The organism is Lysinibacillus sp. NPDC093190 (assembly GCF_050280425.1).
Classification (GTDB): domain Bacteria; phylum Bacillota; class Bacilli; order Bacillales_A; family Planococcaceae; genus Lysinibacillus.
Window position 1 is genome coordinate 1 of the sequence record NZ_JBNNVG010000008.1, and the last position, 57,671, is coordinate 57,671.

General features: G+C 35.7%; 52 protein-coding genes and 1 pseudogene (1 of these 53 running past the window's edge). 22 read left to right on the top strand and 31 right to left on the bottom strand.

Annotated features, from left to right (window positions below; genetic code table 11):
• Positions 1–230 precede the first annotated feature (230 nt).
• The 8 genes from ACQKOF_RS08420 to ACQKOF_RS08455 all read right to left on the bottom strand — a co-directional run bounded on the left by ACQKOF_RS08420 (position 231) and on the right by ACQKOF_RS08455 (position 8,408).
• The gene (locus ACQKOF_RS08420; protein ID WP_427555413.1) at positions 231–902 is read right to left on the bottom strand and encodes an ABC transporter ATP-binding protein; all 672 of its coding nucleotides are present in this window, start codon (positions 900–902) and stop codon (positions 231–233) included.
• A gap of 4 nt (positions 903–906) precedes the next feature.
• On the bottom strand, positions 907–2,187 hold the full coding sequence (locus tag ACQKOF_RS08425; protein WP_427555415.1) for an ABC transporter permease: 1,281 nt from the start codon (positions 2,185–2,187) through the stop codon (positions 907–909).
• On the bottom strand, positions 2,184–3,221 hold the full coding sequence (locus tag ACQKOF_RS08430) for a hypothetical protein (RefSeq protein ID WP_427555417.1): 1,038 nt from the start codon (positions 3,219–3,221) through the stop codon (positions 2,184–2,186). Before ACQKOF_RS08430 ends, ACQKOF_RS08425 begins: the two co-directional genes overlap by 4 nt.
• A gap of 140 nt (positions 3,222–3,361) precedes the next feature.
• A complete protein-coding gene (locus ACQKOF_RS08435; protein WP_427555420.1) occupies positions 3,362–3,790 on the bottom strand; it encodes a hypothetical protein in 429 nt (142 codons plus the stop codon).
• 1,335 nt (positions 3,791–5,125) lie between these two features.
• Positions 5,126–5,428, bottom strand: a complete 303-nt coding sequence (locus ACQKOF_RS08440; RefSeq protein WP_427555422.1) for a hypothetical protein — start codon at positions 5,426–5,428, stop codon at positions 5,126–5,128.
• 156 nt (positions 5,429–5,584) lie between these two features.
• The gene (locus ACQKOF_RS08445) at positions 5,585–5,965 is read right to left on the bottom strand and encodes an Imm8 family immunity protein (protein ID WP_427555425.1); all 381 of its coding nucleotides are present in this window, start codon (positions 5,963–5,965) and stop codon (positions 5,585–5,587) included.
• A 22-nt stretch (positions 5,966–5,987) separates the two neighbouring features.
• A complete protein-coding gene (locus ACQKOF_RS08450; RefSeq protein WP_427555762.1) occupies positions 5,988–7,280 on the bottom strand; it encodes a polymorphic toxin-type HINT domain-containing protein in 1,293 nt (430 codons plus the stop codon).
• A gap of 474 nt (positions 7,281–7,754) precedes the next feature.
• On the bottom strand, positions 7,755–8,408 hold the full coding sequence (locus tag ACQKOF_RS08455; RefSeq protein WP_427555428.1) for a YdcF family protein: 654 nt from the start codon (positions 8,406–8,408) through the stop codon (positions 7,755–7,757).
• A gap of 700 nt (positions 8,409–9,108) precedes the next feature.
• Between ACQKOF_RS08455 and ACQKOF_RS08460 the strand changes: the two genes are divergently transcribed.
• The 5 genes from ACQKOF_RS08460 (at position 9,109) to ACQKOF_RS08480 (ending at position 13,636) form a co-directional block, all read left to right on the top strand.
• Positions 9,109–9,477: a MerR family transcriptional regulator gene (locus tag ACQKOF_RS08460; RefSeq protein WP_427555764.1), complete on the top strand. Its 369-nt coding sequence runs from the start codon at positions 9,109–9,111 to the stop codon at positions 9,475–9,477.
• Between the two features lie 32 nt (positions 9,478–9,509).
• Complete coding sequence (locus ACQKOF_RS08465) at positions 9,510–10,826, top strand: hemolysin family protein (protein WP_427555431.1); 1,317 nt, start codon at positions 9,510–9,512, stop codon at positions 10,824–10,826.
• A 180-nt stretch (positions 10,827–11,006) separates the two neighbouring features.
• Positions 11,007–11,411: a hypothetical protein gene (locus ACQKOF_RS08470; RefSeq protein WP_427555434.1), complete on the top strand. Its 405-nt coding sequence runs from the start codon at positions 11,007–11,009 to the stop codon at positions 11,409–11,411.
• A gap of 170 nt (positions 11,412–11,581) precedes the next feature.
• Positions 11,582–12,031: a helix-turn-helix domain-containing protein gene (locus ACQKOF_RS08475; protein WP_427555437.1), complete on the top strand. Its 450-nt coding sequence runs from the start codon at positions 11,582–11,584 to the stop codon at positions 12,029–12,031.
• An 870-nt stretch (positions 12,032–12,901) separates the two neighbouring features.
• Positions 12,902–13,636, top strand: a complete 735-nt coding sequence (locus ACQKOF_RS08480; protein WP_427555440.1) for a metallophosphoesterase — start codon at positions 12,902–12,904, stop codon at positions 13,634–13,636.
• 34 nt (positions 13,637–13,670) lie between these two features.
• Here ACQKOF_RS08480 and cyoE read toward each other — a convergent pair whose 3' ends face one another.
• Entirely contained in the window at positions 13,671–14,621 is a 951-nt protein-coding gene (gene cyoE / locus ACQKOF_RS08485) for a heme o synthase (RefSeq protein ID WP_427555443.1), read from the bottom strand.
• A gap of 328 nt (positions 14,622–14,949) precedes the next feature.
• Here cyoE and proC point away from each other — a divergent pair, with 328 nt between their 5' ends.
• On the top strand, positions 14,950–15,750 hold the full coding sequence (proC, locus tag ACQKOF_RS08490) for a pyrroline-5-carboxylate reductase (protein ID WP_427555460.1): 801 nt from the start codon (positions 14,950–14,952) through the stop codon (positions 15,748–15,750).
• Between the two features lie 491 nt (positions 15,751–16,241).
• Here proC and ACQKOF_RS08495 read toward each other — a convergent pair whose 3' ends face one another.
• The 5 genes from ACQKOF_RS08495 to ACQKOF_RS08515 form a co-directional block, all read right to left on the bottom strand.
• Positions 16,242–16,895: an alpha/beta hydrolase gene (locus tag ACQKOF_RS08495; RefSeq protein ID WP_427555463.1), complete on the bottom strand. Its 654-nt coding sequence runs from the start codon at positions 16,893–16,895 to the stop codon at positions 16,242–16,244.
• 388 nt (positions 16,896–17,283) lie between these two features.
• On the bottom strand, positions 17,284–17,841 hold the full coding sequence (locus ACQKOF_RS08500; protein WP_427555767.1) for a hypothetical protein: 558 nt from the start codon (positions 17,839–17,841) through the stop codon (positions 17,284–17,286).
• A 177-nt stretch (positions 17,842–18,018) separates the two neighbouring features.
• A complete protein-coding gene (locus ACQKOF_RS08505; protein ID WP_427555466.1) occupies positions 18,019–20,196 on the bottom strand; it encodes a bifunctional diguanylate cyclase/phosphodiesterase in 2,178 nt (725 codons plus the stop codon).
• Between the two features lie 301 nt (positions 20,197–20,497).
• Positions 20,498–21,199, bottom strand: a complete 702-nt coding sequence (locus ACQKOF_RS08510; protein WP_427555468.1) for an O-linked GlcNAc transferase — start codon at positions 21,197–21,199, stop codon at positions 20,498–20,500.
• 101 nt (positions 21,200–21,300) lie between these two features.
• Positions 21,301–21,780, bottom strand: a complete 480-nt coding sequence (locus ACQKOF_RS08515; RefSeq protein WP_427555470.1) for a thioredoxin family protein — start codon at positions 21,778–21,780, stop codon at positions 21,301–21,303.
• A gap of 191 nt (positions 21,781–21,971) precedes the next feature.
• On the opposite strand from ACQKOF_RS08515, the gene ACQKOF_RS08520 reads away from it, so the two are divergent.
• Both ACQKOF_RS08520 and ACQKOF_RS08525 read left to right on the top strand, forming a co-directional pair.
• Positions 21,972–24,284: a YhgE/Pip family protein gene (locus ACQKOF_RS08520; protein WP_427555473.1), complete on the top strand. Its 2,313-nt coding sequence runs from the start codon at positions 21,972–21,974 to the stop codon at positions 24,282–24,284.
• An 80-nt stretch (positions 24,285–24,364) separates the two neighbouring features.
• Positions 24,365–24,874 carry a PCYCGC motif-containing (lipo)protein gene (locus ACQKOF_RS08525; protein WP_427555476.1) on the top strand — a complete coding sequence of 170 codons (510 nt, stop codon included), beginning with the start codon at positions 24,365–24,367 and terminating at the stop codon, positions 24,872–24,874.
• A 33-nt stretch (positions 24,875–24,907) separates the two neighbouring features.
• On the opposite strand, the gene ACQKOF_RS08530 is transcribed toward ACQKOF_RS08525, so the two are convergent.
• Positions 24,908–25,447 carry a hydrolase gene (locus tag ACQKOF_RS08530; RefSeq protein ID WP_427555478.1) on the bottom strand — a complete coding sequence of 180 codons (540 nt, stop codon included), beginning with the start codon at positions 25,445–25,447 and terminating at the stop codon, positions 24,908–24,910.
• A gap of 672 nt (positions 25,448–26,119) precedes the next feature.
• Here ACQKOF_RS08530 and serC point away from each other — a divergent pair.
• Positions 26,120–27,208, top strand: a complete 1,089-nt coding sequence (gene serC, locus ACQKOF_RS08535) for a 3-phosphoserine/phosphohydroxythreonine transaminase (protein ID WP_427555480.1) — start codon at positions 26,120–26,122, stop codon at positions 27,206–27,208.
• A 343-nt stretch (positions 27,209–27,551) separates the two neighbouring features.
• Here serC and ACQKOF_RS08540 read toward each other — a convergent pair whose 3' ends face one another.
• Genes ACQKOF_RS08540 through ACQKOF_RS08550 form a run of 3 tightly spaced genes read right to left on the bottom strand, consistent with a single transcriptional unit; the run spans position 27,552 to position 29,595 of the window.
• The gene (locus tag ACQKOF_RS08540) at positions 27,552–27,974 is read right to left on the bottom strand and encodes a Fur family transcriptional regulator (protein ID WP_427555482.1); all 423 of its coding nucleotides are present in this window, start codon (positions 27,972–27,974) and stop codon (positions 27,552–27,554) included.
• Complete coding sequence (locus tag ACQKOF_RS08545) at positions 27,971–28,834, bottom strand: metal ABC transporter permease (protein ID WP_370042946.1); 864 nt, start codon at positions 28,832–28,834, stop codon at positions 27,971–27,973. Before ACQKOF_RS08545 ends, ACQKOF_RS08540 begins: the two co-directional genes overlap by 4 nt.
• A gap of 14 nt (positions 28,835–28,848) precedes the next feature.
• Positions 28,849–29,595 carry a metal ABC transporter ATP-binding protein gene (locus ACQKOF_RS08550; RefSeq protein WP_053484616.1) on the bottom strand — a complete coding sequence of 249 codons (747 nt, stop codon included), beginning with the start codon at positions 29,593–29,595 and terminating at the stop codon, positions 28,849–28,851.
• Positions 29,596–29,824: 229 nt separating this feature from the next.
• Between ACQKOF_RS08550 and ACQKOF_RS08555 the strand changes: the two genes are divergently transcribed.
• Positions 29,825–30,061 (top strand): Nif11 family protein, encoded by a 237-nt coding sequence (locus ACQKOF_RS08555; RefSeq protein WP_053484617.1) that lies wholly within the window; start codon positions 29,825–29,827, stop codon positions 30,059–30,061.
• A gap of 51 nt (positions 30,062–30,112) precedes the next feature.
• Here ACQKOF_RS08555 and ACQKOF_RS08560 read toward each other — a convergent pair whose 3' ends face one another.
• Positions 30,113–31,006, bottom strand: coding sequence for a deoxyribonuclease IV (locus ACQKOF_RS08560; protein ID WP_427555486.1), 894 nt, complete (start codon positions 31,004–31,006; stop codon positions 30,113–30,115).
• Positions 31,007–31,018: 12 nt separating this feature from the next.
• Positions 31,019–32,320, bottom strand: a complete 1,302-nt coding sequence (locus tag ACQKOF_RS08565; RefSeq protein WP_427555488.1) for a DEAD/DEAH box helicase — start codon at positions 32,318–32,320, stop codon at positions 31,019–31,021.
• A 396-nt stretch (positions 32,321–32,716) separates the two neighbouring features.
• Between ACQKOF_RS08565 and ACQKOF_RS08570 the strand changes: the two genes are divergently transcribed.
• Positions 32,717–33,772, top strand: a complete 1,056-nt coding sequence (locus ACQKOF_RS08570) for a 2,3-butanediol dehydrogenase (protein ID WP_427555490.1) — start codon at positions 32,717–32,719, stop codon at positions 33,770–33,772.
• A 61-nt stretch (positions 33,773–33,833) separates the two neighbouring features.
• Here the strand turns inward: ACQKOF_RS08570 and kdpC are convergent, their stop codons facing one another.
• From kdpC to kdpA, 3 genes are all read right to left on the bottom strand, one after another.
• A complete protein-coding gene (gene kdpC, locus ACQKOF_RS08575) occupies positions 33,834–34,478 on the bottom strand; it encodes a potassium-transporting ATPase subunit KdpC (RefSeq protein WP_427555492.1) in 645 nt (214 codons plus the stop codon).
• A gap of 11 nt (positions 34,479–34,489) precedes the next feature.
• Positions 34,490–36,553 carry a potassium-transporting ATPase subunit KdpB gene (gene kdpB / locus ACQKOF_RS08580; protein ID WP_427555494.1) on the bottom strand — a complete coding sequence of 688 codons (2,064 nt, stop codon included), beginning with the start codon at positions 36,551–36,553 and terminating at the stop codon, positions 34,490–34,492.
• Positions 36,554–36,969: 416 nt separating this feature from the next.
• Positions 36,970–38,703 (bottom strand): potassium-transporting ATPase subunit KdpA, encoded by a 1,734-nt coding sequence (kdpA, locus tag ACQKOF_RS08585; protein WP_427555496.1) that lies wholly within the window; start codon positions 38,701–38,703, stop codon positions 36,970–36,972.
• A gap of 375 nt (positions 38,704–39,078) precedes the next feature.
• On the opposite strand from kdpA, the gene ACQKOF_RS08590 reads away from it, so the two are divergent.
• From ACQKOF_RS08590 to ACQKOF_RS08610, 5 genes are all read left to right on the top strand, one after another.
• Complete coding sequence (locus ACQKOF_RS08590) at positions 39,079–41,799, top strand: DUF4118 domain-containing protein (protein WP_427555499.1); 2,721 nt, start codon at positions 39,079–39,081, stop codon at positions 41,797–41,799.
• Positions 41,800–41,942: 143 nt separating this feature from the next.
• A complete protein-coding gene (locus tag ACQKOF_RS08595) occupies positions 41,943–42,647 on the top strand; it encodes a response regulator transcription factor (protein ID WP_427555502.1) in 705 nt (234 codons plus the stop codon).
• Between the two features lie 131 nt (positions 42,648–42,778).
• Positions 42,779–43,006 carry a FeoA family protein gene (locus ACQKOF_RS08600; protein ID WP_427555505.1) on the top strand — a complete coding sequence of 76 codons (228 nt, stop codon included), beginning with the start codon at positions 42,779–42,781 and terminating at the stop codon, positions 43,004–43,006.
• Positions 43,003–44,982 carry a ferrous iron transport protein B gene (feoB, locus tag ACQKOF_RS08605; protein ID WP_427555508.1) on the top strand — a complete coding sequence of 660 codons (1,980 nt, stop codon included), beginning with the start codon at positions 43,003–43,005 and terminating at the stop codon, positions 44,980–44,982. The genes ACQKOF_RS08600 and feoB overlap by 4 nt, the downstream gene beginning before the upstream one ends.
• Positions 44,983–44,992: 10 nt before the next feature.
• On the top strand, positions 44,993–45,172 hold the full coding sequence (locus tag ACQKOF_RS08610) for a FeoB-associated Cys-rich membrane protein (RefSeq protein WP_427555510.1): 180 nt from the start codon (positions 44,993–44,995) through the stop codon (positions 45,170–45,172).
• A gap of 129 nt (positions 45,173–45,301) precedes the next feature.
• Here ACQKOF_RS08610 and ACQKOF_RS08615 read toward each other — a convergent pair whose 3' ends face one another.
• Positions 45,302–46,990 carry a methyl-accepting chemotaxis protein gene (locus tag ACQKOF_RS08615; RefSeq protein WP_427555513.1) on the bottom strand — a complete coding sequence of 563 codons (1,689 nt, stop codon included), beginning with the start codon at positions 46,988–46,990 and terminating at the stop codon, positions 45,302–45,304.
• A 352-nt stretch (positions 46,991–47,342) separates the two neighbouring features.
• On the opposite strand from ACQKOF_RS08615, the gene vrrA reads away from it, so the two are divergent.
• A complete protein-coding gene (gene vrrA, locus ACQKOF_RS08620; protein ID WP_427555516.1) occupies positions 47,343–47,888 on the top strand; it encodes a VrrA/YqfQ family protein in 546 nt (181 codons plus the stop codon).
• Between the two features lie 73 nt (positions 47,889–47,961).
• The gene (locus tag ACQKOF_RS08625; protein WP_427555519.1) at positions 47,962–48,930 is read left to right on the top strand and encodes a 4-hydroxy-3-methylbut-2-enyl diphosphate reductase; all 969 of its coding nucleotides are present in this window, start codon (positions 47,962–47,964) and stop codon (positions 48,928–48,930) included.
• 45 nt (positions 48,931–48,975) lie between these two features.
• Here ACQKOF_RS08625 and ACQKOF_RS08630 read toward each other — a convergent pair whose 3' ends face one another.
• Entirely contained in the window at positions 48,976–49,677 is a 702-nt protein-coding gene (locus ACQKOF_RS08630; protein ID WP_427555521.1) for a response regulator, read from the bottom strand.
• Between the two features lie 212 nt (positions 49,678–49,889).
• Complete coding sequence (locus tag ACQKOF_RS08635) at positions 49,890–51,470, bottom strand: ATP-binding protein (protein ID WP_427555769.1); 1,581 nt, start codon at positions 51,468–51,470, stop codon at positions 49,890–49,892.
• A 112-nt stretch (positions 51,471–51,582) separates the two neighbouring features.
• Between ACQKOF_RS08635 and ACQKOF_RS08640 the strand changes: the two genes are divergently transcribed.
• Entirely contained in the window at positions 51,583–52,632 is a 1,050-nt protein-coding gene (locus ACQKOF_RS08640; RefSeq protein WP_427555523.1) for a TRAP transporter substrate-binding protein, read from the top strand.
• Positions 52,633–52,919: 287 nt separating this feature from the next.
• The gene (locus tag ACQKOF_RS08645; RefSeq protein WP_427555526.1) at positions 52,920–54,182 is read left to right on the top strand and encodes a dicarboxylate/amino acid:cation symporter; all 1,263 of its coding nucleotides are present in this window, start codon (positions 52,920–52,922) and stop codon (positions 54,180–54,182) included.
• Between the two features lie 81 nt (positions 54,183–54,263).
• Here ACQKOF_RS08645 and ACQKOF_RS08650 read toward each other — a convergent pair.
• Positions 54,264–54,390 (bottom strand): annotated as a pseudogene (locus tag ACQKOF_RS08650) (GNAT family N-acetyltransferase); the annotation flags it as partial.
• An 85-nt stretch (positions 54,391–54,475) separates the two neighbouring features.
• Here ACQKOF_RS08650 and ACQKOF_RS08655 point away from each other — a divergent pair.
• Positions 54,476–55,012 (top strand): tubby C-terminal domain-like protein, encoded by a 537-nt coding sequence (locus ACQKOF_RS08655; RefSeq protein ID WP_427555528.1) that lies wholly within the window; start codon positions 54,476–54,478, stop codon positions 55,010–55,012.
• 425 nt (positions 55,013–55,437) lie between these two features.
• A complete protein-coding gene (locus ACQKOF_RS08660; RefSeq protein WP_427555531.1) occupies positions 55,438–55,617 on the top strand; it encodes a hypothetical protein in 180 nt (59 codons plus the stop codon).
• A 147-nt stretch (positions 55,618–55,764) separates the two neighbouring features.
• Here ACQKOF_RS08660 and ACQKOF_RS08665 read toward each other — a convergent pair whose 3' ends face one another.
• The 4 genes from ACQKOF_RS08665 to ACQKOF_RS08680 form a co-directional block, all read right to left on the bottom strand.
• Positions 55,765–56,301: an NADPH-dependent FMN reductase gene (locus ACQKOF_RS08665; protein ID WP_427555533.1), complete on the bottom strand. Its 537-nt coding sequence runs from the start codon at positions 56,299–56,301 to the stop codon at positions 55,765–55,767.
• A gap of 194 nt (positions 56,302–56,495) precedes the next feature.
• Complete coding sequence (locus ACQKOF_RS08670; RefSeq protein ID WP_427555535.1) at positions 56,496–56,744, bottom strand: DUF2164 domain-containing protein; 249 nt, start codon at positions 56,742–56,744, stop codon at positions 56,496–56,498.
• 584 nt (positions 56,745–57,328) lie between these two features.
• Entirely contained in the window at positions 57,329–57,553 is a 225-nt protein-coding gene (locus ACQKOF_RS08675; RefSeq protein WP_427555537.1) for a hypothetical protein, read from the bottom strand.
• Positions 57,554–57,568: 15 nt separating this feature from the next.
• On the bottom strand, positions 57,569–57,671 hold the 3' end of the coding sequence (locus ACQKOF_RS08680) for a Nif3-like dinuclear metal center hexameric protein (RefSeq protein WP_427555540.1). The gene runs 1,019 nt beyond the window's last position; 103 of the gene's 1,122 nt are visible here — the last part of the coding sequence; its start codon lies off the right edge, out of view; the stop codon is at positions 57,569–57,571.

The window sequence follows — 57,671 nt, forward strand, 5'->3', positions numbered from 1 at the left end:
TCAACTGCTTGTAATTTATCTTCTACAGTATATTTAGCCATAGAAAAACTGCACCTCCAATTGTTAGATGTGTCTAACAATTGGGGTGCAGTTCAATTCTCCGATGAGCTACAGGGTTCTCTACATATCATAATATAATATTCATTCAGAAACATCTTGGAACGTTATACCAGGGAAAACGGTACAAATCTTATCATAAAAAACTCTTGTTTATATATTTTCCTAACAGATCACTGAAAATCTTCCTCAATGTACCCATCTTTTATTTTAACAATTCGATCACATATAGCAGAAACTGTTTCGTCATGTGTTACTAAAATAAATGTTTTTCCTTCTTGATTTATTTTCTTAAAAATATTTAAAATAAGCTTTTCCGTTTCTTCGTCTAATGAACCTGTTGGTTCATCAGCTAAAATAAGTTCTGGTTCGTTAATTAATGCTCTTGCAATTGCTACTCTCTGAGCTTGACCACCAGATAATTCTCGTGGATATTGAAAAGCTTTGTCTTCTAATCCCAACTGCTTTAGTAAAGAAAACACCTTAGATTTTACTTCCCCTTTACTTTTTTTGGAATATAATAAAGGCAGAGATACATTATCAAATATATTTTTTTCCTCTATTAAAGCGTAATTTTGCAAAATAAAACCAATATTTTCTTTTCTCCATGAAGTAGTTTCTTTGTAGCTAAGTTCTGTAATGTCTGTATCATAAAAATAATAATTTCCACTTGTCGCCTGTTCTAATCCCCCTAGTATATGTAACAAAGTTGATTTTCCTGTACCACTACGCCCTTTTATTGCAAGCATTTCACCTTTTTTTACTGTTAAATTAATTTCTTTTAATACATCTTGATTTCTCTTTCCAATACTATAAGATTTTTTCAATTTAGTTAGCGTAATCAATATTCTACACCTTTTTCTTTAATAAATTAGATATATCTAAATTTTTAATTCTAATATATAAAGGCAACATCCCCAATATTGTAATCACTAATCCTATACTAATTAATAAAAAGTAATAAGACATTGGCATAATCCCCACAAATGTAATACCTATAAAAGCAAAACTAATACTTAAAAACATAATAAAAAGTACTTCTACAAACATATAACTTAAAATATTATATAATGTTGCTCCTGAAATAAAATGAATGGAGTACTTTTTTATATTTATGTTCCATTTCATAATGAATGATAAGAAAATACTAAATATACAGAAACAAAATAATATGACTACTAACATAATCAGTAAATTCATATTTTGATTAAACATTGACATCATTAAATCTATTCCTACACCATTAGCACCTATTACTGTTAAATCGTAAAAATTAGTAGATTGTGAAATTTCATTTATTATTTTTCTTACTTGTAAAGTATCTTTTTCTGTAAAAACTTGACCATTAATAAGTTGCAAATATTGTCTTTTCTGAAAGGTATTATCATCTTCATTTAATGGTTCTTGTTCTAAAATTAAGCTTGGCATTATTATATGTTTATCTGTATAAAATTCTATATTTTCTCTTACAGGTAATATTGTATCTGATTTCAATATCCCTACAACTTCAGCTTCCATTTGTTTAAATATATACTCTATTTTGAGTTTATCACCTATTTTATACATAGATTTGTAGTCAGATCCTAAAATTATTGGAATTACTTTATTATCTGTATACAAAAAGTCTTCAGTTTGAAATTTCCTTCCTTGTTCTAATTCAACATCAAATGTATTAAGTACCTGCTCATTTATTTGTAAAGATTTAACCCTTTTGTATTGTTTTCCATCAATATCATAAGGAGGGAGCACCCCATCTCCTTCACCGTATCCTTCCAAATATGTATCATTTCCATTAAAATCACGAACTCCTATTGGCTGTAATGCAGTGTTTAAATAAATGAAATCTTTACTTTTTCCGAGGTGATTATAAAAATCCTTCAAAATCCTTAGACTATTTTCATTCCTTACAAATTGTTCCTCTTTTTCACCAAATAAATTATCTGATAATTGATAAATATTTTTCCCTTCATATTGTGCGTAAAAACTCTTTGTCCTTGAATCTACATTATTAAAATGCAAAAACAAAACCGATAGTAACACAAATAATACCGTTGCTTGTATAAAGAGCAATATAGAAAAAAATTTCTTCTTTAATAAACTCTCTTTTACTTCCATAAAAATTTGTTTCAATTCGATTTCAACACCTTCATACAATTTTTCGAAGAATAAATAAGGCTAGATAATAAAAATAATCCTAAAGTAAAAATGATCATATATAATAATCCTATGAAAAAGATTTTATGATATATACCCGAATGAATCATATATATATCAATATTAAATATTAAAAACAATAAAATCCCCGCAACATAAGATCCTAAAGATATAAACATATATTTTTTACATACTGAACTATAAATTACAAAAGATCGATGTCCAATTAAATATTGCATAGCAATTAATATTCTCTTTTTATAAATCCAATAACTTGAAAATAATATATTCATAGTTAATACAATTATAGAAAGAAAAGTTAAAATCTTATTATTAATCTCTTCACTTTTAAACAGTCTCTCTGTTCCTTTTACTTTATTCTCTATTTGAAAAATCGAATCATCATTCATAAAGAATGTCTTTAATTTTTCATATGAAATTTGAGTGTTTTTTCCACTATCCAAAACGTATATTCCTGTAGAACTAAAATTCAAATCAAAAAGAGCGTCTAAATTTAAATAGACCATATTATCAACATTAGATTTTACTTCAGTGCCAATCACACCTATAATTTCGAAACAATACCCTTGATAATTAAAACATTTTTTTTCGTTTATATTTTTTATATCTTTAAAATCTTTACCAACTACTGCTAATTTTTTATTGTGAAAAAAATCCTCTTTTTGAAAAAAACGTCCGCTTTTCATAGGAATATTATTTATAGATTGACTTGAATAAACCCCTCTTATATGTTTTTCACCAACGTTTTCTTTAAAGAGAGTATAATTACTATTTTTAGTTTCTTTAATAAAACTATTTAAATGCTGATCTGCCTTAGAATCTTTAATACTGAAATGAATACTTGTTGAACTGTAAAGTTCATTTGTTAATTTATCTATATCATTTTTTTTTACAAAATAAGAACTAACCATCATTAACATAAATGTTGTAATAACAATAAAAACACTTAACAATAAATCATCAATATTAATTTTCCTTTTTATATTCATATATTCATTCCACTCTTAGAAACAATGTATTTATAAATCATTTATTTATACTATAATCTTTATGCAGAAAATTACAGTATAAATAAAACTAATGTAAGTATAATTTTAATACTCACATTAGTTTTTAAAATTATAGTAGCTTATATACCCCAATAAGTTTTAGCAACGTATGTTGATAGACTTTTATCAATCCATCCAGATGTTGCTGAACTTATATCAACACCATAGCTTCTGCCACTGTCTGCCTTTACAGTTCCAAATGCGTTTTCATATCTTGCACGAGAATAATGTTCCACACCTTTCCACTTTGTTGTAGCTTTTACCCTTTCGGTATCTGGACTAGACTGACTACGATATTCTTTCGTTGCAGTATGAGAGTCTGGTTTACTACTTGCAGCATACAAAATTGGAGAATTCATAGTATTCTCATTCTCATTCACACCATTAACATAACCTGTATCTTCACTCCAACCTAATGTTTCAGCTCCTGCACTATTAGGTAAAAAGCTTATTCCACCTATAAGAGCAGTAGTTAGTGCTAATCCTTTAATTCCTTTTGTAAAATTCATAATTCATCCTCCCAAAATAAATATTATAAAATTAGCATTATTCAAAAATACTAATACGAGTTAAATATTAACATTTAACACACATTATAACAATGTTATTTGGAATATTTATCTATTATTTTTCTTATATGTACATAATTTGGAAATATTTTAAAATAAATTTCTAAATTACCATCAATAATATTCATAGTTCTTGATATAAATTTTCTTTATTATTATCCGTATACATTTCTACTATATGATTAACAATAGTTTCTTTTTTTACAACAGTTTTAAACTTATAATATACAGTATATGCAATTTATCGTAACTTCCATTTCGCTTTATTCCTACTTTGCTAGGTCAAGATATGATTAAATGAAAATCAAATCGAGCTGTTTAGAGAAAAATTAATTCAAATAGGTGTAAAAGAACAACAAGTACATATTATATCTTCGGCTACATTTTATGATTTACCTATTCGGGAGCGAACATTATAAAATTCGTATTTTCTTGATTTATTTTGATCAATCTTTTTTATAATATCTCAAGAATTTAAACAAGAACTCATGGATTCTAATCAAACTTTATTTCAACCCCACCACGACTAATAATTCTAACAAAAAAAGAGGCTGGGACATAACTAAATGGTTCCTTCATAAAGCCGAATAATCTCTAAATTAACAAAACACGATAAATAGAAAAACCGAACTATTTCGAAACACTTCATGAGCGTTTCATTGGATAGTTCGGTATTTTTGTTGGCTGAAACACTTTTGTCCCAGCCTCTTTTATTTGCCGTAATAGATTTTTTACTATATTTCTGTTCGATTTTCCCATCAACAATAATGAATCAGAAAACACCCATCGTGTGCGAACCGGGCTAAAAGATACAGATGATATATGTTTTATAAATTATCTGGATGGCCTTCATGAATATTATTTAGACACGAATGATTTTCATATTTATAAGCTACATATACTGAGACATAAAGCTATCATAAAAGAATGATTAGAAGAATTTAGAGATAATAAAAAAATATATTCTAAATATAAATGGGTGGCTCAATATCATAATTATTATTGTGATGAATATTTTAAACAAGAAGCTATTCAACAATTTAATTTAAAAATTTCAGGTGTTCAACCTCGTGGTTTTTCTAGAATCATCGTAAATAATGCAATAGTCATAGACAAAAATAAATAGATGTTTTCGCCTTATATACAATAATGGAACTTTGACGACATTGAAATGTGCGAGTTAGTACAAAACTCTGTACAAACTCGCACCCTTATATTGCAATAGTCAATCGCCTTTCACAATAAAACACCCATTTACTATCATTTATTGTCAGTTTAATTGATTTTGAGAGCCTTTATATTTTTTTGATATAGGCGCTGATTTCTAAAATTCATTTCAATCCATGATAACACTGTGTTATCATGTGTATGCCAAGTTTTCAAATCTGGAATTAACTGATTTTCTACAGCAATATCATTAAACGCTATAACACAAACTCCAAATTCTCTTTCCCCCAAATAGCCCATTCTAATGATGGAGATAACCAAATCACAATATAATACTGCATCAGCTGGGCTTTCCTTTGGTCCAAATTCAAGAATATCGTAGTAATCATCCTCACCTATCCAAACAGGCATTTTAATCCAATTGTAATATTGGAATTCAATGGAGGAGACTTGCCATAAAGGGGATATTATTAGACACTTATATTAGAACGTGCCATACGATTCATTCGGAACAGGGTGAGGGTAAAAGTAAGACCTTGAGGATTGCTGTCCCCAAGGTCTTCTAAATCAAATATCTTTTTTTAGTCTTCCCATAGCCTCATCAAGCGTTTCATATTGGATGTTATCATATTCCCAATTCAGGTGACGATTAATAGCCTTAGCTACCTCATCCCAAGTTGGTCGTATACAATCTTCCAATATTAAATTTATTTCTTTTTCTATTAACGTCAGATCAAGTTCATTTACCAAAAAAGTTGCTCTGCCATCTAGTAGCTTATCTTCTTCTAAAATTGAAAGTAATCTTTTAGGTGTCATAATCCTAAAATAAAAATATTCAACTCCCTCTGAATCAGCAGTCCCTATATCTGCACTTGCAGGGAGTACGAAATCATCTACTATCTCAGGCTCACCACGTAATAGAATTCTTTTCAAAACAGGAACTATCAAAAAAATCACTCCAAATCAAAAATTATTCAAGTTCAACATGGTAATTCGTAAGTCTGTTACCTTTGTTATTAAACGTTTCAAAATTCGCTTCGTATACACCTTTGCCATACTTTCTTCCTGTCCTTACAGACCTTAATCCATCTTTACTAGTATAGAGCATTCCACCGTTAATTTTTTGCACTTTCGCTCCCTTACCAACAAAATTAATTGCTGCATTATATATTAAGTTAGCTGAAACTTTCGTACCTTGCAAACCATCGTTTTTCTTCGACCTTCTAGCCAAATTCGCCAAGTCGGAGGCTGAACCGCAGAACTTATTAATATTATGAACCCAAATGCCCAAATCACTTACATAGTACGTATGGAATTCATCAACAGTAAAGTTATAAACCTTGACCAACTCATCGTGCTTAACTATGTTAATTTCGTCAATCGTCAAGGTATTTCCATTACTCTGCTGTAACTTGTCCCCCACTTGCAAGTCAGCCGCTAACACCCAACCTTTACCCTCAACCCAGAATGGATGATTATCAGTTGTTTCAATGACTTGGTCACCTACCGTTAGTTCATAGATGATTTCCTTATCATTTCGATATAAAAGTGTGACTTCTTTGTAAGCCTGTTCACCTGCTACTTCATCCTTAGCAAGAACCATATCTCCGACTTCAATGTCTTCGATATTCTTCTCTCCTTCATCCGTTAAAACCTTTGTTCCTGCGACAAAGCAATTACATCCGGCTTTTACCGTTTTACCTACACCCTTAGTAATCTTTGTTGCACGATATAGGCGCTTCACTTTTCCGATAGGAAGAAAATTTGATGCCACTGCCCAGGCAATTTGCTTTTTGTTTTTCCCTGCTTTATATGCTTTATAACCATCGTAGATTGCAAAACCTGCGTTGATAACGAGCCATACCCATTTACCATCTGGGTCTGTTTTCGTTATTGGATTATCATCTCCGTATGTGTAACCGTTCATTGTAACAGGGTCATCTTCGTCTCCTGGATCAGGGTCACGAGAGATGAAACGTGCTGTTGCTGGATTGTAGTAACGAGCTTGTAAATAGTATAGCTTTGTTTCGGCATCGTAGACATAGCCTGCGTAGAGAATTGGTTGCCCTTTTATACGACTGTCGGTTGGTTCAGCTGATAGTAAGTTACCCCATGGATCATAATCGTATGTCGCAACGGTTGCACCATTTTGGTCTTGAATGCGAACGACATCACCACGGTAGTTCGTTACGTATTCGAATGATTCCCCTGCTGCGTTTGTTAGATTTACTACTTTGCCATTGTTCCAAGTAATCGCCCAAATCGTTTTTTGGTTTGCATCTGTGACACGGACTAAATTAGAGCCATCATAGTAATAATTGTACGTTGTTGCACCGTCTGTTTTCGATTTTCGTAAGCCATCCGGGTGATACGTATGTTAATTGATATATGGGAATCCGAATTAAATTCAAAAGCACCCATTACATATTGAATGTTCTCATCACTGCTAATGAATTCTTTATCGTTTATTCCATATACCGAAACCTCATTAGAAACAAACGCTACCGACCTAACTTTTAATTTTAGACCAGGTTTTAAGCTTCTAAGTAATATACCGTTCTTAGAACACGTTTTAACATTTGAACCATTTACTAATATTTCACCAAATGTCATTGTATACTGGGGTTCCTCGATATTCTTAATGAAGTAGCCATCTTGAATCTCAATATAATCATCTTGAACATCGAAAATGTCTTTAGTCTCTCCAATTTTTAAGTACTCTTTTGCCTTTTCATAGCTATCTTCTTTTTTCCGGTATAAAGATGTCTGGAAATGAAATGTTATTCTCCCTATCGGAACTCTTAGCCTGTGATGTTGAGAGGATATGTATTTTTTCTAAATAATACTTCACGATAGCTAAATATTCTCTGGAGTAGTACTTAATACGAAATTCAGATGGTGTTGCAGCTGGTAAGCCGGTAACGTTAAGTCCTAAATCTTCACCAATGGATTCGGCTCGATATAGATGGAATCGATTTGTCACAACTACAACTGTGGAATCTTTGTCTATGTAATCCAATGAATACTGAAAGTTTTCAAGAGTGCGAGTAGAATTGGATTCGGTGATGATTCGTTGTTCATCAATACCTAATTGCATTAATGATTCTTTAATTACAGAAGCTTCAGACACAATTTCGTCCTGCCCCTGGCCACCAGAAGCGATGGCAATTGTATTTGGATTTTCTTTTAAGTATGCAGCTGCGGTCGTGATGCGCTCTAACAGCAGACTAGACGGTTGATCCCCTGATAAACGAGTACCTAAAATAATGAGGTAATCTGCATTTTCTTTCGCAGTATTTTTGCCTTGAGACACGATAAGTAAGTGTAGGCAAAGGAAAAAAACAAGTACTGCCGCGAGCAATATAGTGATAAGCTTGAATACCTTCTTCATAATAACCTCCCTTATACACTGTAACGATTGACATTATATAAATTATCGGTAGCAAATTTCAATATATGAGATTGTTTTTTAAAGGCTTTTCTAAAGGATCGTTGCTATTACTACCCTTTATATCTTTTCTTAAATAGTCTGTGGAGTAAATATAAAACGACAGTTAATAAGCTCAGAATAGAAAATTGTATTGTTGATGTCCAAAATATAAATATAACATCTGCGCCTAAAAAAATCTCGCCCGGTGGCAGTTCTTTAGAGGGCGAAGGGAATAAAATTATAAAAGAATAAATAATAACAGAACAAAAGAATCCTAAATATATAGAAAGTAAGCATTTGTGGAATTCTAATTTAAATTTTATTAACAAAAAGAAAATATAAATAGGCACAATGATAAAAGGAAGAATAAGCAGTTGCAAAAGAATCGAATCATAAAAAAACTTGAGCAAAGCAAACAATAACAATGTATGCGATAGATACTATTGCATAGTTTATATTATTCATTTCATCCTTCACGATTAAACATTTGGTTGCTAGGAGCTATTTTATGTTCTTCAGCAAATAAGCCCTTTCACTAAAAGAAATCTTACAATTTTGAAATATTGGATTCTCTTATTTGAAATCGACCAAACCAGCAAGTTATAATCAAAGTATCACGTGATGGTTTGGAGGTGTTTGCATTGGGACAGAGAGATTAAAAATTGGCGAGCTTGCAGAAAAAACAGGCATTACCAAAAGAACAATCGATTATTATACAAACATTGGCTTATTAGAAGCCGAACGTTCTGCATCCAATTATCGCTACTATGACTCTACAATGATTGAACGACTTCATATTATTGAGCAACGCAAACAACAAGGTCTTTCACTCATAGAAATACAACATGAACTAAACACTTCGCATGAAGAAATCGATGTGCAAATGCTACGTGTAAAAATGCAGGATGTAACTTCTCTACTTGAACAAATAAACAAACAAGACAATAAATATATTGAAAAGATTAAAAAAAATGTTTCACCCGAAAGTATTGCACTTATGCAATCTTTATTTTTACTTATTCATAATTAGGAGGTGACGTTCTGTTCATACAGAACGACTATTTGGAGACCATACTCAACTTATCGATTTTTACCATTTTATTAGCTTTAACTGGCTTTTTCGTGGCAACGGAATTTGCTATTGTAAAAGTACGTTCCTCAAGGCTTGACCAATTAATTGCGGAGGGCAATAAGAGAGCCATTTCTGCAAAGTATGTTGTCAATCATTTAGACGAGTACTTATCTGCCTGTCAGCTTGGTATTACTGTAACAGCGCTTGGTATCGGGATGGTCGGTGAAAAAACCTTTGAGTTTATGCTACACCCTCTTTTTAGCTTGATTGGCATTTCAGATAAATATATGACGGTCTTTACAATTGGTAGTGCTTTTGCCATTGCAACATTTTTACATGTTGTTGTAGGGGAGTTGGCACCAAAAACTGCTGCGATTCAAAAGGCTGAAACGATTACACTCCATTTTGCCAAACCTATTATGTTGTTCTATAAAGCGATGTATCCATTTATCTGGTTCTTGAACGGCTCAGCTCGAGTATTAATTGGCATATTTGGTATGAAGCCAGCTTCAGATCATGAGTTATCACATACAGAGGAAGAATTACGATTACTGCTATCTGAAAGCTTTGAAAGTGGTGAAATCAATAAAACAGAGCTAAAGTTTGTAAATAATGTCTTTGAATTTGATGAACGTATCGCTCGTGAAATTATGGTTCCTCGAACAGAGATTATTGGAATTGAAAAAAATGAATCTTTTACAAATATGATTCATTTTATCGCCGAAGAAAAATATACTCGTTATCCTGTTTATGATGGTGATCGTGATAATATTTTAGGCTTTATCAACGTTAAGGAATTGTTTACACACAGTTTGCTTGAGCAACTTACAGATGATTCATTAATCCTTGAAGATTTCGTTAATCCTGTCATACGAGTAATTGAAACGATTCCAATTCAAGAATTACTTGTGCGTATGCAAAAAGAGCGAATTCATATGGCCATTTTAATGGATGAATACGGTGGGACATCGGGGCTTGTAACAGTCGAGGATATTTTAGAAGAAATTGTAGGTGAGATTCGCGATGAGTTCGATGATGATGAAATTGCAGAAATCCGAAAAGTAAGTGACCAACACTATATTTTAAATGCAAAAATGCTCATTGAAGATGTTGAAAAACTATTAAATGTAACACTTGAAGCAGAAGAAGTCGAAACATTGGGCGGTTGGTTTTTAACATTAAATAATGGCATTAAAGCAACTAAAAATATTGAGTTGGCCCCATATGTATTTAGTATTTATGAGCAGCAAGGCCATCAGATTCATTACATCGAAGTCCGTCCCCTTCGCAATTACCAACTGTTTTAGAAGCATAATCTGACTGACCGATATGGTTTTCTTAATAGTTTATAACAATTTTAGCTTCACTAGTATCATTCATATAGGGCCATTCTAGTTTTTCCAAATACTTTTTTCTTATTCCATTATTAGGCATATCCATATATAATAAATATATGGATATGATTCTATTTTCAGGGGGCATTACATATGAAATTGTTTAAACTATATCATTCGGACGGTATTCATATTATTACCGACGTCAAAAAACACAAAACTAACATTGAATTAAAAACAATTACAGGTGAAGTATTATATATTATCGTCGTAACAGATGAAAACTACACAGTGTACGATGATCGCTTTGCTGGTGCTTCAAAGCAATTAAATTCTGTAGAGGCATTTGATATTGACGGAAATTTCCGTAGCTTAGATTTTGATAATATGCGTTCACTCTTCAAAGAGGCATTTACGAAGCTATTACAAGAGATTGCAGAATGTGTCAATGAAAATGATGAGCTAGTAGATATTGATACACTACGTCATAAAGTAAGCGCTCAAATCAAAGGTATCCATTTCCGTGTTATTTCTGACACGAAAAAATACGAGGTTTAATTATCTAACAGACTGTCCTATGTATAGATTGCTGGACAGTCTGTTTTTTTACGCTTCAATTATTATTACTTTACTCTTAATTTAACCACAGTTACCCGGGAAACAAAAAACATCTCTTAGCACTTTCATGTATAATAGTATTTAACTATTTGGAAGAAAGGGTGTTTTGGATGAATCGTGAACAATTAATCACACTTATTTCAGAAAAACTGAAATTAATCCGTACCGAAAAAGATTTAACACAGGATCAGATGAGTGATTTACTTGGGCTCTCTAAAAAAACACTTGTTCAAATTGAAAAAGGTCGTATTTATACTGGCTGGACCACAACGGTTGCGGTTTGTGCATTATGCCGTGAAAGCTCAATTTTACAGCATGCACTTGGCGGGGATCCACTTGAAGTTGCCGACTTAATCGCTAATAACGGAACCTTACAACCTAAGGAAAAAACGATGGGTGGATACATATGGTGGAAAAATCTTAGCGAGTACAATGGTTATCGCCTACAACAAAACGTCATTAGTCAGCATTTTCGAATTTTAGATACAGAAAACTATCGACTACTATCAACATTCGACGAGTCAATAGTACAGCAAGTATGGGAAAATCTTCAGGAATAACGCAATTATGCCGAGGCATAATTGCGTCCGGAATCGGCTTTGTGCTTAGGCTTGCATAAGGGCCGACACGATGTCGGTCATTTCGGCAATGCCACAGGACGGGCGTTCTACTTCGGCTCTTCTATCCACGACTTTGCTGGTTCTATCCATTACTTTGCCTTTTCTATCCGTTGCTCCGTCTTCAGACTGAGTTCCTCTATTTCAGCGGATGTTTGGACACCCACTGAAAAGTGACTTAAAACCGCATTCATCTCACCACCTATAGAGGTGAGAGACTTCTGTAGCTGACGCTTTGCTTTCGCTACCAAAACACTTGCTGAAAGAAGTTAAATACTGTACTTGCGCATAGCGTAGCAGCATTAAATACTTCTACTTATGCGCGAGTAGTACTAGAATTGCAAGAATATTTGTTAATGCTGCACTTGCACCACACCACCACCTTTCTCCGTTCGCCCTTTTTCTTTATTTATTGCTTACTCTCACCTCTCTTAGCTCTTTTCATAATGCCATTACATCCATGCCTTAAATTTCCATCACCTTACCTCCTATAAAGATGGATTTTCTGTTCCATTATTACTCCTTAGCTACTGAAACATCACTGAATACATTAAAAAATGGCATCACTATATACTTCATAATCTTATTGAAATGGCTGTAGTAAATAATTCTCTCTCTTCGCTATTTCAACACTATAGACAAATGAATAAGGAAATGGAATCACTTCGTCATATGATAAAGTGTAACTAGAAACCGATAGTATGGGATAACTTTTCATTCAAACTTTTGGTAAAAGATACATTAGTCGAAATTTGTAAAACTATTCTCTATACTTAATAATAACTTCTCTAATACTGGAAAGGATGCTCTTTTATGGATCGAATACTAGCAATTAGTGATATACATGGGGAATTAGAACTTTTTGAAGAATTATTATTACAAGCTAATTATGATACTATGCAAGATCAACTATTTTTACTTGGTGATTATATTGATCGAGGACCTGCATCTTGTGGCGTTTTAAACTTAGTGGGAGAATTGCAAGCAAAAGGTGCACGTGTTCTACTAGGAAATCATGAAGCCATTATGCTAAAAGCATGTCGCTCTGGTCATCCTAAGCCATGGAATCATTGGGTGGGACTTTGCGGTGGTGATGCAACACTTGCAAGCTATGGTTATCAGTTAGACGATTTTAAAGAAGCCATTGAAAATGATACATTACCTAGCTTTATTCAGACCTTACCAAAGCTCGAAGAACATTTACAGCTTATCGAAACCTTTGATACTTACATCGAATTAGAGGATGCCATTTTTGTACATGGCGGTGTTGTTCCTGGAGTAGCTTTAGCAGAGACAGATCCCATACAATTTTTATGGATTCGTGAAGAGTTTCATGTAGGTTATCAAGGCGAGAAAACTGTAATCTTTGGTCATACACCTACCTACAGACTTCACCAAAGTCCAACTGATTACAGTGTCTATTTTGGTGAAAATAATATTATTGGGATTGATGGTGGAGCTGTTTTTGGAGGTAAGTTACACGCATTAGAATGGCCAAGTCGTCAAATAATCTCTGTGGAAAAGGAAAAGCCAACAAGTGTAGAATAACCTGTTGGCTTTTCGTGCTGATGAAGATAAAGCTTTAATACAATTTAAAAATAACACCTACTAAAGAGTACACAATAACCGTTGTAAATAAAATGGTCATATGGATAAGTGAGAAAACAAACATTTTTGTCGCCCACTTTATTTGATCTTTATTACTATGATAACCGTAAATACTCATCACAAGCCAGGCAATGCTTAGCAATAGAGCAACAAGCATAATGCCAACACTTAATGTGCCAAATAAAAAGCTTGATAATATTAATAAGATTAAATAAAAGTTCGATTGATAATAAGTACGACGCATCCCTTTTACAACTGGAAGCATTGGAACGTTGGCCGCTTCGTAATCAGCATGCTTACGAATGGCAATAGCATAGAAATGAGGCATCTGCCAAATAACCATAACTAAAAATAGGCCAAGTATCGCAGGATGTGTAATATCAGTAGAAACTGCAGCCCAACCAATTAAAGCTGGAACCGCCCCACCTATACTCCCTATTTCCGTATTATAAATCGTGCGACGTTTTGTCCACATTGTATAAGGTACTACATATAAAAATACTCCTAATAGACCAAATCCTGCAGCTAGTGGAGAAGCGAGTGCCAACACAGCTGCCCCGAGAATGAGCATGGCAAAAGCTAAAGTTAACGCTGATTTAGCTGACATTTCACCAGTTACAGTTGGTCGACTTTTCGTACGAGGCATTATAGCGTCAATGTCTCGGTCATACACATTATTAAATGTTCCAGCAGCACCAATAACAAGTGCTGAGCCAATCGTTGTGAAAATAATTTCAGGTATACTCTCTACAAAAGTCATTTTATTTTTGTACATACCTAGCGTTAATCCAGCCCACATAGGAATTAAATTGGATTTAATGATTCCTGTTTTTACTGTCTGCGCTAAAATAGAAGAGCGTGAGGACTTCTCCAATGACTTCTTGGAAGGTTGTTGTTTATGCTCCGTTTTTAGATTTTGTTCCATTCATCTTAATTCCTTTTCTCTCTTAATTTCTACACGATTTCCATTAGAAAGCGACAAATTTTGCATTAGACATATCAAATTATTATTCTACCTCTTTTAGATAGAGTCTGTCTCAATGTTCACATAAAGTACATGATTTTCTTTATTCTTTTATTTTCTACCTAATGAAAATAGAGATACACGTTCATTCACAACATCCTCTATGATACCACCGACTGACGTGAATTTGAACCTAATTGGCTTGATTCTTTGCATATTACTATTCAAGTAAAACAATCTACTCTATACTTAGGTGTATGTTTTAACTATATGAAGGAGTGTCTACCACGTGAAATACGGATTTATCGGCCTTGGGAATATGACTACGGCTATTATTAAAGGAATGTGTAAAAGCGGAGATTTTGATCCTACTTTTATTTATGGCCATAATCGTACCAAAGCAAAAACAACAAAATTAGCAACCTCTTACGGTATTCAAGCCGTAAGCTCTATTGAAGATATTATGTCAAATTGTGACGTCATTATCCTCGGTGTTAAACCCCAAATGTTACCAGATGTTTTGCCAGAGGTGAAAAAGCATTTACAAGACAACCATGTCATTGTTTCCATTGCTGCAGGTAAAAATATTTCATATTTTCAAGGTTATTTATCTGAAGTTACCCCTATTATTCGTGTAATGCCAAATATTAATGCGCTTATCGGTGCCTCTACAAGCTGCTATATAGCGAGTGAAGAAGTACCAGATGTGCAGCTTCAGCATGTCATTTCACTGTTTGAAACAGTTGGCACAATAATTGAGGTGCCTGAACATTTATTTTCCATATTTACAACAATTGGTGGTGCTTCTCCAGCCTTCACCTATATGTATATTGACGCTTTAGCACGTGCTGCTGTACGTGAAGGGATGCCAAAAAGCATGGCGCTTGATATTGCAGCAAATGCAGTACTCGGCAGTGCAAAAATGATTATACAATCACAGGAACATCCCTGGGCACTTGTAGATCAGGTATGCTCACCGGGAGGAACAACTATTCAAGGTGTATCCTCATTACAAAGCAATCATTTTGAAACAACGATTCACGATGCAGTAGCTGCTGTGACTGACAAAGATCGAAGCTTATCAAAATAACTCTTGATTGATACACTAAAAATAAAATGAAACCGAGACATTCTAAATGTCTCGGTTTTCATTTTGTTTAATGTGTAATTTTAAATAAAGTTATAGCTCTTCGGCAAAGTGAGGAGTTGATTTCCGTTCCGACTGAGCGCTTTCCTGGGGGCGTCCGATGAGCCGCTTCACTCGCGATGCTCGCTCCAGGGTCTCATCTGTGACGCTAATCCCCAAGGAGTCGCTCAGTCTCCACTCCAATCAACCACTACACATAGCATGTACTTACTGTCATTTAACTATAATATATAGTGATAAAACGAAACTTTAACTTCACGGTCTTGTCTGCATTAAAGCGTAGCGTCAGCAACAAATGTTTTCTGTGCGAAAGCGTAGTGTTAACGTAGCGTCAGCAACAACATAAGCGTAGGAACGACTCAACATATCCCCATAGGAGAATAGCCTTGAACGAATCAACTCATTTTAAAGGATTTCCTTGACCATTTTGTTTTTTATTGAATATTATCTTGTAATTCCTGTGCTAAAAATGCAGTTAGATCACGCAGATTTTCAGGTGTAACACCATGACCGTCTGGGTACTGTTTAAATGTTACAGTAGCACCAAATTGCTCAAATTTTTCTTTACTTTCAGCACCCCATTGCGAAGGGATAACATAATCGTAATCACCATGAGAAATAAATGCATGTAAATGATTCACTGGGCGAATTGCATATTCTTCTGTCACGAATTTTGGTGTGTAGCCACTTAATGCTACTATTCCTGTAATTAAATTCCCCATTGCAAAAGCAAGTGACTGTGCCAAAACTGCCCCTTGACTAAATCCAAGCACGTACACCTTATGTGGATCAATTTGATATTCATCAATTGCCTCTAACACAAATCGTTGTAGCGCAACTAACACTTTATCGAAAATTTCACGGTCTGGATTACCGACATCTTGGATCGTGAAAAAAGCATAGCCAGGCTTTTGCGCAATAGGTCCGCGTAAGCTAAAAACATGGCATTGCTCTTTAAATTCCTGCACTAATTGCGGTAAATCATCTTCATTGCTACCCATTCCATGTAATAAAAAAATCGCTGGATATTTTTTATTTGGGTCCATATTCGTTGGTTGTGTATGTTTAAATGTAAATGGTGTATTCATTATAAAATTCCTTTCAGGTGAACTTAGTGTCACCTTATTATACTGCAAAAGATATTAGCTATCATTATTAATAAACTATAGGCCTTTCGCCATATTGTGGGTTGATTTCCGTTCCGACTGGGCGCTTTCCTGGGGGCGTCGGGGCTTGTGCGAAAGCGTAGTGCAACGTAGCGGCAGCGACAGGATGTTTTTTGTGCGAAAGCGTAGTGCAACGTAGCGGCAGCGACAGGATGTTGGTCACGAAGGCGTTATCACAGGATGTGATGCTTTTAGCCTTCGTTCCTCTATCGCTGATCCCCAAGGAGTCGCCCAGCCTTCACTCCAATCAACTTATATACATGACATACGTTTTAACAAATGTCACCCCAATTTTTAGTGATGAGCCAAACTATATTATTTCTGTTTTATTAATAATCCCATCTGTGTGATAGGCAATATAGCCGTTAATTATGCGAATCGTTTCTTGTGGGTCAGCGTTAAATAGCACTTTTGATTGCTCTGGTGTTGAGACAAGTACCGTTAATAAATCTACGCGCATTGAATGTCCCGCAGAGCTATAAGCATAATCGTAAACAATATCTTCCTCTGTCACATTGTCTGTCACATACTGCTTATGAAACAATTCTTTAGCGGCATCCATTTGTTCCGCGACCTGCTGACGAATACGCATTTGATGCATCAATAGCTCTTCCTCAAGTACAGTGGTCTTTAACCACTCTTTCTTTTCGAGCATCTTCAAAAACTCTTTTTCCCAAACTTGCTCACTTTCAGTAAAATACAGCATATTCATCATTAACCTATCCCAAAAGTCAATTTGAGATTGTGCTGATTTACGCTGTATCTCTATTACTGCTTTAAAGTGCTCTTCAACCTTCGTAATATTCATATTGCGCACTAAATGATTACATACATTTTCAATAAATTTATTTGCCACTTCTTGTGCCATCAAAAAAACCCGTCCTTTTTATCTACAAATCATTTCTCCACTATCATATCATGATTGTAGAATATAAAGAAATGGGTAACGTTTAGATCTGCCAGCCATATAGGCTGCCATAGATTTACATAGCTAACAAAAAAACATCCTCGTCATAAGACAAAACAAGGATGTTGTATGAACACTTTATACTTCAGAAGTAGTAATTGAATCTAAAATATACTTTGCCTCATTGTGAAGTGTTTGGTAGTTCTCCTGTAATATATTGGGAGGTATTGGTTTACTGAATAAGAAGCCCTGTACAGTATCGCATTTGCTTTCTATTAGATATGATAGCTGTTCGATCTCTTCTATCCCTTCTGCAACTACCTTTAACTGTAGATGCTTTGCCATAGAGAGAATCATGTCAACTAATGCCTTATCTGTAGAGTTCGATTGTATTTTCTGAACGAATGATCGATCAATTTTCAAGCAATCTATAGGAAAATCCTTCAAATAAGATAATGACGAATAGCCTGTCCCAAAATCATCTACTGCGATCGTAACCCCAAGTGCCTTCAATTTGTGTAAGATCGTCGTCATATGATCAATATTGATGGTCATACTTTCCGTGATTTCTAGCTGCAAATATTTCGGCTCTAATTGTGTTTTCTCAAGAACATTATGAATAATTTCAACTAAATTTTGCTGAAAAAGTTGACCTAATGACAGATTGACCGCTACTTTAATGGGTGGCAATCCAGCTGCTTCCCAACTCTTTACTTGTTTACAGGCTGTTTCTAGTACCCATTGTCCTATAGGAACTATTAATCCCGATTCCTCAGCAATTGGAATAAAGCCTCCCGGCGAAATCCAACCCTTTTTCGGATGCTGCCATCTGACTAAAGCCTCTACTGACTTAATTTGGCCAGTATGTAAATCTAGTTGCGGTTGATATTCTAAAAAAAGCTCTTGATTAGCTAATGCATCATGTAAATCATTTTCTAATAAAAGTCGTTCAGTCGTTTCATTTGATATTGAAGACTCATAAAACCGTATACGTGTTGGCGTTTTCTGTGCTTCATGCATGGCATAAAGTGCAAATCTTATAAGTTCCTCTTCCCTACTAGAATGTGTTGGAAATAAAGCAATACCAATATTTAATTGACTATTTAGAGAAAAATGTTGTATTTGGAATGATTCTTCCATGACAAATTGAAGCTGTTGACTTAGTTGGGTCAATTGATGAGTATTATTCACCTCATCAATATAAACGACAAAATAATCTTCTCTCAGTATGCATAGTAGATATTTCTCTGGTAAAACATTTTTCAATCTTTGCGCGATAAGACCTATCATTTGGTCTGCATATGTACTGCCTAAAGACGCTTTAATAGCAGAAATTCTTTCTATACCGATAGTAAGAATTGCCTTTTGTGAACTAGATATGTATAAATCTTGTTTTAATAGTTCCATCAAAAAACGTTCATTTGGTAAATTCGTAATCTCATTATGATACGCCATATAATGCATCTTTTCACGAGATTCTTCTAAATGCTCTTGTGTATCAACTAACTGCTGAAAAGGTTTTTCGATAGATGAAAAATAAATAGCTCTAAATAAAAGATAAAATGCACTTAACTGAAAAATATGTCCAATAAAATTTTTAATATCATAGACATCTCGATAAATTGTAAAAAGATAATCGCTCATAATTAAATAAAGTGAACTGCCAAATAATAAAAATACAATTTTAGGTGCTTTTTCAAAATTTTTAAGCAACAGAACCATAATCACTAAATGTATCGCTACAGCTACATATTGCAAAGTATTTTTTAAAACAGTAGGACCTTCACTTTCTATCATAAGTGGTGGCAATATAGGCGTTGGGGCATAGATGACGACAAAACAACCAGTGATTATTACAAACGGCAAGCTATAAATAAACCAACGATAAATTGATTTTATTTCCTTCTCCTTTATAAAAAAAATAATGAGAAAACCAATCGATAATAGTAATCGGCTAAACATGTAAAACCATGTTGATGCATACGGCGTACTTTCAGTAATGAAAAAAGGCATTCCTTTATAGGAGAGCGCGTGAGCCATTTCTAATAAGCTAATCGTTAAAAATAAAGTGCCTGCATAAAGAACTCTATTAGATAAAATATAAGGCGTAATTAACCATGTCTGAATTGAAATAGACATTGTCACTACAGTAATAAGCATTTCCATCATTAAATGAATCGTTACATAATTGTTCTCTCCAAATATCCCATAAAATTTATCACTACCCAAACCAATAACAATTAATAAAATCATTGATAATAGGATGAATTGAATGCCCTGCTTCACAAAAGAAAAATCCTCATTAAATTTCCACATCATAACTCCCCTTCTTAATCTCTAAATAATTTCCTCCATCTACTGTTTTATTGATGGTTTTAGGATAATTATACTATAAAATTATCATGAAGTATCGACTTTTTAACCAAAATAAAAATAAAAATTCAGGACTAAATAATAAAATAAAGTGAAACTTTAATCAGTAGGAGGGGGTTCTTCATCCTACACTGATTATGAATCTTCACTAATCGGGCTTCGGGATAAAAAGTATCGCTACAAAAAAACACGTGCTGAATGAAGATAAAAAAGATGCCTCAGCTTTTGAGACATCTTCTATCTGCTATGAAAATACATAGCTATCCATATTATCGATTGTATTTTGTATAGCATCTTTTAATGATCGCTGATGCTCACCACAAACGTCTAGTGCCTCCTCTAATGTAATCGCAGCATTTGCCATAAACGGTGCCATTTGCAAATCCTTCGCTAATTGAATAAGGACAAGTGCTTTATTCCATTTCCAACGCGCATTTTTTGGATCTAAGTTAATAGCTTGCTCTAAGTAGCCAAGTGCATCGAATGGCAACCACCCAAAGCGATGCATCGTTTGACCTGTGATCCCCCAATATAACGCCTTGTTCGAGTTTTCTTTTACTGCTTGTCTAAAACAATGGACACTCTCGTTGTAATGATGTGCAAACAAAAACAGTTCACCTTGGGTAAAATATGATTGTGCCTTTTCATTTGAAGTACCTGTTGTCGCTACATCCTCAAGTTCTTTAACACGCTTTGAAAACTCTGTTTCATCTTTTATCGCACGAATTTCGACCACGGCATCCGATTCAGGATAACTTTCATCCGCTCGTTCTTCATGTTGGGTTTCAACAACTAGTGCAGTCTTTGGATAGCTAGCAAAATCATACTCTTCTAATAATTTAATATATTTATCAGCTAACGCTTTCTCGTTTTCATCTGTAACTTGCTTAGCCGCCTCATAACACTTCATTAGCTCACCATTATAAAAATAATCATCCATTGTCATTCAATATTCCTCCAATGTACAACTCTTCAGTATATTTAGTATACACTACAAAAATAAAAAAGACTGATCAAAAATAACTTTTGATACAGTCTCAGCTTTACTTATTTTTTTAATACTTCTTTATTTAAAAATGTACGCAAATCTTCTTCTGATAACGCACCTACAAAACGTTGAACCTCTTTACCACCTTCAAAGCGTATAAAAGTTGGTGTCGCTTCAATATGGTATTTATCCCATAAATCTTGGTATTCATAAACATTTATTTGGGCAATATCAACACCAAGCTCCTTAGCAATAGGCATTAGCTTGGGTGTAAAAGCTTTACAGTGCACACATACTGGACTGAAGAAATAAGCATTTACATCTTCACCGGCTGCCAATTTTTTTTCGAGCTCATCGGGTAACATAATATTTTGGTAATTTTTATCATCCAATTGATCAATTGTTTCTTGTTTCAGTTCTTTGTCGCCATAAGGATTATTCGCACTTGCTAATTTACTGTTGTTCGATACATTTGTTAGCACAATAATTGCCACAAATAACAAAACAATAACTGAGCCAATAATAAGTAATTTTTTCACTAGAATGTGTTCCTCCTTTTTCACACTAAAAACCCTAGTTTTAGTGTATTCGCGATTGATTATAAATGGTTTTTAAATCCTAGTAAACTAATTAGTCTTTGAAAATAAGTTTTTCCATAATTCAAACATAATTTGGCCTAAGTTTGGGAACATACATATAGAATGCTCAATACGAATGTGGAGTGGTTAATATGAAACACACTATCCGAAATGTTTTTCAAATTTATAAACGTGATATCCATAATATCTTAACAAACTGGGTAGTTGCTGTCATTATTGGTGGGCTCATTTTTTTACCTTCTCTTTACGCTTGGCTCAATATCTATGCCTCTATGGATCCCTACGCTCATACAGCCAACATGAAAATTGCTATTGTTAATGAAGACACAGGAGCAAATGTTAGAGGAGAGGATATTAATGTCGGTAACGAGGTAGTAGACACTTTAGGTACCAATCAAAACTTTACTTGGGATTTTACCTCTCATGAACAAGCCATTGATAATTTAAAAAACGGTAACTATTTTGCGGTTATTGTTGTCCCTAGTGATTTTTCTCAAAAACTAACCTCCATCCTGTCAAATGTGCCTACTAAAGCGCATATCGACTATTATGTTAATGAAAAAATAAACCCAATCGCACCCAAAATTACAAGTAAAGGTGCTAGTGGTCTAACGCAACAAGTATCTAGTGAGTTTATCTCAACTGTCAATGGAACACTTTTTTCTATTTTTAATACGGTTGGTGTTGAGATGGAAAAGGAAATTCCAGATTTTAAGAAATTCGAAAATTACATTTTTACAATCGAACATCATCTTCCAGATATTGAAACATTTTTAACGAAATCTGCAAAGGGCGGCAAAGAAGCTGAAACATTACTTAATCATACGATTACCCAAGTTCCTGAGGTTGAAAAATTAACAAATGATGGCCTTACAACTATCCATCAAGGTTTAACATTGATTAATGAAGCTGATACACTGTTCAACCAGCTATCCCCTATCATAAAAAAAGATCTAGAATCTGTGCAAAATATTGCTCAACGATTTACAGATATAATAGGGAAACTACAAAATGCTAATGTAGATTCAGCTACGATTGCACAAATAAAGGAGACGATTAGAAATCAACTGGATGCATCCCGTGATAAAGTAAACTCTAGCATCCAAACACTTGAAGCACTTCAAAAATTAACACAAGCTGATGCTTCGACTCGTAAACAACTTGAAAACAAAGTACAAAACATCCTGACGGCACTACAGCAAAGCAATTCTGAAGATGTTAAGACGTTGCTAGCTAATAATAAAATTATTGCACAACTTGAAGCTATACGTGGAGATTTACAGGCAAATCCTAGTTTAACCGATTATTCCTTAAGCTCTCTAACAGCACTAAATCAGCTAAATACATTACTAACAGACGTCTCTAATAAAGTACAGCAATTAAATAATATTGATGTCGAAACGATAAAAAAAGATCTTGCCGATGTTCAAAATGTTGCACAAAATGCTTCAAACAATCTTCATCAATTCCTTACCCATTATAACGATAACCTAGAGCCACAAATTCATACGACCTTGGCTTCTGCGAAAAATACGTTAACAAATGCATCAACCATGCTAACAAATGTAAAAAGTCTTCTACCTCAAGCAACTGATCGTTTAACAAATGCTAAAAATATGTTAGCAACAGCTAATAAGACAATTGGTACAGTACAATCAGATTTTCCTGCTTTAAGTGCAAAAATTAAAGCTCTTGCAGACAAGCTGAGAAAATTGGAAAGCGAAGCTGATATTTCTGAAATCGTTCAATTATTGAAAAACGACGTTAACGCTGAGCGAGATTTCTTTGAGGAGCCTATTAAGCTTGAGGAACATAGAATGTTTCCAATTGCTAATTATGGAACAGCTATGACACCGTTTTACACTGTGCTTTCCATTTGGGTTGGTTGTTTATTATTAATTTCTCTTTTATCTGTAGATATTCACAACAATAATCAATATAGTATTCGCCAAATATACTTTGGACGTTTATTAACATTTGCAACTTTTTCATTTATTCAAACGCTCATTATTACAATAGGAGATATTGTTATTTTAGATGGATCCATTAGTGCTCCTTACTTCTTTATTCCATTTGGGTTATTTATTAGTTTAGTGTTTATTACAGTTGTCTATACGCTAGTATCCGTATTCGGAAATGTTGGAAAAGCGTTAGCCATTGTCATGTTAGTGCTGCAAATAGCTGGTTCGGGTGGCACATACCCTGTAGAATTACTACCTAATTTTTTCCAAATAATAAATCCATTTCTTCCTTTCACTTATGCAATTGGAATGATGCGAGAAGCAGTTGGTGGTATTATTTGGTCAAAGGTATGGGTTGATCTTGCCTTTTTATCTTTCTTCTGGCTCATTTTCATTCTATTTGGTTTCTTCTTGAAAAAATTACTGAGTGAGAAAATGGAACTTTTCATGAACAAAACACGCGGATTAGATATATTTCACTAATTTCCACTTGCGCTTCCTGTAAATGTTTAAGTGAACGATGTTATAATGGAAGTATTGTAAACATGTAGGAGGCGCTTTTGTTGAAAAAACTTCTATCTATTTTTGTTTTGTCGTTATTCGTGTTAAGTGCTTGTGGTGTCGATAAACAGGTTGTTGGAAAAAATCAGAGCGGAGCACAAAAAGAAGCTTCACATGAAGAACATGGAGATGCTTCTGGAGATATTCAGGAGGAAACTGCATCTGCTGATGTTTTACCATCGTTTTTAGATAATAAATCAGAAGATATCCGCTTAGTGTATCAAATTGCTGGACAGTCTACAGAAATTTTAGAGTGGATACCATGCTATTGTGGATGTGGTGAATCAGCTGGACATAAAAGCAATTTAAACTGCTTTATTCAGGAGAAGCGAGAGGACGGAACAATTGTCTGGGACGATCACGGTACCCGTTGTCTCGTTTGCTTAGAGATTGCTGTACAGTCTGCAAAAATGCATAAAGACGGTATGAGCCTGAAAGAAATTCGTCAAACAATTGATGAGACTTATAAAGAAGGCTACGCAAAACCAACACCGACTGATATGCCTGCTTAATAAAAAAACTCATCATAATGATGAGTTTTTTTGTTATTTAACAAGTTGTAACACCGTTTTAAAATGTGGATGATCTGCATGTTGAAGTAACTCGTATAAAATCATTTCCACGCTTGTAGGTAAAATTCCCAGTGCCTTCATTTTCTCAAGCCCGATCTCTTTATTGGCCTTTGTACGGGAGGACACTGCATCTGCAACAACTTCAACTTCAAATCCTTGTTCTTTTAGCTGTCGTGCTGTTTGATAGACACAAATATGTGTTTCGATACCTGTCACGATAAATTGAGAACGCCCACTTGCTTTCAATGCATCGACAAACTCTTGTTCCTGGCAAGCACTAAAAGCCATTTTAGCAATAGGTTGTTGACCTTGAATATGCTGAGCAATATTTAACGCAGTCCCACCTAAACGACTAGGATTTTGTTCGAGCCATAAAATAGGTACCTCCAATGCTTGCATAGCTTGTACCAGCTTTGCCACATTTTCAATCACCGCTTCACTATCATCAACAATTGTCGCTAACTTACCTTGTACATCAACGACAACTAAACACACTTCTTCTATTGTAAACATTTAAAACACCCCTTCTATCTGTATTCACAATTCATTATACCGAAAGTTACCTATTCATGTGGTAGGTTAGAAAAATTTCGGCCATCTAACTTAATCAGTCCTAGAAAAGCAGTCAATGTTGGCTGTTTTTTGTGTTCCTTTCTCTCTACCTAACTATCCCTTCTCAATGTATTAATCTATACCCTATAAGAGCTTAGACTACACCCGCAGAAAACGTCCTTCTGGAGTGGAATGTACAAGCGAGCACATATTTGATAGGAGAAATCCAATTTGAACAAACACGAACGTTTTATAATTCCAATGTTTAAGCAATGTGTAAATCGCGAAATATTAACTCATACATGCACATCCATTTTTCAGTTTGTTCGTATTTAAACCTAAATCGCTATTATGAATTTTACCTCAATTGTGTACATTTTGTTGCGAGCCTGTCATTATTCTGCTTGAATAGTGAGAATTTTATTTTTTCTCTTGAAAATTGAGTTATAATCCAGTAAAGTGCTTTTAACGGTCAGTATTCCGCTTAATCTATTATCTATAAATGAAAAAAGTTAGCTAGATGACTATGAACTGATTGTAAAAGGCCCGATAGATTCAATAACCAATTAGTAGAGGCTAAAAAACCTATAATTAAGGTTTAACCTTATAAAACCAAACAAGGAGTGTACCACTTTGACACAACGTGCATACAATTTTAACGCAGGCCCATCTGCCCTACCACTAGAAGTATTAGAAAAAGCCCAACAACAATTAGTAAACTTCCGTGACTCAGGCATGTCAATTATGGAAATGAGCCACCGCAGTGCCATTTTCGATGAAGTACATAATGAAGCAATTGCTTTATTGAAAAAGCTTTATGCTATCCCAGAAAACTATGAAGTCCTTTTCCTACAAGGTGGAGCTAGTCTTCAATTTACTATGATACCGATGAACTTCCTACAAGCAGATCAAAAAGCAAGCTATGTATTATCAGGTTCATGGTCTGAAAAAGCATTCAAAGAGGCTAAATTATTTGGTAAGCCCGTAGAAGCTGCTAGTACAAAAGAAAATCAATATCGCAATATCCCAGCTTTAGCAGATATTAAGTTCAATGAAGAGGATGCATATTTGCATATCACTTCAAACAATACGATTTACGGTACACAATGGAAAGAATTCCCTGAAACGGGTAATGTACCTTTAGTTGCCGATATGTCTAGTGATATTCTTTCTAAACCAGTCGATGTAAGTAAATTTGGTCTTATTTATGCAGGGGCTCAAAAAAATCTTGGTCCTTCTGGTGTAACAGTAGTCATTATTCGCAAAGATTTGTTAGAGAAAGCGAATAAAAATATTCCTACAATGCTTAAATATTCAACGCATGCTGACAGCAACTCTTTATACAATACACCTCCAACTTTTGGTATCTATATGTTAGGTGAAGTATTAAAATGGGTAGAATCAAAAGGCGGCGTTGCTGAAATTGCAAAGCATAACGAGTTAAAAGCAAAAGTAATTTATGATGCTATAGACAATAGCAACGGATTCTATACAGGTCATGCAACACCTGAAAGCCGTTCTTTAATGAATATCACTTTCCGAGTTGCTGATGAAGAGCTTGAAAAACAATTCCTTGTTGAAGCAAAAGCAGCAGGATTTGTAGGACTTAATGGACACCGTTCTGTAGGCGGCTGCCGTGCTTCTACTTACAACGCTGTACCGTTAGAGGCATGTGAAGCATTACGGGACTTTATGGTAGAATTCCAACAAAAACATCAATAATAAAAAGACCGACGAATGATTTACTTAACGTAATCATTCGTCTTTTTAATTTGCGGCAGAAGATAAATGCCCGTAAAGCAGCAAATACCTTTCTTTCAATATGTAAGAAAATAAATCTTTTTAAATGCCTAGCGGACATATTACCAATCTCTTTTCACTCAAAAATCATAGATTATTAGAGTGAGTCACAATAATAGTTGGTGGAGGCCTTTGTAACCTGATACACCTGCAATAACTCTAACATTGAAGCTACTTAGAAAAACATAGTTATTATTAAAGGGGTAGTTCCAAGTGAAACCTCACTTGAAACTACCCCTTTCTTCAAATATTGTCATGTCAAATTTTACAGAGTTTCATGCTTACACTCTGGACATTTACCATAGATCTCAAATTTATGATTTTCAATTTCATAGTCTGGTAGCTTTTCTCCAAGCATTTCCATAGGGCAGAGATTTAGCTCCTTAACATTGCCGCAATCCATACAAATAAAATGATGGTGATGATGTTCAGACTCACAATGCATACGGAAATTTCGCTCCCCAGATAACTCAGTTTCCTCCAATATTCCTAGCTTCACAAACGTTGCAAGGTTGCGATATATCGTATCGAAACTCATACCTGGAAAATCTTTTTTCAAAACATCTAATAAGTCTCGAGCAGTTAGATATTTATCTGTTGCTGCAAACATATCTAATATTAACTCCCGCTTATCTGTTTTTTTAAAGCCGTTATCTTTTAAAATTTCCCACGCTCTAGAAATATTCACTGCGCTACCTCCTCCCGTTTTGTAGCCATTTTAAATACTATTTTCTTCACTAGTATAACAAGTAACAAAATTAAGATAGAAGTGACGACAATTGTACCACCAGGTGCTAAATCTAAATAAAAGGCACTGACTAAACCGATTAACACAGCCGCTTCGCCAAAGACAATTGCATAGATGATTGTTTGCTTAAAGCCCTTTGCAAGTCGCATTGCAGCAGCCACTGGTAACGTCATAAGTGATGATACCAGTAAAATACCGACGATGCGCATACTTGCAGCAATAACAAGCGCTGTAACAATCATAAATAAGAGATGAATCCAACGTGCAGGCAGACCGCTAGCTTTTGCATATTCCTCATCGAAAGATAAAACAAAAAGTTCCTTAAAAAATATAAACAAAAAGATAATAACAACGACAGCAATTCCTACCACTACCCATAAATCCTGACGTGATACAGCTGACACTGAACCAAATAAATAGCTCATTAAATCCGTGCTAAAGCCACTTGCAAGCGAGATAAATATAGCACTAATACCAATCCCACCTGACATAATAATTGGAATGGCAAGCTCTTCATAGTGCTTATATAAACGTCTAAGACGCTCAATTAATATTGAACCACTGACAGAGGCCAGTATGCCTAAGTAAATTGGATTTAGCATTGCCAAGGCTGTAACAGATTGACTGATATATAAGCTTCCCGCTATACCTGCCAGTGTCACATGTGACAAGGCATCTGCAATAAGTGAAAGCCTGCGAACGACAATAAAAACACCTAGCAGCGGTGCCAATATGCCAATTAATAGCCCAGAGAAAAAGGCATTTTGTAAAAATTCATAGTTAAAAATTGCTTCGATCATTATGCCTTCTCCTTCTAGTGAATCTTTCTCACAGAATGGCCATACCATGCATCAAGCGCATCCTGAGAAATTGTATCAAATTCATTTTTGTAACCGTGGAAGTGGATTGTTTGATTTAAACATGCCACATGACTGATACGGTTCGATACTGTATCAACATCGTGTGTTACAAGAATCATTGTAATTCCCTGTTCCCGATTCAATTTCGCCAGCATATCATAAAATGACTGCACATTCTCATGATCAATGCCGACAGTTGGTTCATCTAATATTAATAGCCTCGGTTCACTAACTAATGCTCTTGCAATAAAGACACGTTGCTGTTGCCCACCAGATAATTCACCAATATTACGATTCATAAATGCTTCCATTCCAACAGCTTTTAATGCTTCTAACACTTTTTCTTTCGCATCTCGTCCAGGTCTTTTAAATAATCCTAATTTTTTGGATAATCCACTTTTCACTACTTCTTGGACGGTTGCTGGAAACCCTGAATTGAAGGCATTAGATTTTTGTGACACATACCCTATCCATTCACGATGCTTAAAAGTCGTACTTGGTTCACCAAATAGCTTTATTTCTCCTGACATTGGTTTTAGTAACCCTAAAATAATTTTTAATAATGTAGATTTCCCTGACCCGTTCGGACCGAGAAGTGCTAAAAAATCTCCCTCTTCTACACGGAAAGAGATATTTTTTAATACTTGAGTATAGTCATATTGAAATGACACGTTTTCAATATCAATTAATGATTTTTTCATGTATGCTCTCTTCTTTCTAATTCAAAATCATTACGATTTACAAATTGTAAGTATAAATGAAAGTACAGTTTTTGTAAAGAAAATAAGATTGCTATTCTACTGTTAATATTTCAAGTTGTTATAGACATTGATTCTGACACATTAATGTGAAGGTTTTCATAGCTGTCACGACGTTCGCAAGAATGATTTTGTTTCAAGAAACTAAACAACTTTAAAAGGAGGATTAGCTTTGAGTATTCAATTTTTACAGCAATTAACACAAAGTAGTGATAAGGAAGTTGTTGCGATTGCACGTGCTGAAGGATTTGAAATTACTACTTCTGAAGTAAGAAAACTCCGGCCTTATTTGGAGCAATTCTCATTTACGTGGCTCTTTTTAGGTATTCCAAAAGATATTCTTGTAGAGGTTGAAGCTGTTTTAGGTAGAAAGCGTTCCAGACAACTAATTGCATTGTTTACGAAATAAAAGAAAGGCCCGAAAATCAGTCTTATGCTAGCTGATTTCGGGCTTTTTATTCTATCCTCTTAGAGCATCGATTAACTCTGGTTTAAACTCGCCATTACGAAGCATTTCAATTTCATGTTTATAAGGAGCCGATTTTGATTTGGCATCACTATTTAATGCAACATATGGTGTTTCTAGGATTTTAGGAACCTCCATTAATTGTGGATGATGCACAATATTTTTTAATGCATCAAAGCCAATATGACCGAAGCCAATATTTTCGTGACGGTCTTTTCCTGCACCACGGACATTTTTTGAATCATTGATATGCAGGACTTTGATACGATCAACACCTATTAGTTTATCAAACTCATTTAAAACGCCATCAAAATCTTCTACAATATTATAACCAGCGTCATGAGTATGGCATGTATCAAAGCATACTGAAAGACGCTCATTATGTGTTACACCATCTATAATTTTAGCAAGCTCTTCAAAGGAACGACCACATTCAGTTCCCTTTCCCGCCATTGTCTCTAATGCGATTTGTACAGGATAATCCTGTGACAATACTTCGTTTAAACCTTCAATAATCTTGGCAATACCTGCGTCTGCTCCCGCACCTACATGGGCACCTGGATGTAAAACAATTTGTGTTGCTTCCAACGCCGCTGTACGTTCGATTTCAGTTTGTAAAAAATCTACACCTAGACGGAAAGTTTCAGGTTTTTCTGTGTTCGCAATATTTATAATGTATGGAGCATGGACAACAATATTCGTCATACCATGCTCTTTCATGTGTAATAAACCGTTCATAATATTGAGGTCAGCAATTGCCTTACGACGAGTGTTTTGCGGTGCTCCTGTATAAATCATAAAGGTATTTGCCCCATATGAAAGGGCCTCTTTACTTGATCCGAGCAGCATTTCTTTTCCGCTCATTGAAACATGTGATCCAAGTAGCATTTGAATGCCTCCTTATTTTTTACCGCGAGCTTTTAAACGACGTTCACGTTTTTTAACTTTTTCCATTTCCCATTTCATATTACGCTTGTAGCCTGGTTTTACTTTTTTCGGCTTACGCACTAATGCTTTTGCTTTTGCATCGATTTCATTTTCATGCTTCACACGATTTTTACGTGCATGGCGATCTTTTAGTTCAGACCATTCGCCATCTTTTACATCTTTTTGAACCAATGGAATGCCCATTTTCTCAACACGTACTACTGCATCCTCATCTGATGGCTCAAACAAAGTGATAGCAGTTCCTTTATTCCCTGCACGCGCTGTACGTCCCACACGATGAATAAAGAATTCTAAGTCCTCTGGAATTTCGTAGTTAATGACATGTGAAATTCCTTGAATATCGATACCACGCGCTGCAAGATCTGTTGCAACGATATATTGATAGTCCAAATCTCGAATTTGCTTCATCATCTTCTTACGATCACGTGGACTTAAATCACCATGTATTTGACCACAACGAATCCCGTTTTCATTTAAGAAGCCTGCAACATGCTCTGCAGTTTTGCGTGTATTGGTGAAAATTACCGCTAAAAATGGGTTGATTCCTTCAATGACATCCAACAAACGTTTGTTACGTGATTTAGAACGCACTGGTACAAGCACAAAGTCAATTCCTTCTGCGACCGGGCGTTTATCGTTCATTTGGATATGAACAGGTGCTTCCATATATTTTTTTAAGAAAGGCTGAAGCTTTTCTGGAATTGTTGCTGAGAATACAAACATTTCAAGCTTTTCTGGCATTTGGGAAGCAAAACCATCGATTTCTTCTATGAAGCCCATATCGAAGGCTAAATCCGCCTCGTCGACAACTAACATTGACGTCGTATGCACAAATAACGCTTGCGCTGAAACTAGATCACGAATACGTCCTGGTGTCCCGACAACAATTTGTGGTTGGGTTTTTAACTTATCAATGGAGCGTTGTTTGTCCGTACCTCCAATAAATAGTTTCGCTTGAATAGTTGTTCCTTCTATTAATTGATTTAACGCATCAAAAATCTGTTGCGCAAGCTCACGTGTAGGTGACGTAATAACAGCTTGTACTTCCTGCTTGTCAGCATTAATTCGTTGTACAATCGGAATTAAAAAACTATGTGTTTTTCCCGTCCCTGTATGTGCTTGTCCGATTGCACTCTTGCCTTTTAAAAGTAACGGAATGATTTCCTTTTGAATCGGCGTTGGTTCTGTAAAGCCAAGTCTTGCAATTGCGTCCTGCAAAAATGGCTGAAAATTATAATCAGTATATTTTGACATAATTCGTTCCTCCTAACATCTTTCCCATTGTATCATGATTCAACTTGTAGGTATATTAACGTCCTATTATCTAAAGCATGAACATAATTTTATATTTTTATCATAACTGTAGCGAAGCCCTTATCAAAGTTACTCGAAATGCAGTAAATATGCAATAAATTTTGCCTTGGCGTAATTGCGTCCGACATGGAAAGCGCCCATTCGGAGTGAAAATCAACCTTTTTTAATACACTTTATTTTATATTTATTATTTTTTCGACAAACTGAAGTGCTAAAACGCTGTTAAAAAAAGTAAAAAATTAGTTTTTTTCATGTCAATTTATTGTTAACTAATGCCTTGAAGAATTACCATATGTTACGATAAAAATGTAAGATACTAGAGGAGGTTGACTTATTATGAAAGCAGCAAGATGGTATAAAGCAAAAGACATCCGTGTAGAAAACATTGAAGAACCAGTAATTTCACCTGGAAAAGTAAAAATTAAAGTACATTGGACAGGGATTTGTGGTAGTGATTTACATGAGTACGCAGCTGGTCCAATATTCATTCCAGTGGAACAACCTCACTATGTAAGTAAAGATATTGCGCCAATTGTTATGGGACATGAGTTCTCTGGTGAAGTTGTAGAAATTGGCGAAGGTGTTACAAAAGTACATGTAGGAGATCCTGTAGTTGTAGAACCTATTCTTGCATGTGGCGAATGTGCAGCTTGCAAAAAAGGAAAGTACAATATTTGTAAACACTTAGGGTTCCACGGTCTTTCTGGCGGTGGCGGAGGTTTCTCTGAATATACAATGGTAGATGAAAAAATGGTACACAAAATGCCAGAGGGTCTTTCCTATGAACAAGGTGCACTTGTTGAACCAGCGGCAGTAGCATTACATGCAGTTCGTCAAAGTAAACTAAAGGCTGGAGATACAGCAGCTGTCTTTGGTACTGGGCCAATCGGTCTTCTTGTAATCGAGGCATTGCGTGCTGCTGGAGCAGCCGAAATTTATGCGGTAGAGCTTTCTGCAGAGCGTGCTGCCAAAGCATTAGAGCTTGGCGCTACAGCAGTTATTAATCCTAAAGATGAGGATGCAGTAGCTCGTCTACATGAATTAACAAGTGGCGGCGTAGATGTTGCATTTGAAGTAACTGGTGTTCCTGTAGTGTTACAGCAAGCTATTGATTCAACAACATTTGAAGGTGAAACAATTATCGTTTCGATTTGGGAAAATGCAGCTTCTATTCTACCTAACAATCTCGTACTAACAGAGCGTTCTGTAAAAGGCATTATTGCTTATCGCGATATTTTCCCAGCCGTTATGGAATTAATGAAACAAGGCTACTTCCCTGCCGAAAAACTTGTTACGAAACGAATTGTTCTTGATGAAGTCGTAACAGAAGGCTTCGAGGCACTAATGAAAGAAAAAAATCATATTAAAATCCTTGTAAATTCACAAGCTTAATTTATTTATAGCGACAGGTAGAGAAAACTAAGAAGCTTTTCTCTACCTGTTTTTGATTTTGTTAACCCTCTTTTTTCTCCATTTTTTTCATAATATCTAGATTGGCCATTAGGTAGTTCATCTTATTTTCTCCAAAAATTCCTAACGTACGTTTTTCTGTATTTACTTCTATAATTTTTTCAATCTCATCCTTGGAAAGCCCACTTGCTTGGACAATTCGTTCGACTTGTATTTCTGCTGCCTTCACACTAATATGTGGATCCAACCCTGAGCCTGAGGCAGTCATTAAATCAGCAGGTATGTCTTGTCGTTTTACGGATGGGTTTTCTAGTAAAAACTTCTCAATATCTGCTTCGATTCGTTTCTTTAATTTTGGATTGGATGGTGCAAAGTTAAAAGTTCCAGAGCTAACACCACTATAGTTCACCTGGCCATTTTCGTCTGGGATCGTATCCTCTTTCGTATAGACATTATAGTTAACAGAGGAGACACGCCCCCAGAAATATTCCGGTGTAGTAAAAGCTTGACCGATTAATTCTGAACCTACTACTTCACCATCCGTCTCTATTAAACTACCATTTGCTTTATGATGAAATAACCCTTGGGCTAATGCAGTCACTGCAAACGGGTATATAAAACCACATAAAACGAACATTGTTATTGTGATAAGTAATGCCTGCTTTGAGTTCTCAAAAAACTTTCGCATATACCTTCCTCCTATAAACCAAACGTATGGAATAGTGGCCCAACTAATATATCAATCAACTTAATACCAATAAAAGGAGCAATAATACCGCCAACGCCATAAACAAGTAAATTTTTATTTAATAATTTTTCAGCACTCATCGGCTGATACTTAACCCCCTTCATTGCAATAGGTATTAATAGCGGTATGATCACTGCGTTAAAAATTAAAGCAGAAATAATCGCACTTGAAGGAGATTTGAGATTCATAATGTTTAATGCACTCATCTCAGGGACAGCAACCATTAACATAGCTGGGATAATGGCAAAATATTTTGCGATATCGTTTGCAATACTAAATGTTGTTAAGGCACCGCGAGTCATCAGCAATTGCTTCCCAATCTCTACAACTTCAATAATTTTAGTTGGATTTGAATCTAAATCGACCATATTAGCAGCTTCCTTCGCTGCATTCGTTCCTGAATTCATGGCAAGCCCTACATTCGCCTGTGCCAGTGCTGGCGCATCATTCGTACCGTCACCAGTCATAGCTACAACTTTCCCCTGTGCCTGCTCATCTTTAATAACTTGAATTTTATCTTCTGGCTTACTTTCTGCAATAAAGCTATCTACTCCAGCTTCCTTAGCGATAGCTGCTGCAGTTAATGGATTATCTCCTGTACACATGACCGTTTTAATGCCCATGGCACGAAGCTGATCAAAGCGTTCCTTAAGTCCAGCCTTTACGACATCCTTTAAGTAAATAACACCCAAAATTTTATCGTTTAACGCTACTACTAGTGGTGTTCCGCCAACAGAAGATACTTGTTGAATCAGCTGTTCCAAATTTGTAGGAATGCTATGACCTGCCTTTATGCTCTCTTTTTTTATCGTATCATAGGCTCCTTTTCGAATTTTTGTGCCATCCTTCATATCTAAACCACTCATACGAGTCTGTGCGGTAAAAGGAATATGTTCACTTGATTTGATAATGTTTTCTTCATCATCAGTATTCACTCCTAATTCACAAGCGAGTGACAAAATAGACTTTCCTTCAGGTGTATCATCTGTTAAAGAACTAAGCCATGCAGCTTGCATTAAATCTTTACTTTCCACCCCTTTTACTGGGAGAAATTCAGCTGCCATGCGATTTCCGTAAGTAATAGTTCCTGTTTTATCTAAGATTAAAGTATCTACATCTCCACACGCCTCTACGGCTCTTCCAGACATCGCAATAACGTTAAACTGTGTAACCCTATCCATTCCAGCAATACCGATTGCCGACAATAATCCACCAATCGTTGTAGGAATTAAACAAACTGTCAGGGCAATTAATGTTGCGATAGAAATCGGTACATTTAAATAAGTTGTCATCGGATAAAGTGTCACAACAACTAATAAGAAAATAATCGTTAAGCTTACTAAAAGTGTATTGAGTGCTATCTCATTTGGTGTCTTTTTACGACTAGCTCCTTCAATGAGCGTGATCATTTTATCTAAAAAAGATTCTCCAGGCATCGAGGTAATTTCGATCATCAACCAATCACTCGTAACAGTCGTACCACCTGTAACTGATGAAAAATCGCCACCTCGCTCCTTTACAACAGGCGCTGATTCACCTGTTATCGCCGATTCATCAACTGTAGCAATTCCTTCAATGACTTCTCCATCATTTGGAATAACCTCTCCTGCCTGAACTAAAACAATATCACCCTTTTTTAATTCATGTGCCTGTTTAAGTATTTCAGAACCATCACTAAGTAAAACACGTGCCTGTGTAACTGTTTTAGTATTTTTTAACGTTTGAACCTGTGCCTTTCCTCGTCCTTCAGCAATCGACTCAGCAAAGTTTGCAAATAGAATAGTTACAAAAAGAATGACAGCGACGATCGCATTAAACAATCGATCATGTTCTCCTAGCCCGCTACCAAGCATATTCGGAAAGAGGGTTAATAGCAGGACAAACATAAACCCTACTTCTACTACAAACATAACTGGATTTTTTAGCATATATAGTGGACTAAATTTCTTTAAAGCATCTAGAATCGAGCTTTTTAGCATATTGCCCGTCATCAAATCTTTTCTTGCTGTTTCCATAGGTGTCTCTCCTTATTAAAAATCAATTTCGCCTTGGCGTAATTGCGTCCGGATTTTGAATTGTGCCCGGGCCTGCACGACGCAGGTCAGTTAGCCGTTTTCGCAGGATGCGAAGGTTTTAGGCTAACATCCTTTATTCATTCCTTTCAAAATCCGTGACATCCGCCGGAGGCTTAGGTCAACAGATGTTTTTTGCGCGAAAGCGTAGTGCTAACGCAGCGGCAGCAGCAAATGTTTTCTGTGCGAAAGCGTAGTGCTAACGCAGCGGCAGCAGCAAATGTTTTCTGTGCGAATGCGCAGTGCTAACGTAGCGTCAGCAGCATGATGTTGGTCACTCAGTCATTGCCACAGGACGTGGCGTTCTTAGACTGAGTTCCTCTATTTCAGTAGTTATTTAAAAGGAACCACATCCGCATTCATCTCACCACATTCAGAAGACGGGAGTCTTCAGCTGAATGAAGATAAAGTTGTAAGTGCTCTGTAATTGGCCCGAGTGCTAATGCCGGTAAAAATGTAAGAGCACCAATCATTAAAACGATAGCAACAAGTAAAAATGTGAAAATAGTATTATCTGTTCTCAATGTTCCCACCGAATCACTGTGAAACATTTTTTTCGCAAGTAGAGACGCTATAGCTAGTTGAATAATGATCGTCAAATAACGTCCGAAGAACATTGCAAGCCCTGTCGTCACATTCCAAAATGTTGAGTTGTCAGCTAATCCTTCAAAACCTGAGCCATTGTTAGCAGAGGCTGAGGCAAATTCATATAGAACTTGAGATAAACCATGTGCACCTGGATTCGTTATGGCTGCTACTCCTGACGGTGTTAGTACTGCAAGTGCTGAAAATAGCAAAATAATAGCAGGATGGATTAGAATACAAAGCGCAATTAGCTTCATTTCCTTCTCCTCAATTTTCTTACCTAAAAACTGAGGTGTTCGACCAATCATCAAACAGGCAATAAAAATTGTTAATAACACATACATCATCATGTTCATCAGGCCGACTCCCTTGCCTCCAAACACAACATTTAGCATCATATTAAACATCGGTACTAGACCACCAAGCGGCGTTAATGTATCATGCATATTGTTGACAGACCCAGTTGTAAAAGCAGTTGTCACTGTCGTAAATAACGCTGATTGTGCCACCCCAAAGCGCATCTCTTTTCCTTCCATACTACCAAGCTCCTGTGCAATTCCGAGCTCACTAATGATCGGATTACCAGCTCTCTCCGCAACATACACCGTCACCAATCCAACTAGGAATAGCGCACTCATTGCCACAAAAATGGCTAGCCCTTGCTTTCCAAAGATAGTTTTCCTTTTTCCATATGCAACCATTAAACTAAATGCAACTACACAAGCACCTGGTAATAGCATCATAGATAGCATTTCCACAATATTAGAAATGACCGTTGGGTTTTCGAAAGGTGTTGTTGAATTCGCCCCATTAAAGCCACCACCATTTGTTCCTATATGCTTGATAGATTCAAGAGAAGCTACAGGTCCAAGTGCAATATCTTGTAATTTACCTTCTATTGTTTGTACCGTTTTATTCGCACTTAAGGTTTGTGGTGAACCTTGAGATACTAAAATAATAGCAACTACAATAGATATAGGCATTAACACACGTGTGATAACACGCACAAAATCCACGAAGAAATTGCCAATAGTGTCGGTTTTAGCAACGAGACGACGGCAGAACGCCATACAAGCCGCATAACCAGTAGCTGCAGATGTAAACATCATAAAGATAATGATTAGCATCTGTGATAAATAACTTAGTCCTGATTCGCCACTATAGTGCTGAAGATTTGTATTCGTCATAAATGAAATAATGGTATTAAACGAAAGTGTTGCTTCCATATTGTCAATATCATTTGGGTTTAAAAACAACATCGCTTGAATTCGTAAAAGAACATATCCAATAAACACCATAAAGGCATTCGACAAAATTAATGAAAGAATATACTGTTTACCAGTCATGTCTCCTTGCTTAATGCCACATAACTTATAAATAACTGCATCAAATCTATCCATTATTGGATCAAGCCATGTTTTTTGTTGCATTGTCACTCGAAATAGATAGTGACCAGTTAAAATAACGATTGGTAAAGAAATAATTAATACGATGGCGATTTGCCACATACCGCAATACCTCCTATAAGCCTATTAATAGTTTTCAGGATAAAGTAATGCATGCCCTAGATAACCAAAAAGGAACACAAGTACAATCCCCATAACAATCCACATTTTTTATTCCTCCTTACTTTTCATCGACTAACTTGTAGCACCAAGCTGTTAATGCATCTAGACATGTAAAGCTTATAATGAGTAAGCCAATCATATAAAAGTCCATCAATCGAAACACCCCTTCTCTAATTTGGATGCTCTCATCATACTGACTTTTAAATTAATGTAGTGTTAGGAAATCGCTTTTCCTATTAAGAAACTATAAAGAGGGAAAATCTTAATACTTTCTTAATGGAAGATAACGCTATAATACAAATGAGGTGAAAGAGGATGGAAAATACACGTCCAACTCCAGAGACGTTTTTAGCGAGGCTTCAACAGGAAGAACAATTTATAGGGAAGCTAAAGATTTTTCTTGGTTATGCTGCTGGAGTAGGTAAAACTTATGCAATGCTAGATGCAGCACATCAAGCACAAAAACTTGGTAAAGATGTGGTAGTTGGCTATGTAGAACCACATCCTCGTCCAGATACGTTAGCTTTACTCGAAGGACTTGAGCAAGTCCCTACGAAAAAAATAATTTATAAAGGGAAACCTTTTCAGGAATTAGATATTGATGAAGTACTGAAGCGCAAACCGGAAATTGTCCTTATTGATGAATTGGCACATACCAATGTTCCAACAATGCGTCACAAGAAACGTTTTGGAGATGTAGAGGAATTACTTGCAAAAGGTATTCATGTCTATACAACCGTAAATATTCAACATATTGAAAGCCTACACGATATAGTAGAAGAAATAACCGGGATAAAAGTACGAGAGCGTATTCCAGATTATTTGATTGATCAAGCCGCACAAATAAAAATTGTCGATATTGAACCAGATGAGTTAATCCAGCGCCTACTAGAAGGCAAAATTTATATAAGACAACAAGCTGAAAAAGCGTTGCAATCTTTTTTTCGTAAACAAAATTTAGTATCGCTTCGAGAAATTGCACTACGGAGAGCTGCTGATACGATTAACTATAAGCAGGTAAACAGCGACGAATCTATCAAGCATCATGTACAAATCGAAGAGCATTTACTTGTTGGTATTAGTAGCTCTCCTACAAATGCCAAGGTTATTCGAACTACCGCGCGACTAGCACAGGCATTACACGGGAAATTTACAGCTCTTTACGTACAAAACGTACATGAACATGATAGGAATAACGCAAATTCTGAAAGACTTCAGCAGCATATAAAGCTTGTTGAACAGCTTGGCGGTCATGTCGTAATCGTTCAGGAAGATGATGTAGCTGCTGCTCTTGCCAACTACGCACAAATTAGTGGTGTCACCAAATTAGTCCTCGGTAGAACTAGCATGAGAAAAAAATGGTGGCGACCAAACACAAAAATTAGTGATCGACTCAACGAATTAGTGCCGAATTTAGCCATACATATAGTGCCAGATCAGGAAAACGAACAATTCTACTTCCCTACTATAAAAAATAAGCTGTCATTTGAATGGCTTGATTTATTAAAAATGGCTATAGTGTTTGGCATAGCATCAGTTGTCGGGCTATATTTTTACACAATTGGTGTCAGCGACTCGAACATTATCACTATCTACATTTTAGGTGTTTTAATTCTTGCCATTTGGTCATCAGGATGGATGATGAGCATTATTAGCTCCATCATAGCCGTACTACTTTTTAATTATTTTTTTACAGAACCACGATTTTCATTTAACGCCTATCATCGCGACTATCCGATGACCTTTGTGATCATGTTCCTTTCAGGAGTGATTACAAGTAGCTTAACGAAAAAAATAAAGGAGCAAACCATTGTAGCTGTTCGTAAATCTTATAGAATGGAGGTGCTCCTTGATACAAATCGTAGGCTTCAACATGCTAAGTCAATAGAAGAAATTATTACTGAAGGCATGTCACAAATCGTTAAATTAGTAGAAAAGCCAGTACAATTTTTTGAAATAGAAAATAACTTAATTGTGAACTCTATTTTTTTCCGTACCGAGAGCATATCTAGTATTGAAAATAAGAAGATAGCTTCCCTCTTTGAGAATCCGAATGAGCATGGTGTAGTAAGCTGGGTTATCAATAATAAGCATGTAGCAGGCGTATCCACTGATATATTTCCTGAGGTGAATGCCTACTATTTACCGGTTATTTCAAATGGGAGTGTTAAAGGCGTTATTGGTATTGCCCTGTCAAAGCAATCACCATTACCTGCATTTGAGCGTAATATTTTGCATGCCATTATTAATGATTTTTCATTCGCACTTGATAAATGGTATTTACAAAAACTCAATGCAGAAGTAGCTAGAGAAGCTGAAATGGAACAAATGCGAGCAAACCTTTTGCGCGCCGTTTCTCATGATTTAAGAACACCACTAACTGCTATTTCCGGTAATGCAGATATATTACTATCCAGTGCATCTCAAATTCGTGAGGATGAAAAAAGCAAAATATATGAGGATATTTATAAAAATTCGAAATGGCTTGTACAAATGGTTGAAAACTTACTTGCTGTGTCTAAGTTAGAAGATGGACAATTTGCAATGGAGATGCAATTGGAACTTGTAGAAGATATTATTCAAGAAGCACTAACGCATGTTGTTCGTCTAAACAATACACATGAAATATCCTATCATATTGAACCAGAATTTTTATTTGCTGTAATGGATGCACGACTGATTATTCAAGTTCTAATTAATATTATTGATAATGCATTGACTTACACACCATCAGGTAGTGTTATTACTATAAAGGTCAATGAATCTGAACGTTTCGTACACTTTAGCATTGCAGATGATGGCCCGGGCATTGATGATGCTATAAAAAGCAGCCTTTTTGAGCCATTTACTACCGGAAAAGTACAGCGTAGCGATAGTCGAAGAGGCTTAGGATTAGGCTTAGCTCTATGTCAAACTATTTTAAAATTACATGGTAGTGAAATAACAGTTTCGGATAATAGACCAAAAGGAACGGTTTTTAATTTCGCTCTAAAAAAAGGAAACTTATCATCAAAAGTTGGGGATGACATTTGTTAAAACGTATGCCATCTATATGAGTTGGTTGAAGCGAAGACTGGGCGACTCCTTCGGATAAGTCGGACGCCCTAGGAAAGCGCTCAGTCGTAGCGGAAATCAACCCTTCACGATGGTGATAAACTAAAAAGGAGTAGTGTAATTCGATGAATAAACGAATTCTAGTAGTAGAAGACGATATAGCCATTGGCAATTTAATTAAAATGACATTAGCTACTCAGCAGTATGAATTCGACATTGCACGAGATGGTCATAGTGCTCTACAAAAGGCTCTTGCCATGAATCCAGACGTTATTATTTTGGATTTAGGACTACCAGACATAGACGGCGTCGAGCTTATAACGAAAATTAGAAGCTGGACTCAAACACCTATTATCGTTGTTAGTGCACGCGGCGAAGAGTACGATAAAATCAATGCTTTAGATGCCGGTGCAGACGATTATGTTACAAAGCCTTTCAGTGTTGAAGAGCTATTAGCCCGAATTCGAGTAGCTTTGAGAAGAATGTCGTTTGAGCATCAGCAAGAAAATGAACCTTCTGTCTTTGTAAATGGTCACTTACAAATAAACTATGCGGCAAATACAGTGTTTGTAAATAAAAAAGAAGTACATTTGACGCCTATTGAATATAAGCTCTTGGTTATTTTATCAAAGCATGTCGGCAAAGTTTTAACGCATAATTTTATTTTAAAGGAAGTTTGGCACAACGCACTTCAATCGGATGTTCCAAGTCTAAGGGTTTTTATGGCTACTCTTCGAAAGAAAATAGAGAACAATCCAGCTAACCCAAAGTTAATCCAGACACATGTCCGCGTTGGGTATAGAATGCTTCGTTGTCACGATGAAGAATAAGGTTTGATTTTACTTTAACTCTGCTATTCCAATATTACTTTCAACAGTAAACTTATTATTGATACACTAGATAAAAAATGATAAGATTTTTTTGATAATGATTATCACTCACAAGAAAGTAGGTAGATCTTATGAACCTTCACGCGGTTCAATTGGGAGAAAAAGTTACAGTAAAAGATCTACAGCAAATTGACTCTCTTTTATGTAAACGATTAAATGCTTTTGGTATAAAAGAAGGCTGTCAAGTTTGTATGGTCCAAAAAGGATGGTTTTCTGGAGCTTGTATTTTGGAATGCCAAGGACAGAAAATCGGACTTAGAAAAAAAGATTTAATGGATATAAAGGTCGAACAAGTATGAATAGATTAGCTTTAATAGGAAACCCCAATATCGGCAAAACATCATTGTTCAATACGTTGACAAATTCGTATGAATACGTTGGCAATTGGAGTGGTGTAACCGTTGAAAAAAAAGTAGGACAAGTAAAAAAACTACAAAAAGAAATTATTGATTTACCTGGTGTCTATACACTTAACCCGATTTCAAGAGATGAAAGTGTTGTGACTTCATTTTTACTTGAAGATCAGGTAGATGGAATTTTAAATATTATCGATGCCTCTAATTTCGAACGAAATATGCAATTAACTGTAGATATACTTGAACTTAGAAAACCTGTTTTCATTTGTTTAAATATGATAGACGTAGCGAAAAAGAAAGGCATTTCAATTGATGTCGAAAAATTACAGAGTTCTCTAGGAGTACCTGTTATTCCAATAAGCGCTCGTACTGGGAAAGGTGTCGAAGGTATTTATGCCGCGATTCAAGCCTCAGATCATACTCAACAACGTTTTACATTAACCTATGATGATCTAATTGAAGAAGGTATCGCAAAAATTGAAGCATTGTTACAGCATATTCCTGAAGAACAAAGAAGATGGTGTACGATTCAATTTTTAATGGGAAATGACGCTGTTGACGCTTATTTGAAAGAGAAGGAATACTTTGAACAGCTAGCTTCAATACGAGATGCTTTAGAGAAGCAAATAGGTGAACCATTAAATAAAACTATTGCTAAAAAACGTGATTTATATATTTCTAACATCTATAGCGAAGTAATTATACAAGAGAAAAGTGAAACACAATGGTCAGAGAAAATTGATAAAATTCTAACACATCCAATTTTAGGTGTTCCAATTTTCTTAGCGCTTATGTTTTTAATGTTTCAAGCAACGTTTGCGTGGATCGGTACCCCACTTTCTGATTTCCTAGATGGCATTGTAGGAGGCCCTCTTACAGATACTGTTACTCAGGGATTAGAAGCTATTGGTGCAGCTCCTTTTATTGTTCATTTAATATGTGATGGAATAATTGCAGGTGTTGGCGGTGTTTTAGTTTTCATTCCGCAAATCTTTGTACTATTTTTCTTTATTTCTCTATTAGAAGATTCAGGGTATATGGCGAGAATCGCTGTTGTGATGGATCGCCTTATGGAATTTTTCGGTTTAAACGGCAAAGCCTTTATTCCGATGATTGTAAGCTTTGGATGTAATGTTCCAGGTGTAATGGCTGCGAGAACAATTGAACAGCCAAGAGAACGACTATTAACAATTCTTGTTGCGCCGTTTATGAGTTGCTCAGCAAGGTTACCTGTATATGCTTTGTTCGGTGCAGCATTCTTTTCTGCACATCAATCGTTAGTAGTATTCTCCCTTTATGTAATGGGTATAGTGATAGCGCTTATTGTAACAAAAATATTATCAATGACAATTTTAAAAAATGAAACCTCTGTATTTTTTGTTGAGTTACCAGCCTATCATGTACCACAACTTAAAACACTTTGGCGTTCCACTTGGGAAAAAGGGAAAGGATTTTTCCGCAAAGCTGGTACTATTATCTTTGCTGGCTCCGTTATTATTTGGCTTCTTTCTTATTTAGGACCACATGGCGCTAACGTCAATATGGATGACAGCTTTTTAGCAATTATTGGGGGCGCTTTTGGTGTGTTGTTTATCCCACTTGGCTTTGGAACATGGCAAGCCGGTGCATCTCTTATTGCTGGATTCCTGGCAAAAGAAGTAATTGTTTCGACAATGGCGATTATTTATGGCGTAAGTGAAGGTGTCTTATCCTCTACAATGACAACTCATTTTACTGCTTTAAGCGCCTATACATTCTTGGCCTTTGTTTTACTTTACATGCCTTGTTTAGCCACAGTAGGCGCAATAAAAAGGGAAACACAGTCTGTGAAATGGACTTTATTTGCAACCATATATCCATTTGTTGTAGCTTATATTATTGCACTTATGATTTATGGTATCGGGAACTTATTCATGTGAGGTGTAAAGAATGACTTTATTGATTAATATCTTAATCGGTTGCATTATATTTGGCTATGCAGGTATTACCTTATATAAGAGCATTAAGAAACAGAAGAAGGGTAAATGCGCATCATGCTCATTACAGAAGAGTTGCTCTTCTAACGTTTGTGTCCCTCCTTCTAAACTGAAAGATATTTCCCATAAATAAATTTGTAGAAAAATATAGCGAGGTAATTCCAAATGGTTAATTCATTTGGAAACTACCTCGCTTTTTTGTGAGCTTTTATACACGGAAGGCTTTGACGGAAATCAATCCCTCATTATGGTGATGAGCCTCTTAAATTTTAAATTTATTGATTTCTTCCTTCACGGACACCGCTTCTGCACTTAATGCCTTTGCAACAGCATTTATTTCTTGAATAGTCGCAGCTTGCTCTTCTATTGTCGATGCTATTGTTTCAGATTGCTGTGCAGCATAATTGGAAGAAGAGGACATTTCATTAACCGATGCTGCCATTTCTTCAGTACTTGCAGAAATTTGCTGCGTAGAAGCAGACACATCCTCAATCTGAGATGTCATATCACCAATCGCCTTTAAAATTCCATCAAAGGCATTTTGGGCATTCTGAATGAATGTGGCACCCTCATCTACATTCAATACTGTTACACTTACAGCCTTTTCTACTTCCTTCGTTTCTTGCTGAATAAGTGCTATTACATCCACTATTTGATTAGCAGATGCTTTTGATTCCTCTGCTAATTTGCGTACTTCATCTGCCACGACTGCAAATCCTTTTCCATGCTCCCCTGCACGAGCCGCCTCAATCGCAGCATTTAGTGCTAGAAGATTTGTTTGCTCAGTAATGTCAGTAATTACTTTCGTAATATTAACAATTTCAGCTGATTGTGTGCTTAGCATCTTAATTCGCTCATTTGTTGTATTTGAAGATTGTTGGATAATCGACATTTGGTTTTCTGCGATATGTAACGTTTTTTCACCATCATTTGCAATAGATTGTGTATCTACCGCTCTAGAATGAAGCATTTGAGTAGCCTCTGCAATACGTTGAACACCTTGGGCAGTTTCATCCATTGCTATCGAACTTTCACGACCAGTAACAGCTGCTTGATGATCACTAATTGCCATTCTCTCTACAAGATTTGCAATATCATGAGAGGAATTTGAAATTTCATCTGTACTTGCTGCTAACTCTTCAGCTGCTGATGTTGTATGCTCAACATTTGCAGTCATACTATGTATTAATGAATGTAAATTAGATTTCATCAAATTAAAAGAATCTGCTAAATCTTTAATTTCATCCTTCGTTCTGACTTCAATATCCTTTTGACATAAATCTCCTTTAGCAATTACCTTTGCTGCAGAAGTTAGCTTATTGACGGGAACAACGATAGAACGTACGAATACAATCCCAACCGCTATACAAATCATTAAAATAATACAGAACATCCATAAGAACCACTGCTCATTATCATCGATAAGCGTTTCAACATGTGCTAAAGAATTTTGCATGTCTGTAATGTTTTCTTGTTGAAACAAATCTACTTTGTCATTAATCTCAACGGATGTAGTATCAAATTCAAGCATCATTTTATTCCCTAGCTCAGGCCCGCCTTGAATATAGCTGTTAGCCATTTTTTGACCAGCACTATAATACTCATCAAACGCTACTTTAATCGCATCTAATCTTTCCTGGTCTTCCGGATGCATTTTTTTCACTTGTTCTAAATCTTTATAAAAAATTTTACTATACTTTTCTGCTTGCTCAAATCCATCATCTAAATTATCGAGTGCTCTTGTTGCACTAATATCAGTCAAAAACTGCTGAACCTGCACAACTGCTAACTTCATCTCATCTGCTAATAACGTCGTTTGAAGTGTTTTTTCTTTTATCAAATGTACTTGTTCTTGTTGGGATTTGGCATTTTGTTGTTGAAAAATCCCCATAACTAAAACTAATAATACAATAAGACCAAACGACACTATACTTCTAACTTTAATTGTCACAAAATACCTCCTATTTTTAACCCCTGCTATCAAAAAATATTTTATCAATTTATTTACATTAATGTAATACATTTCGGATCATAATCTTCTTTTTCTAAAATGATGATTTACAACAAATTATTATACCTTTCAAAACGGCTGGAAAAGTGAAAAAAATGTGTAGTTTTTAAGAATTTTTTACCACTTATTAACTACATATGAAATAAGTAAACCTTCCAGAATATAGTGAGATACATTTACAATCGCCCTAATTATTTATTTGTGCGTGTCGAACGCTAACTTACCCATCTGCATATCATATTTATAATCAGGTATGTCATCAATGTTAAATCACTATCGAAAGGAGATCGTTATGGTATTTAGACCACAGTTCCCGATGTATCCTGGTGGCATGAGAATGCCCATGCAAATGCCCATGCAACAAATGCCGATGCAAATGCCCATGCAAATGCCAACACCTCCACAAATGTCACCGCAGTCCTTTTTCCAGCCTGGAGGCTTCCCAAATCCACGAATTCCGGGTGGCTTTCCAATGTCCAGTGGAATAGGTTCATTTGGAGGACAAATGCCTATGCCATCAATGCAGGAACCTTCAAAAATCGGTTCATTTTTGCAGCAGGCGAATAGCTTATTTAACTCAGCGAAAACATATACGCCTTACATTCAGCAAGCAATGCCAATGGTAAAAAATATTCCGTCACTTTTAAAATTGTATAAAGGATTTCAAGGTCTTCCTGCTGCAGGAGCTGCCGCAGGTGCTGGAGCAGTAGCAGCTGAAGCAGCAGCTAGTGCAGGAGCAGGTTCAACTAAAAGTCGAAAAGCGTCTCGACAAAATGCATCATTTACTCCTCCTGACCCACTTCCATCTAAGCCACGTATATTCCAGCCGCCTATGTAGATGAAGGTTTCTTTGTATTCGCCGTCCCTGTCCGTTATAATGTAGATAGGTAAGCTTGAAAGGAGTCACAACCATGCAAGTATTAAAAATTAATCCACGTGGCTATTGCTACGGTGTTGTTGATGCGATGGTCATCGCTCGAAACGCCGCACTCGATAAAACATTACCAAGACCTATCTACATTTTAGGTATGATTGTGCATAATAAACATGTTACAGATGCCTTTGAAGAAGATGGCATCATCACTTTAGATGGCGAGAATCGTTTAGAAATTATTGAACAAGTTGAAACTGGCACTGTTATTTTCACAGCCCATGGTGTTTCACCCGAAATTCGTGAAATTGCGAAGCGAAAAGGCTTAGTATCCATTGATGCTACATGTCCTGACGTAACAGTTACACACGATTTAATTCGTGAAAAATCAGCAAATGGCTATGATATTATATATATCGGTAAAAAAGGCCATCCCGAGCCAGAGGGAGCAATTGGCGTTGCACCAGATCATGTGCATTTAGTGCAATCATCCACTGATATTGATACATTAAATTTAACGAATGATAAATTACTAGTAACGAATCAAACGACGATGAGTCAATGGGATGTCGCTCATTTAATGGATAGTTTAAAAGAGAAATTCCCACATATTGAAGTGCATAAGGAGATTTGTTTGGCAACCCAGGTACGCCAAGAAGCCGTTGCTCAGCAAGCTGGGGAAGCAGATTTACTTATTGTTGTTGGTGACCCAAAATCCAATAACTCGAATCGTTTAACGCAGGTGTCTGTTGAAATAGCAGGGACGCCATCTTATCGAATTGCAGACGTTTCTGAGCTGAAAATTGAATGGTTAAAAGGAATTAATTCCGTTGCCGTTACAGCAGGTGCTTCAACGCCAACACCCATTGTAAAAGAGGTTATTTCATTCCTTGATCAATTCGATGAAAATGATGAATCAACACATATCATTGAGCGTACAGTTACATTAGATAAAATTTTACCTAAAATTAAAACGCCAAAGCCTGTTGACAAAATTATGCCTTACTAACAAAAAAAAATCCTGATTGTCTATTTTGACAATCAGGATTTCTTATTATTTACTAAAATAATAATTGACTGGACGACCAATGCCACCATAATGCACATCCATCGTAATTTCCTCTTGCTTCTCTAAATAATCTAAGTATCGTCTTGCTGTTACGCGTGCAATACCTACGCCACTGGCAACTTCTTCTGCCGATGCTCCTTCTACAGATTGCAAATAGTGCACAACTTTCTCAAGTGTTGCACGATTAAAACCTTTAGGTAAACTTTTTTCTGACCGTAAGACATTTGATTGCTGAACCTCATTATGCCCACCATGATAATGGAATAACTGATCAAGCTCCCCTTGTGTTAGCTCACGCTCCGGTTGCATTTGCTTTTTGAAGCGCAAATAATTTTCAAGCGTTCCTTGCACTCGTTCAAATGAAAAAGGTTTCATAATATAATCAAAGACGCCCAGATGCAGGACCTGTTTAACAGTTTCCATATCATTAGCAGCAGTTACCGTAATTACATCTACTGGTAACTTGAGTTCACGAATTTTTCGTAAGCTTGTCACTCCATCCTGCTCTGGCATGAAAATATCCATAAATACTAATTCTGGTTTAAGTTTTCGAATTTGGGCAATCCCTTCAACTCCATTTGAGGCTTGACCAATTACTTCAAATCCAGCTATCTTCTCAATAAATTGGCGATTAACCTCTCGCACCATTGGATCGTCCTCTATTAATAAAACCTTTGTTTGTGTCACTGTTAGTCCTCCATACACTCTGTTCTATCTCTTTATGTGCAAATATTTACTTAAGGAAGCTATCTAAGAGAGCGCCACACTGTTCCCATAGAATTTCTCGCTTCTACTCCAACTAAATTCCCCATAGTGTTGATTTCCATTTTGACTTCTTTACTCCAATCAAAAGGTGTACGTTTTAACAAACCTTATTCTCAGCTTTGGTAATGAGTCTATTAAGTATGGTAAAAAGTTATTAAAAAGCTTGTTCCTTTATTCGGTTCACTTATGACTTCAATTTCTCCCTTTCCTTTTTGTACAATTTCTTTTATTAAAAAAAGTCCAATGCCTCGACCTTTTTTCTCTTTTGTTGAATAGCCATTATCAAAAATATGTGCCTTTACTTCATTTGTCATGCCTATACCATTATCTGTTACTAAGATTGCCAACACATCCTCATCCTCATCAACAGAAACATGGATAACTTTTTCTTCAATTTGTACATCCCTTAATGCATCAAAAGCATTTTCAATTAAGTTACCAAATAAAATAACGAAATCATGATGATCTAGATTGTTAGGAAATGTTGTCAAACGGCTTTCTCTGTCAATCTCCAGTAGAATTCCCTGTTCTTTTGCATAGGAAATTTTACTAAGCAATAGCCCTGAAATATTTTCATTATTAATCCGTTCATTTAGAAAGTTTGTAATTTCATCGTGTTCTTCTTTTACTTGCGTTAAGTAAGAAAGTGCTTGTTTATGATGTCCAAGCTGTAAAAGACCAGCAATTGTGTGCAATTTATTTTTATGCTCATGTGTTTGTACGCGTAATGCTTGTACAAATGCCTTAACACCCGTTAATTCCTCTGCAAGCTTTTTCACTTCTGTACGATCCTTAAACATGGCCACAGCTCCAACCGTTTTCCCATTAACTTGTATAGGAATACGATTACTCATAATACTATGATCATTAATATAGAGCTCACGATTGAAAATAGGTTGATCTAGCTCCAATATTTCCGGTAATCGTGTATCAGGTAAAACGTCAAAAATTTTCTTCCCTATTAATGTTGACGCTTGTTTGTGAACACCTAATATTTCACATGCTTTTTCATTAAATATTGTGATTGTCAAGTCATTATCAATAGCAATAATCCCTTCATGCATCGCGTTAAAGGTTTCTGTTCGTTCTACATACATTTTAGCAATTTCGTGAGGCTCTAGCCCAAACATTTGCTTTTTCATATGAAGCCCTAAAGTATGGGCCCCCCATGCACTAAAGAAAAGAGACAATAAGATAGTAATCATTAATTCTGTTTGAATAGATTGTAGTAACTCTGCAACAGTTAAAACACTATAGCCTACTACAACTACACCTATTTGTCTTCCTTCTTTACTCATGATCGGGACGAATGCTCGTACCATATCTCCATACTCACCATGTGCGATGGATGTATAATAATGCTCAGAAAATGCAGCGTTTAGATCACCTGACTCCGAGACTTGCCCGATCTCCTCTGTATTTGGATGTGAGTACTTGCGCCTTTGCATATCCAGTGCAACAATATACTGTGCGCCATTGATATCACGTATTTCTTCCACTACAGGATTTATGTGTTTCGTAGCCTCGTTAAAATTATTATTTGAAATGTAAGTTTTCAGCTCAGGAAGCTGTGATACTGTTTTTGCCACAAGTAAAGCTTGATCTCCAAGCTTATCCTTTTGCTCATTCATGACAAACCCTAGCAAAAATGTTCCACCTATACTAAAGGAGAGCATGAGAATAAAAAAAGTCAGAGACATAATTTTTCTCTTCATCGATAATTTTTGAAATTTCAAGATGTACGCCTCCCTCTTACTATATTTTAGCTTACTCCATATGTTAGAATAACAAAAACATCAGAAAATACGAATAAATTGGGTGTAATAGATGAAAAAATTTATTATTGGAACAATAGTAACCGTTTTACTGTTAACGATAGCGATAGGTGTTCAACAGGGCTTACTATTCGCCAAGCCTCTCCCCTATGACGATGAGCAAAAAGGCTTGGATACACAAATTACGATTCATTTAAGTCATGTTGTTGCGGAGAATACACCAAAAGGACAGGCGGCAAGCAAATTCGCCGAGCTTGTTGAGGAAAAAACAAATGGTGAGGTAAAGGTCCACGTCTACCCAAACTCCTCCTTGTTTAATGATGAAAATGAGTTTCAAGCTTTGCAAAATGGACAAGTAGAAATGATTATCCCTACTTTTTCAAAGATGACATCCTATATACCAAACTGGCAGGTTCTCGATCTACCTTACCTTTTTAATACAGATGATGAAGTTCATGAGGTTCTTACAGGTTCGATCGGTGAACAATTGTTAAATGAGCTTAAATCTTTTCATATAAAAGGACTGGGCTTTTGGCATAATGGCTTTAAACATTTGACCTCTGTCGATCACCCTATTCAAACATTTGAAGATTTAAAAGGCTTACGTGTCCGTACAATGCCAAGTAAAACTCTTGAAAAGCAATTCGAGGCTGTTGGGGCTACACCAATCCCGACTCCCTTCAGCGAGGTATTCACTGATTTAGAATCGAATGCCATCGATGCTCAAGAAAACACAGCGTCCAATATTTATTCTAAAGGTTTCTATAAAGTACAGAAGCATATGACATTAACAAAGCATGGCATTTTAGGATACACCGTTTTAATTAATGAAAAGTTTTGGAAGTCCTTACCTTTAAAAATTCAAAAACAGATTATGGAGGCTATGAAAGAAACAACAGACTGGCAATTTGAGCAAGCTGTAGAAATAAACAAAGAAGATTTGCAAAAACTTGAGCAGCAGGATAACTTTGAGATTTATACGATGAGCAATAAGGAACGCAAACGCTTTAAAGAAAAACTAGCACCTGTCTATGATTTTTATAGAAACAATGTACAAAATAATGATGTTTTATCGGAAATTGAAAAAATTGTTTCCCCTTAAAGTATTTCTTCACTGCGGGATCAATACTTTTGTTCATTAATGATAAAATCCTCACAAGCGTGGGGATTTTTTCTTTTGTATTATAATAGATTCCAAAATTATAAAACTACTATAAAACAGCCACAAACCCTTGTTATCACTAGCTTTATTCATCCCTCAACTAAAAATGAACAAAATGAACAATAGAAACTTTACGGTCATAAAAACTATTGTCGGAAAATTTCAGCTATGATAACCTCACGAAAGCGTTCACATAATATTCATAAATAGTGTAAGGGGAGAACTTTATGCGTATAAATTTTAAAAACTTAACTGTACAAGTACTGATTGCTATTGTGCTAGGTATTATTGTAGGTGCTACGTTCCCAGAGTTCGGAGCGAAGTTGAAAATATTAGCAGATATTTTTATTAAATTAATTAAGATGTTAATAGCTCCTATCATTTTCTTAACAGTTGTTATTGGAATTGGTAGTATGGGTGATGTAAAAAAAGTTGGTAAAATTGGCGGGAAGGCATTAATCTATTTTGAAATTGTCTCTACTTTCGCACTAGCAATCGGCTTAATCGTTGTCAATATTGTACAACCTGGTAAAGGCTTTAATACAGCGGCTGCAAACGGTGCAGATGTTTCCCAATATACAGAGGCAGCAGCAGCTACAGAGCATGGTATTGGTGCATTTTTTATGCAAATTATACCTGATAATGTTGTCGGAGCACTTGCAAATGGAGAGTTATTACCTGTTTTATTCTCAGCTGTTTTATTTGGCATAGCTGCTGCTGCTATTGGTGAACCAGCCAAACCAGTTATTAAATTTTTCGAACAAGTAGCAGATATATTCTTTAAAATTGTTAATATGGTCATGAAGGTTTCACCGATTGGGGCATTTGGTGCTATGAGCTACACAATCGGAAACTTCGGTCTTAAATCACTAGGAAACTTAGGATTTTTAATGCTTTCCGTTTATATTACAATGTTTATTTTTATCGTATTCATTATTGGTCTTATTACACGTTACTTTGGATTCAGTATCTTTAAGTTTATTAAATATATTAAAGATGAAATTTTTATCGTTATTGGGACATCATCATCAGAATCTGCACTCCCTTCGATGATGCGCAAATTAGAAAACTATGGTTGCTCTAAACAAGTCGTTGGTCTTGTCATTCCAACAGGGTACTCCTTTAACTTAGATGGTACATCCATTTACTTATCCATGGCGGCTATTTTTATCGCACAAGCTTATGGAGTTGATTTAGATATTTGGCATCAAGTTACATTGCTTGCTATTTTAATGCTAACATCAAAAGGTGCGGCCGGTGTAACAGGCTCAGGCTTTATTACACTCGCTGCAACATTAGCAGCATTCCCTATGATTCCAGTAGAAGGGATTGCACTTTTAATCGGAGTCGATCGCTTTATGTCAGAAGCCCGCGCCGTTACAAACTTAATTGGTAATGGTGTAGCAACAGTTGTCGTTTCTAAAATGGAAAAAGAATTCGATCCAGAGCAGGAAAAACGTGCTCTTGCAGGAGAAGTTACACCTCAATAATAAAATCAAAGGCTGTCCGAACGTGAAAATTTCACATGATCGGTCAGCCTTTTTCAGTGTTAAACTTCATATTCCATTTTTGTTGATAAATTCGTCTAAATCTTCGATCTGCTTCCATATCATAAAATGAATATTCTCCGTCATAATGCCAATTAAAGGTGATATCTTCTAATTGCTCTGGTGTCATACTACTAAATTTATAGTTCATTATGATTCAACTCTCTAAAATTTTTGTTGAAGATGAAACCTAGAGTAAAGCTTTCCCGTATAGTAAGAAGACTGGAGGCTTTTTTATGACTACATTTACCCTTACCTACCCAAAAGCTTTCGAAAGCTTTTCAAACATCCCTATTGTGAATGAACAAAATGAGACAGTTTGTGTGCTTCAAAAGGTTGAACGTTCATCCGTTGGAAAAGTAATCAACGCTGCCATGCTTGTTGCTGCACAACAAACATTGCCACATCGCTATGAAACCCGTACTACCTTAGGGGCACCACTTTTTCAAGTGAGATCTACACTATTAACAAAGGGTGTTAGCCATCAGCTTATTATGCCAGATGGATCCATTTTACCGATACAACGGAAGACGGTTCAATTACTTGAATCCTCCTACTCTTTTACAATAGATGGACTCGCTTTTCGCTTTGAAAAGGATTTTACTTCAACCGCCTATTTATATTGTAATGATGAAAAAATAGCTAGCGCTAGTAATATAGAAACTGAACTTGTGCGTACTGGTATATCTTTTAAACTTTTTAACTCTGACGATACACTCTTTGTTGCTTTGCTAGCAACTCTGTATCAGGCTTTATTCTCATTGAGTAATTAAGAGGCTTTATACATAACATACGCTTAATGAACGATAAAGAGGCTGGGACATAACTAATTAGCTCTTTGCGAAAGCCGAATTACTTTCAAATAAATTAAGCACTGTATTTAGAAAACCCGAACAATGGCAAAACACCGTATGAGTGTCTTGCAAATTTGTTCGGGTTTTACTTTAGCTAAAATACTTTTGTCCCAGCCTCTTTTTTGATGTTAGAAATTATATAAGTAGCTTTATTGCATTTACAACTATTTGTCGCTAATTTCTCATTAAAGCCATCTATTACATGTCTTCCGCTACTGCTAGAATCATTCAATATATTCCGGGACACGAAATATTTTCGCTTTGTTTTGACCATTTTACGCTGTCCTTCTAAAAAAGGAGTACACTAAAGAGGTAGAAATACTATACATTTGGAGGCATTTAAAATGGATACAAAAGCAGCAGATATTAAAAATTTAATGACGTTAGATCTACTTGTTCAAATTCTAGAGGAACGCGGTATTATGACAGATCGAGAATTAAAAGAACGTCTCACTAATAATGTTAAACTTTCCTCTATGGATGCAGATTTAAAAGATAAAGTCATTGAAGAAATAAAACATTAGTGGAATGGAGGCATTTAAAAAAGGGCCGCTTCCTAGATAATAAAAATACTGTTAGCGGCTCCCTTTTATATATGCACTTTTAGTTCCTTCACATGTACAGCAGTTCCTGTAATCGAAATATTTTACTGTACAGACTGCTTAAGGCCCTTATCGGATTGTTTTTAATGCTGTTGCCCAAGGGATAAGTTGATCTAGCATTTGATTTACTGAATCTGCTTGCACATCCTTTGGCTTAAATACCGTGCCATTTTCGAAGTCTGTAAATAATGATAAAGCAGGATGGACGCGAACATCCGCGACTAATAATTCACCAAGAATACCACGTAAATGTTCAGCAGCTCTTGCACCGCCAACAGAACCGTAAGAAACAATTCCTGCCGCCTTATTATTCCATTCCACTCGCAAGTAATCTAATGCATTTTTTAATGCCCCAGTAATGGAATGGTTATATTCTGCAACGATAAATACAAAACCATCACATGCAGCGACTTTTTGTGACCATGAAGCTGCCCCTGAAGCATCTCCACCTGGCTCACCTAGAAGTGGTAATTTAAAATCCGCGATATCAATGATTTCATATTCCGCATCTCCGCGTTTTTCAGCTACTTCCTTTACCCATTCGCCAACTTGTGGGCTTAAACGACCATCACGCGTACTACCTAAAATAACCCCTATTTTCACCATGTTTTGCCTCCTTGTTTTATCCCTCAAAGTGTAACCGAATCATTACTTTCATCAAATTGAATAAAATCGGCTCTCTTAGCCATGTTGTTCAGGAAACAGCCACTTTATTCAATGGTTAGATGATTAATTAGCATCTTTATTATTTACTTTGAATTAGTTTATCTTTAATTCAAAACAAATATTACAATAAATAATTATTTTATTTTTATAGGTCTTTCTAATACTACAAGTTCATCCTCAATCGAGGCATATTGTCTTTCTACAACATATTTTGCATCCGAGATAGCCGCATTATAAATATGCGGAGCAATATTTTCCTTTATAAAGTCTAATACTCTTTCTGCTTCAAATTCTGTAATATCCTCATCTCGATTATTATAGAAAAAACGTTGAATATCAGCTATTATTGTTTCCTGTTGTTCTTTTGTTAAACGAATAAACAATCCAAAACTCTCCTTTCATAGCAATTTATACTCACCTATCATAACACTCTAAAATTAATCCATGCATACACAAAAAGACTGAATTATATTAACTATTGCCTTTGCATAGTGTTTAAAAACAAAATGCACAAAGAAAATTTGGTGAATGTTATGGCACTTTTAGTGAGGGTGATTTCCGTTCCAGGCTTCTCGCTTTCCTGTGGGCGAGCGTCGAGCCGCTTCCTCCGCTTACGCTCCGTGCAGGGTCTCGCCTGTCTCGCATTCCCACGGGAGTCGAGTAGCCTTCCACTCCAATCAGCTATAGCGTAGAACCTTTATAAATTTTATTCATTTTAAAAGTGAGCACTATTGCTACTCACCATAATCGAACAGAAAAGACTTATATCAGTGATGCAATTGTACACCTGTTAATACTAACTTTTCACTTTCGCACCAAAAGACATCTTGCTAAAGTTTCGCTTTATACTATAAAGCACCATGCCCGAAGATACATAATGGACACCTTAATATCTTTGACAAAATAGTTTTTTAACAACATAAAAAAACTGAATTATATCTAATACTATAATTCAGCCTTGTTATTATTACTGTTTACATTTAAATGAATAGTTTGTTGATAGAAAATTCTTTTCCTTAGAGACAATGGCTTCTCCACCATCTTTTTCGCATTGCTCGGTCATAGTATCAATTTTTTTGGCATTCATCGTATTCGTCATCAATGTCATCCCTACCCCAAACACAGCAATTAGCAAACCAATCATCATCCATAACTTGCCGGCCTTATTACCGACAGGTTTTTCATTCGCCATAGATATTCCCCTCTCTTACACGAATAAAAACGGTTCTGTATGAATAGTAGATTGGACAAATTCAACAGAATATTTTTTATCCTCACACATTCTCGCCATCTTTTTAGCTACTCCTGCA

Coding starts and splice junctions, on each gene's coding strand:
- ACQKOF_RS08430 (WP_427555417.1), bottom strand. CDS start 3,221: ATGAATATAAAAAGGAAAATTAATATTGATGATTTATTGTTAAGTGTT.
- ACQKOF_RS08435 (WP_427555420.1), bottom strand. CDS start 3,790: ATGAATTTTACAAAAGGAATTAAAGGATTAGCACTAACTACTGCTCTT.
- ACQKOF_RS08440 (WP_427555422.1), bottom strand. CDS start 5,428: ATGCCTGTTTGGATAGGTGAGGATGATTACTACGATATTCTTGAATTT.
- ACQKOF_RS08455 (WP_427555428.1), bottom strand. CDS start 8,408: ATGAAGAAGGTATTCAAGCTTATCACTATATTGCTCGCGGCAGTACTT.
- ACQKOF_RS08470 (WP_427555434.1), top strand. CDS start 11,007: ATGAAATTGTTTAAACTATATCATTCGGACGGTATTCATATTATTACC.
- ACQKOF_RS08475 (WP_427555437.1), top strand. CDS start 11,582: ATGAATCGTGAACAATTAATCACACTTATTTCAGAAAAACTGAAATTA.
- ACQKOF_RS08480 (WP_427555440.1), top strand. CDS start 12,902: ATGGATCGAATACTAGCAATTAGTGATATACATGGGGAATTAGAACTT.
- cyoE (WP_427555443.1), bottom strand. CDS start 14,621: ATGGAACAAAATCTAAAAACGGAGCATAAACAACAACCTTCCAAGAAG.
- ACQKOF_RS08495 (WP_427555463.1), bottom strand. CDS start 16,895: ATGAATACACCATTTACATTTAAACATACACAACCAACGAATATGGAC.
- ACQKOF_RS08500 (WP_427555767.1), bottom strand. CDS start 17,841: ATGGCACAAGAAGTGGCAAATAAATTTATTGAAAATGTATGTAATCAT.
- ACQKOF_RS08505 (WP_427555466.1), bottom strand. CDS start 20,196: ATGTGGAAATTTAATGAGGATTTTTCTTTTGTGAAGCAGGGCATTCAA.
- ACQKOF_RS08510 (WP_427555468.1), bottom strand. CDS start 21,199: ATGACAATGGATGATTATTTTTATAATGGTGAGCTAATGAAGTGTTAT.
- ACQKOF_RS08520 (WP_427555473.1), top strand. CDS start 21,972: ATGAAACACACTATCCGAAATGTTTTTCAAATTTATAAACGTGATATC.
- ACQKOF_RS08530 (WP_427555478.1), bottom strand. CDS start 25,447: ATGTTTACAATAGAAGAAGTGTGTTTAGTTGTCGTTGATGTACAAGGT.
- ACQKOF_RS08545 (WP_370042946.1), bottom strand. CDS start 28,834: ATGATCGAAGCAATTTTTAACTATGAATTTTTACAAAATGCCTTTTTC.
- ACQKOF_RS08550 (WP_053484616.1), bottom strand. CDS start 29,595: ATGAAAAAATCATTAATTGATATTGAAAACGTGTCATTTCAATATGAC.
- ACQKOF_RS08560 (WP_427555486.1), bottom strand. CDS start 31,006: ATGCTACTTGGATCACATGTTTCAATGAGCGGAAAAGAAATGCTGCTC.
- ACQKOF_RS08565 (WP_427555488.1), bottom strand. CDS start 32,320: ATGTCAAAATATACTGATTATAATTTTCAGCCATTTTTGCAGGACGCA.
- ACQKOF_RS08570 (WP_427555490.1), top strand. CDS start 32,717: ATGAAAGCAGCAAGATGGTATAAAGCAAAAGACATCCGTGTAGAAAAC.
- kdpC (WP_427555492.1), bottom strand. CDS start 34,478: ATGCGAAAGTTTTTTGAGAACTCAAAGCAGGCATTACTTATCACAATA.
- kdpB (WP_427555494.1), bottom strand. CDS start 36,553: ATGGAAACAGCAAGAAAAGATTTGATGACGGGCAATATGCTAAAAAGC.
- kdpA (WP_427555496.1), bottom strand. CDS start 38,703: ATGTGGCAAATCGCCATCGTATTAATTATTTCTTTACCAATCGTTATT.
- ACQKOF_RS08590 (WP_427555499.1), top strand. CDS start 39,079: ATGGAAAATACACGTCCAACTCCAGAGACGTTTTTAGCGAGGCTTCAA.
- ACQKOF_RS08595 (WP_427555502.1), top strand. CDS start 41,943: ATGAATAAACGAATTCTAGTAGTAGAAGACGATATAGCCATTGGCAAT.
- ACQKOF_RS08600 (WP_427555505.1), top strand. CDS start 42,779: ATGAACCTTCACGCGGTTCAATTGGGAGAAAAAGTTACAGTAAAAGAT.
- feoB (WP_427555508.1), top strand. CDS start 43,003: ATGAATAGATTAGCTTTAATAGGAAACCCCAATATCGGCAAAACATCA.
- ACQKOF_RS08610 (WP_427555510.1), top strand. CDS start 44,993: ATGACTTTATTGATTAATATCTTAATCGGTTGCATTATATTTGGCTAT.
- vrrA (WP_427555516.1), top strand. CDS start 47,343: ATGGTATTTAGACCACAGTTCCCGATGTATCCTGGTGGCATGAGAATG.
- ACQKOF_RS08625 (WP_427555519.1), top strand. CDS start 47,962: ATGCAAGTATTAAAAATTAATCCACGTGGCTATTGCTACGGTGTTGTT.
- ACQKOF_RS08635 (WP_427555769.1), bottom strand. CDS start 51,470: ATGAAGAGAAAAATTATGTCTCTGACTTTTTTTATTCTCATGCTCTCC.
- ACQKOF_RS08640 (WP_427555523.1), top strand. CDS start 51,583: ATGAAAAAATTTATTATTGGAACAATAGTAACCGTTTTACTGTTAACG.
- ACQKOF_RS08645 (WP_427555526.1), top strand. CDS start 52,920: ATGCGTATAAATTTTAAAAACTTAACTGTACAAGTACTGATTGCTATT.
- ACQKOF_RS08655 (WP_427555528.1), top strand. CDS start 54,476: ATGACTACATTTACCCTTACCTACCCAAAAGCTTTCGAAAGCTTTTCA.
- ACQKOF_RS08660 (WP_427555531.1), top strand. CDS start 55,438: ATGGATACAAAAGCAGCAGATATTAAAAATTTAATGACGTTAGATCTA.
- ACQKOF_RS08665 (WP_427555533.1), bottom strand. CDS start 56,301: ATGGTGAAAATAGGGGTTATTTTAGGTAGTACGCGTGATGGTCGTTTA.
- ACQKOF_RS08675 (WP_427555537.1), bottom strand. CDS start 57,553: ATGGCGAATGAAAAACCTGTCGGTAATAAGGCCGGCAAGTTATGGATG.